Annotated in this window: 46 protein-coding genes (1 of these 46 cut by a window edge); all 46 read right to left on the bottom strand. The window is 28.7% G+C overall.

Going from position 1 to position 54,189, the window contains the following annotated elements:
• Positions 1-95: the beginning of a virulence-related protein gene (locus CLOACE_RS01460; protein ID WP_070109267.1), read on the bottom strand. 649 nt of this gene lie to the left of the window's left edge; the window shows 95 of its 744 coding nt (coding positions 1-95); its start codon is at positions 93-95; its stop codon lies off the left edge, out of view.
• A 145-nt stretch (positions 96-240) separates the two neighbouring features.
• Complete coding sequence (locus CLOACE_RS01465; RefSeq protein WP_070109268.1) at positions 241-1,491, bottom strand: site-specific DNA-methyltransferase; 1,251 nt, start codon at positions 1,489-1,491, stop codon at positions 241-243.
• 147 nt (positions 1,492-1,638) lie between these two features.
• On the bottom strand, positions 1,639-2,340 hold the full coding sequence (locus CLOACE_RS01470; RefSeq protein ID WP_070109269.1) for a hypothetical protein: 702 nt from the start codon (positions 2,338-2,340) through the stop codon (positions 1,639-1,641).
• A gap of 1 nt (position 2,341) precedes the next feature.
• Entirely contained in the window at positions 2,342-3,127 is a 786-nt protein-coding gene (locus CLOACE_RS01475) for a hypothetical protein (protein ID WP_070109270.1), read from the bottom strand.
• A gap of 363 nt (positions 3,128-3,490) precedes the next feature.
• The gene (locus CLOACE_RS01480; RefSeq protein WP_070109271.1) at positions 3,491-5,692 is read right to left on the bottom strand and encodes a hypothetical protein; all 2,202 of its coding nucleotides are present in this window, start codon (positions 5,690-5,692) and stop codon (positions 3,491-3,493) included.
• A gap of 15 nt (positions 5,693-5,707) precedes the next feature.
• On the bottom strand, positions 5,708-5,893 hold the full coding sequence (locus CLOACE_RS01485) for a hypothetical protein (RefSeq protein WP_070109272.1): 186 nt from the start codon (positions 5,891-5,893) through the stop codon (positions 5,708-5,710).
• Positions 5,894-5,981: 88 nt separating this feature from the next.
• Complete coding sequence (locus CLOACE_RS01490; protein ID WP_070109273.1) at positions 5,982-9,482, bottom strand: hypothetical protein; 3,501 nt, start codon at positions 9,480-9,482, stop codon at positions 5,982-5,984.
• An 84-nt stretch (positions 9,483-9,566) separates the two neighbouring features.
• On the bottom strand, positions 9,567-10,277 hold the full coding sequence (locus tag CLOACE_RS01495; RefSeq protein WP_070109274.1) for a hypothetical protein: 711 nt from the start codon (positions 10,275-10,277) through the stop codon (positions 9,567-9,569).
• Between the two features lie 20 nt (positions 10,278-10,297).
• A complete protein-coding gene (locus CLOACE_RS01500) occupies positions 10,298-10,522 on the bottom strand; it encodes a YdbC family protein (protein WP_070109275.1) in 225 nt (74 codons plus the stop codon).
• 48 nt (positions 10,523-10,570) lie between these two features.
• Positions 10,571-10,816, bottom strand: coding sequence for a hypothetical protein (locus CLOACE_RS01505; RefSeq protein WP_070109276.1), 246 nt, complete (start codon positions 10,814-10,816; stop codon positions 10,571-10,573).
• Between the two features lie 12 nt (positions 10,817-10,828).
• Entirely contained in the window at positions 10,829-14,092 is a 3,264-nt protein-coding gene (locus tag CLOACE_RS01510; RefSeq protein ID WP_070109277.1) for a type I restriction endonuclease subunit R, read from the bottom strand.
• Between the two features lie 25 nt (positions 14,093-14,117).
• Positions 14,118-14,321, bottom strand: coding sequence for a hypothetical protein (locus CLOACE_RS01515; protein WP_070109278.1), 204 nt, complete (start codon positions 14,319-14,321; stop codon positions 14,118-14,120).
• Positions 14,318-15,550: a restriction endonuclease subunit S gene (locus tag CLOACE_RS01520; RefSeq protein WP_070109279.1), complete on the bottom strand. Its 1,233-nt coding sequence runs from the start codon at positions 15,548-15,550 to the stop codon at positions 14,318-14,320. The genes CLOACE_RS01515 and CLOACE_RS01520 overlap by 4 nt, the downstream gene beginning before the upstream one ends.
• A complete protein-coding gene (locus CLOACE_RS01525) occupies positions 15,540-17,057 on the bottom strand; it encodes a class I SAM-dependent DNA methyltransferase (protein ID WP_070109280.1) in 1,518 nt (505 codons plus the stop codon). The genes CLOACE_RS01520 and CLOACE_RS01525 overlap by 11 nt, the downstream gene beginning before the upstream one ends.
• Positions 17,058-17,076: 19 nt before the next feature.
• Positions 17,077-17,670 carry a helix-turn-helix domain-containing protein gene (locus tag CLOACE_RS01530; RefSeq protein ID WP_070109281.1) on the bottom strand — a complete coding sequence of 198 codons (594 nt, stop codon included), beginning with the start codon at positions 17,668-17,670 and terminating at the stop codon, positions 17,077-17,079.
• Positions 17,671-17,845: 175 nt separating this feature from the next.
• A complete protein-coding gene (rlmD, locus tag CLOACE_RS01535; protein WP_070109282.1) occupies positions 17,846-19,288 on the bottom strand; it encodes a 23S rRNA (uracil(1939)-C(5))-methyltransferase RlmD in 1,443 nt (480 codons plus the stop codon).
• Between the two features lie 240 nt (positions 19,289-19,528).
• The gene (locus tag CLOACE_RS01540; protein ID WP_070109283.1) at positions 19,529-19,891 is read right to left on the bottom strand and encodes a DUF1540 domain-containing protein; all 363 of its coding nucleotides are present in this window, start codon (positions 19,889-19,891) and stop codon (positions 19,529-19,531) included.
• A gap of 66 nt (positions 19,892-19,957) precedes the next feature.
• A complete protein-coding gene (locus CLOACE_RS01545) occupies positions 19,958-20,287 on the bottom strand; it encodes a L,D-transpeptidase (RefSeq protein WP_070109284.1) in 330 nt (109 codons plus the stop codon).
• A 251-nt stretch (positions 20,288-20,538) separates the two neighbouring features.
• The gene (gene pyk / locus CLOACE_RS01550; RefSeq protein ID WP_070109285.1) at positions 20,539-22,296 is read right to left on the bottom strand and encodes a pyruvate kinase; all 1,758 of its coding nucleotides are present in this window, start codon (positions 22,294-22,296) and stop codon (positions 20,539-20,541) included.
• A 29-nt stretch (positions 22,297-22,325) separates the two neighbouring features.
• Positions 22,326-23,285, bottom strand: a complete 960-nt coding sequence (gene pfkA / locus CLOACE_RS01555; RefSeq protein WP_070109286.1) for a 6-phosphofructokinase — start codon at positions 23,283-23,285, stop codon at positions 22,326-22,328.
• 189 nt (positions 23,286-23,474) lie between these two features.
• Positions 23,475-26,954: a DNA polymerase III subunit alpha gene (locus CLOACE_RS01560; RefSeq protein ID WP_070109287.1), complete on the bottom strand. Its 3,480-nt coding sequence runs from the start codon at positions 26,952-26,954 to the stop codon at positions 23,475-23,477.
• Between the two features lie 10 nt (positions 26,955-26,964).
• Positions 26,965-27,918, bottom strand: a complete 954-nt coding sequence (gene whiA / locus CLOACE_RS01565; RefSeq protein WP_070109288.1) for a DNA-binding protein WhiA — start codon at positions 27,916-27,918, stop codon at positions 26,965-26,967.
• Between the two features lie 15 nt (positions 27,919-27,933).
• Positions 27,934-29,262, bottom strand: a complete 1,329-nt coding sequence (locus CLOACE_RS01570; protein WP_070109289.1) for a gluconeogenesis factor YvcK family protein — start codon at positions 29,260-29,262, stop codon at positions 27,934-27,936.
• The gene (gene rapZ, locus CLOACE_RS01575; protein WP_070109290.1) at positions 29,259-30,143 is read right to left on the bottom strand and encodes an RNase adapter RapZ; all 885 of its coding nucleotides are present in this window, start codon (positions 30,141-30,143) and stop codon (positions 29,259-29,261) included. The genes CLOACE_RS01570 and rapZ overlap by 4 nt, the downstream gene beginning before the upstream one ends.
• Before the next feature lie 161 nt (positions 30,144-30,304).
• A complete protein-coding gene (murB, locus tag CLOACE_RS01580; RefSeq protein WP_070109291.1) occupies positions 30,305-31,228 on the bottom strand; it encodes a UDP-N-acetylmuramate dehydrogenase in 924 nt (307 codons plus the stop codon).
• A 116-nt stretch (positions 31,229-31,344) separates the two neighbouring features.
• Positions 31,345-33,201 (bottom strand): excinuclease ABC subunit UvrC, encoded by a 1,857-nt coding sequence (gene uvrC, locus CLOACE_RS01585; RefSeq protein WP_070109292.1) that lies wholly within the window; start codon positions 33,199-33,201, stop codon positions 31,345-31,347.
• A gap of 34 nt (positions 33,202-33,235) precedes the next feature.
• Positions 33,236-33,844, bottom strand: a complete 609-nt coding sequence (locus CLOACE_RS01590) for a metal-dependent hydrolase (protein WP_070109293.1) — start codon at positions 33,842-33,844, stop codon at positions 33,236-33,238.
• Between the two features lie 171 nt (positions 33,845-34,015).
• Complete coding sequence (locus CLOACE_RS01595) at positions 34,016-35,440, bottom strand: peptidoglycan D,D-transpeptidase FtsI family protein (protein ID WP_070109294.1); 1,425 nt, start codon at positions 35,438-35,440, stop codon at positions 34,016-34,018.
• Between the two features lies 1 nt (position 35,441).
• Positions 35,442-36,644: an FtsW/RodA/SpoVE family cell cycle protein gene (locus CLOACE_RS01600; RefSeq protein WP_070109295.1), complete on the bottom strand. Its 1,203-nt coding sequence runs from the start codon at positions 36,642-36,644 to the stop codon at positions 35,442-35,444.
• Positions 36,645-36,671: 27 nt separating this feature from the next.
• Entirely contained in the window at positions 36,672-37,103 is a 432-nt protein-coding gene (locus CLOACE_RS01605; RefSeq protein WP_070109296.1) for an FHA domain-containing protein, read from the bottom strand.
• Between the two features lie 97 nt (positions 37,104-37,200).
• Positions 37,201-40,023 carry an excinuclease ABC subunit UvrA gene (uvrA, locus tag CLOACE_RS01610; RefSeq protein ID WP_070109297.1) on the bottom strand — a complete coding sequence of 941 codons (2,823 nt, stop codon included), beginning with the start codon at positions 40,021-40,023 and terminating at the stop codon, positions 37,201-37,203.
• Between the two features lie 29 nt (positions 40,024-40,052).
• Positions 40,053-42,038 (bottom strand): excinuclease ABC subunit UvrB, encoded by a 1,986-nt coding sequence (uvrB, locus tag CLOACE_RS01615; RefSeq protein WP_070109298.1) that lies wholly within the window; start codon positions 42,036-42,038, stop codon positions 40,053-40,055.
• 51 nt (positions 42,039-42,089) lie between these two features.
• Positions 42,090-43,385, bottom strand: a complete 1,296-nt coding sequence (locus CLOACE_RS01620; protein ID WP_070109299.1) for a PDZ domain-containing protein — start codon at positions 43,383-43,385, stop codon at positions 42,090-42,092.
• A 46-nt stretch (positions 43,386-43,431) separates the two neighbouring features.
• The gene (locus CLOACE_RS01625; RefSeq protein WP_070109300.1) at positions 43,432-44,637 is read right to left on the bottom strand and encodes a S41 family peptidase; all 1,206 of its coding nucleotides are present in this window, start codon (positions 44,635-44,637) and stop codon (positions 43,432-43,434) included.
• A 161-nt stretch (positions 44,638-44,798) separates the two neighbouring features.
• Entirely contained in the window at positions 44,799-45,881 is a 1,083-nt protein-coding gene (locus CLOACE_RS01630) for a murein hydrolase activator EnvC family protein (protein ID WP_070109301.1), read from the bottom strand.
• Positions 45,882-45,898: 17 nt separating this feature from the next.
• Complete coding sequence (gene ftsX, locus CLOACE_RS01635) at positions 45,899-46,789, bottom strand: permease-like cell division protein FtsX (protein ID WP_070109302.1); 891 nt, start codon at positions 46,787-46,789, stop codon at positions 45,899-45,901.
• Positions 46,779-47,465 (bottom strand): cell division ATP-binding protein FtsE, encoded by a 687-nt coding sequence (ftsE, locus tag CLOACE_RS01640; protein ID WP_070109303.1) that lies wholly within the window; start codon positions 47,463-47,465, stop codon positions 46,779-46,781. The genes ftsX and ftsE overlap by 11 nt, the downstream gene beginning before the upstream one ends.
• 174 nt (positions 47,466-47,639) lie before the next feature.
• Positions 47,640-47,981: a hypothetical protein gene (locus CLOACE_RS11895; RefSeq protein WP_242866369.1), complete on the bottom strand. Its 342-nt coding sequence runs from the start codon at positions 47,979-47,981 to the stop codon at positions 47,640-47,642.
• A 2-nt stretch (positions 47,982-47,983) separates the two neighbouring features.
• Positions 47,984-48,925, bottom strand: coding sequence for a transketolase family protein (locus CLOACE_RS01650; RefSeq protein ID WP_070109304.1), 942 nt, complete (start codon positions 48,923-48,925; stop codon positions 47,984-47,986).
• Positions 48,918-49,748 (bottom strand): transketolase, encoded by an 831-nt coding sequence (locus CLOACE_RS01655; RefSeq protein ID WP_070109305.1) that lies wholly within the window; start codon positions 49,746-49,748, stop codon positions 48,918-48,920. The genes CLOACE_RS01650 and CLOACE_RS01655 overlap by 8 nt, the downstream gene beginning before the upstream one ends.
• A 110-nt stretch (positions 49,749-49,858) precedes the next feature.
• The gene (locus CLOACE_RS01660; RefSeq protein WP_070109306.1) at positions 49,859-50,206 is read right to left on the bottom strand and encodes a type II toxin-antitoxin system PemK/MazF family toxin; all 348 of its coding nucleotides are present in this window, start codon (positions 50,204-50,206) and stop codon (positions 49,859-49,861) included.
• Complete coding sequence (locus CLOACE_RS01665; protein WP_070109307.1) at positions 50,166-50,486, bottom strand: CopG family transcriptional regulator; 321 nt, start codon at positions 50,484-50,486, stop codon at positions 50,166-50,168. Before CLOACE_RS01665 ends, CLOACE_RS01660 begins: the two co-directional genes overlap by 41 nt.
• 132 nt (positions 50,487-50,618) lie before the next feature.
• A complete protein-coding gene (locus CLOACE_RS01670) occupies positions 50,619-51,230 on the bottom strand; it encodes a germination lipoprotein GerS-related protein (protein WP_070109308.1) in 612 nt (203 codons plus the stop codon).
• Between the two features lie 63 nt (positions 51,231-51,293).
• The gene (locus CLOACE_RS01675) at positions 51,294-52,799 is read right to left on the bottom strand and encodes a bifunctional ADP-dependent NAD(P)H-hydrate dehydratase/NAD(P)H-hydrate epimerase (protein WP_070109309.1); all 1,506 of its coding nucleotides are present in this window, start codon (positions 52,797-52,799) and stop codon (positions 51,294-51,296) included.
• Positions 52,780-53,172, bottom strand: coding sequence for a holo-ACP synthase (locus CLOACE_RS01680; RefSeq protein WP_070109310.1), 393 nt, complete (start codon positions 53,170-53,172; stop codon positions 52,780-52,782). The genes CLOACE_RS01675 and CLOACE_RS01680 overlap by 20 nt, the downstream gene beginning before the upstream one ends.
• A 78-nt stretch (positions 53,173-53,250) precedes the next feature.
• On the bottom strand, positions 53,251-53,604 hold the full coding sequence (locus tag CLOACE_RS01685) for a DUF6514 family protein (protein ID WP_070109311.1): 354 nt from the start codon (positions 53,602-53,604) through the stop codon (positions 53,251-53,253).
• Between the last annotated feature and the right edge of the window lie 585 nt (positions 53,605-54,189).

The raw sequence follows: 54,189 nt of genomic DNA on the forward strand, positions 1-54,189 counted from the left end.
GTTTGTATTTGATATGCAAAACTTGGTGCTCCCATATACTGTGCTTTTACTCCAAAATGCTGACCTAACTGTTTAACCATTTCTTTTCTATCCATTTGTAATCCCTCCAATAATGATTTTGGTAGTGTACACATTACCTCTACATACACATGAAATCAAGTTAAATGAAGGAATTTTAGTAAGATATAATGAGCAGAATCAGTAATATATCATGAGCGATAAATCTGTTTGCCCACATTATTATTCGGAATACTGCTCACTCTTTAAATCCGAGTACCTAAATTGTTGCCCCTCTCTTTCAATAATTACATCATCTCCATTGATACCATCTTTATAATTAATCCAGCGTTCAATAATGACCTGACAGTATTTGGGGTCAAGTTCAGAGCCATAACATACTCTATCAGTTTTATCGGCAGCAAGCAGTGTAGTTCCACTGCCGAGAAATGTATCAACAACAATATCACCATATTTACTGGAGTTTTTGATTATGTACTCAATTAGTGGTATCGGCTTCATTGTCGGATGGACATCATTTACTCTTGGCTTATCAAAGTTCCAAATTGTAGATTGCTTACGGTCACCATTCCAATAATGACTACCTGTTGGCTTCCATCCGAATAATGCTGGTTCATGCTGCCACTGATAAGGCTGTCTTCCCATTACAAATGTATTTTTTACCCATACGCAACACTGGGAATGCTTAAAGCCTGAGTCAACAAATGCTCTTCTGAAAATTAATCCCTTTGCATCTGCATGGAATATATAAATACTTGCTCCGTCATCAGAAACTTCATAAACTCTTTTGAATGCTTCAAGCAGGAAATTATAAAATTCTTCATCATTCAAGTTGTCATTTTGAATTGTAAGAGCATCTTCTGTTTTCCCTACATATGAAATCCCATAGGGTGGATCTGTGACAGTTAGCTTTGCTTTCTTCCCATCCATCAACCTTTCTAAGTCTTCACTCTTCGTTGCATCGCCACATATTAGCCTATGCTTACCAAGTAGAAGAATATCTCCTGATTGAATCACTGGTTCTTCTGGTGCTTCAGGAATTTCTTCTTCCTCTTCCTGATCATCCTTTGGCATATATTCGTCCCATAACTTCTCTGCTTCAGCAAAATCTACACCAGTGAGTTCAATATTATAATTCTCCTCTTTCAATTCATCTAATAAATGAGCCAGTGCAGATAAATCCCATTCTCCTGTAATTTTGTTTAGAGCAATATTCAGTGCTTTCTCTTTGGTCTTGTCAATCTTAATAACTATACAATCGATTTCTTCATAACCTAATTCTGTTAGTACTTTGCTCCTTTGATGACCGCCAATAATGGTCATATCACTATTTACAATAATTGGTTCAACATATCCAAACTCGGTAATACTGCTTTTAATTTTCTCAAATTCTTTATCCCCAGGCTTTAAGTCGACCCTTGGATTATACTCAGCATGTTTTAAATTTGATATTTTAATTTTCCTAAACTCCATAATTATTCATTTCTCCTTTCAAAATTGGCATAAAAAAACTGCCTACTCCATTTGGAATAGACAGTTATATATTAACATTAATATATTTTTCCTTTTTCCACTCAATGCCAGCTTCGCTGGCGTTGGGTACTCATTAATCTAACAAAGTTACAAGAACATATCAAGACTTGATAATAGTCTTTTAACAATTTCATATCCTTCTAATAATTTCAGTTCACTTCTTCTGTTATAAAAAATTGCTCCGAATTCATGTGTAATAGCAATTGTTTCTTCTCCAAAGTCGATAATTAACATAGATATTTTAGATTCTTCTTGAGAAACATAATCTCCAAACTCATCACTTTGATCTACCTCAGTTCCAAATATTGCAACTGTATTTATATTTACATCTTCTAAATTTGTTATCCACGCTCCAACAATTGACTTGATTTTGCTTTTATCTTGAGATAATTTTTCTCTTAATTCTTTCATATCTAATTCTGTTTGTCCAATATCAACTTGTCCACTTTTTTGCAGCAAATTAATAATTTTATAAGAGTCTTTTTTAGAAGCTCTTATAAGGATATATGAATTGTCTGGAGCCACATAAAAGAATTTTTCTTCTTCAACTAATAAGTTTTCAACTCTCGCTTCTTTATAGTATCCCGTTATTTTTTCAATAACATAATAAGCTATTTTAAACTTATCATAATCACCAAATTCGCCTTTCCCAATATACTCAATATATCCTTCCTTCTGAAAATCCTCTTGTCCCCAAATATTTAGCTGTTGGCTGATTGGTTCTTTCTTCCCAAGTTCTTTTGATAAATTGTTTTGTTCAATTTTTGCAAAACGTACCCCCACTGGCATTCTAACGCACCCCTTTTTCTTCAAAAAAACCTTTGAACAAGCTACTATACTTCTTAATATCCATTTCAAAATCATGTTTGCTTTTCGAATTAATTTCAAGAGTGTCATCCGCAAGTTTTATTGTTGAATTCTCTTTTTGTAACTCTAGATTTTTAATATACCTAGGAGCATATGGGGCTAAGTAAACATTCTTAAAAACATTATCATCAACTTTTATTTTAGCATTATATATAGCATGCTTTAATTTCCCTTTTGAGGAATCTTTAATATGTTCATCTATAAAATCCCATACTCTTTGAGTGCTTCTAATTAATGTTGGTATCTCTCTATAAGTTATTGTTGGTAATGAATTAGTCAATTTACATGTCAATTTATTTTTATCAACAATTTGCAGGTACATAACTAATGGAACTTTAATCATTATATTATTATCTTTTGCAAATCTTACAACTTGCCCTGCTTCTATTCTTATTCTGTTATTCTCTCTTCCAATAGTAACACCGCTTTTCAATAATGCTTCTTCTAATCTTTTTTCAATAAACGTTTCATCTTGAATGCCATCATTAATTTCATAGGTATTTTTTATTATAACTGTTACTGACACCGTTTTATTTATAATTATTATTTTTGAAATAAACAATCTAATTCTTTCTACGTTTGTATATATAATGGTTAAAAGTGCAGGTAAAAAGGCAAGAACTATAGTTAATTCATCTGACCAATTTAATTTCAAAAAAATCCAAGCTAATACCATGCCGATAAAAACAAACAATAATTGCATTCCCATCTCTGCACCTCCTAACATTATAATTGTTCATTTCATAACAATATAACACACTAATTCCAATATCCTTAATACATTATTATTAATATGCACATCACTATAGTTTATTGTACTATTGTATAATAAATTTTCATCTTTGAATAGACATATATAGAATTTTTCATAGATTTTGGGGGACTTACCACCATCCTATTCAGTTTGTTTCGCCTTAACGGCTACACAAACTGAATAGCCTACGCCCGTCCCCCAAGCCCCCTGACGTATGAAACTAATTGATTTATTCTATTACTGTAAATATATTCTTGGGCTACCTACTATTCTCTATATAATTATATAAGGAATGTGGGGTATCCCAAAACTTACACTTTATTTAATATACCAATAATAACATTGACTACTACCTTTACCTTCTCTCATAGTCTTTACTTTTCGTTTCTTCTTAATATCTTTTACAACTGGATTCGAATTAAGCTTTCCCCAATATTTATCGCTTATCTCAAACTTCACCTTAATATCAGCTATGCCAATTTTACTCCCATTCCATTCATCTTTAAGCCATTTTATAAACATCTGAATCTTATTATCATTGCCATCGGAAGTTTGCCTGCCAAGTATTTTTTGTTGCTGGAATTCTTCTGGCACATTATTATAATTGATTACATGACACTTTTTAAATCTCTGGCGAATAAGCGAGATCACTTTCTTATCAGGCTTAAAAATATAAATATCAACTGCATTGTCGGCAGAAAAATCCCTCACACAAGTCCTAAATACTTCTTGTTCAAATTCTACTGCCATCTTTCTCCACATATATATATTAGCTTCATCATATTCTTTGAAAAATCCGAACTGATTTTCAAATATAGCTGCAGTTCTAGCTGCTTTATCTTCCTGCTGTTCAAATAATTTCTCAAATACTGTGTTTCTACTCAAACACTGAGCAAGGTATTCATCCGAAGGGGCTTTATTCCAGCCAATTTGAACCATATTTTTCGCATCTTTAAATTCATTACTCCCCTTTGTATCTCCAAAGTGGGGAATTACAGGTCTCTCTTCATCGCTATCAATAAATATTATAGTTCCTAAGTTCTTCAAATGTTGTGATACTATCTTTGCATTATCTTTATATGTAACTACATAGGTTTTATCCTTAAACTTATTGTTAATCCATTGAGCCACCGCCACATTCTTCCAAGGATTCTTTCTGTAATCAAGGGCAGTTTTGCTCATATTCATTTCTTTTGCCCAATATATATGAAAAGTAACATTCTCATAATTCTTATAATCTTCAATATTAAGAAACTGAAATCTCTCATCTTCATAATCAGGGTCAAGTTCCGAAGTAGCATCAAATATATAAGTCTTAAAACCTGTATAGCTAAATTCTTTAATTCCTAGAGTCTTAAAGTATGGAACATCCGCATTGCACCATAATGATCCTTGATTGAACATTTTTTCTACAGCATTAATCAAATCTATATTTTTATATCCAATGATGCTCTGCCACCGTTCTTTGAAATCATCTGTGAATACTGATTCTTTTGTACCACAGCAGATACAATTCCTGTGTTCACTTACTTTATTTCTCAACTGTAGTACTTCGTTTTCTATCCCATGCAATTCATTCAGCAAATTCTCTTTTGTAATTATAACGTCTGCTCCATTTACTTTTGTTTCTTCAACAGTCTTTTTTAGGGTAGAGAATAAATTGGTATCAATCCTGTAGTTATCTATGATGATAGGTTTCTCATCGATGATTAAAATATCTCTAATTTGTTCCTTTTTATTACTGTCAATCCAAGTGCTATATTCATCAATTCTTTCTCCATATTGCTTTAATCTAGCATTAGTCATAAGAAGAATTGGGCTATATACCTGTTGTTGTTTTTGGTAGCTCATTTTACACTTATCATAATATGGGCATTCCATGGGACTACACATTCCATACTCATAAGCTTCTATGGCTTCGTTTTTGCATATACCATCCCGAAAAGAATTTTTATTCCATGCTTCAAGGATATAGGTATATTTTGTACCATATTTTCCATCTTGATGATAATTACCTTTTTCTCGATATATGTCTTTCTCTAGCTGCCTTAATGCTTCAATCTTATCAGTTACAATGATAACACCCTGTTTCGAAAAACTAGTAAAGGCTCCACTATGAATATGCTTACAAAGGGTACTTAAAAATGAGTATATATAACTCGATTTTCCAAATCCAGCTTTTGCAGGAATTACTGTGATTTTATCAGGATTCTTCACTTGTCCCATAATACTCATTGTTGCATCATAGCTAAATGTTACTTGTCCCTCAGTAATTTTATTATTTCTTGCATCAAATAGTTGAATAAATTTATCTTGTGTTTCCTTTGCAAAGCTTTTAATATCATCATCTATATCAACTATTTGTTCAGGGTTTAAAGCAGAAACTACAATGTCACGTGACCAATATCTATAATTGTCACCATCAATATATGTTTTTCCATCAATGGTTGTCTTTTTGGTATATTCACGTTTATATTCAAAATCCTCAATAATAATCTTCTTGTTTTGCTCCCCATCCATTTTGATCCTCCTGTATTAAACCAACGCTTTAAATTGTTGATATTTTTCCATCGTGTCACGCAGTTTGGGAGAATCTTTAAAAATATAAATTTTCCTATTTGAGTCTTTTAGATCTGGTTTCTCATCTACTTTATGAAATCTATTAAACATAAGCCAACCAGCCATTCTTTCCTGCGTAATTACAATTGTATCATTTTTCATAATGTTCATGACCTCCTTGATATTAAATAGTTTAGACAACCCCTAACTCGGCATTGTCCGCCCTAAGCCAGCTTCGCTGGCGATATGATTACCCTTTAATATCAACCTTTGCAATTATTACAGTTTGTGTATTCTTAGCTGTAATAATTTCTTTTATCATAACATCATGATCAATGTACTTCCTTAGATCAATTCCTGAAGACAGTGTTTCCCTTTCCTTTATGCTCATATTTCCATCAATCCCGAGCCAGTTACGTTCATTTACAAATAGCTTATAGCTCTTTCCAAGCATTTCATCTGCAACTTCTTCTGCCTTCCCTTTTTCAACACCCATAATTGTAATTTTTAAATCTTCAATATCAGGAAGTTCTTCCTTCTCTTTTCTTATATATTCTTCAGGAATACTCATATCCTTTTCTTCATCAAAATTTAATGGATACTCTCCATCGAAAACCTGTGTCTTGTAATATTCCCCCAGCCATTCAAAGACATCCTCTTCTTTGGAATCAGCCTTTACTACATAGATTTTTTCATTGTCTTCATGCATTTTAATATTGTGAAGAATGCCTTCGGGAGCAACAATCCAACAGAAAGAATAGTTATCATTTTGATTATTATACTTTGTATTTATATAAGTCATACGAACAGAAGCCGTTGCCAATAATGACGGACAACCGCATATTTTTTCTGCATCCATTCGTGTCTTTTCATATAGATCTTTGAACTTCTGGTCTACAATAGCTCTCTCTCGTTTATATTTATCATCACTGGAATATGGATTGATTCTTGATTTCAATATAGCCAATGTCCTGTTTTCCTGTATAAAGTGGGAATATACATCATCTAAATCTTCAATAACTTTCTGCACTACTTCCCCATCTAATTCGGGGTTCATTAAATAGTTGTAGATATTTTCAAACCGCTGAGCCTTGATTTTTCGATTGGTATCTTCCCTCATCACTCTATTAACATATTCTTTGAACTGCTGAATCCTATCAGCAAAAAAATCCAATGCAGATTTCGTGGAATAATCTTTATTAAACTCATTACCATCTTTATAGAACATAAACTGTGGCTTTTTACGGAACTTCAACTTGATTACTTCTGGTACCACTACTTGATCGAAAAGTCCAGATTTACTGGCATCTATCATTTTCCCTTGTAAATCTTTCATTATCGCATTGGGCAAAGCATATTTTGATAAATCCCCTGCTTCATTGGCTACATTTTCAATTGCAGTGTTGATATCTGTTATTGCACCAGTCTTATCCTCGGAGTCAAGAATAAATTGGATTACATTTTCTTTATTCCATTCTTTACTAGGTGCAGTGGCTTTATCTTCATCATTCACCTGTACCAATGATGAAACAACATAATCTTCAATAGTCACAATATCTTTATCAGGGAATCTGGTATCAAAATGCTCTTGCAGGCTTTGATTGATAATTTCTAGCATGTTTTTCCCGAAGTTTTCACTTTCTTCTCTTTTAACTACATAGTTATAATTCTGTAAGTATTCAATTTTAGTGTCCTTTAGGTTGTAATCGGTAGAAAGTACAAATAATTCGTCCCCATCTCTGTCGCAGCCCCCTAGCCTATCAGGTTCAGTACCTAGTGGCATCTGAATGATATTATCTAGGTGATTTATAAACTCTAAGTCCTCGCCTTGATAGTCTACAAACTCCACCTTTGCAATTTCAGAGTAGCTCATAATTGGATTTCTTGCCAGTAAACTTCTGCCTGCGATTTTTCCCCCACAATAAAATTGTTTCTTGTCAAGGAAGCCTGAATACTCCCACTGCTCTTTATTTTCAGCACCAGCATATCTTAAAAATGCAAGTACATCCTGTGTGACATAAAGGTATTTACCCTTAACATAGAATCTGCCCATGCACATATCATCAAGCTTTTTATTAATGACATCTTTAATGGTCTGAATCACTTTACGGTCAAAGACCATTTTCTTATTAATATGAATTGCTTTAATAGCATCAGCACATTCTTTTGCAAGATTGGTATCGGCATTTTCTTTTTGTATAAGATTTAAGAAGGTTTCAATATATTTAATATCCTGCCAGTCTATCTCATCCTTACGGTAAATGCTCAATACCTTATGTATAACATCCCCTTGAACATTAGATAAAGCAAGCAAATCCAATCTATTTATATTAAGAGCCAACCACAACTGGTATGTTGCCCTTCTGAATTCTTCTTCCACAGGCTTTGCAAAGTTAGCAATGCCAATAACATCGTATCCATACTTAATAAGCAAGTTTTTGTATTCCTTAATACTCTGAAATAACCATTCTTTCTTCTCGGAGCCTTCTTCTTTTAGTCCTGTAACATTCAGCTTCGCTTTAAAAGTCGATTCAGTAGTAAGGATATCAATATCATCTACTTTGTAAGCTTGTCCCCACATATCATAGATGTATTCAATGTTATGCTTTTTATAATATGCCTTAAAGTCTACAACAGGGAAAAATCCCTTAATAGCAGGTAAACGAAGTTGATATCCTGTAATAGGGTATTCTGTTTTTAAGAACTTCTCAAACTTCTCCCCTAGCTCTTTTGATACTATACCCATACCATCAAATACATTTTCCATACATTTATGATTCTTATCTGTTACTACCTGAAGTCCCGTTGACCATTCAGTAATAGGAATCTCCTTTGTTTCATCTTCACCTATTTCATCAGTCTGCTCTTCTATATATAATGCATAATACTTTGCCTTCGTATCAACATATATTCTTGCTTTTGGATTCTCTAGTTCTTCTTCCTTTACCTTTCGACCTGCTTCTTTCCATTGACTAACGGTTTTATATGATGATTTCTTCCGATTCTTCTTGTCCTGCTTTTCAATGGTACAGTCATCGGCATTTACTAATTCAGATCCAGCTTTGACTTTTTTATAATACTCCTTATCAGCTTCAATCCAAGCCATTAGTTCCCCGTACTGTTTTTCTTCATCTAGAGTCCGAGCATAAGGTTTAATGATATTTACATCTTCAAATACAGGTACTTCACAGTCAGGAATAATGCAAATACCAAGTTTCTTCATATCTACTGGAATTGAATAAACATCCGTTGTAGTCAAAGCATTTCGTGTAAGATTTTTTGATATAGTACATTTCTGTGGCTCAATACCGATAGAAACATACTCTTTCAATGGTTCAAGATATTTCTTCAAGACAAACATCTGTCTACATTCTTTATTCTGTGAACCTGAAAGCACATTATCAATAAAAACAAAATGTCCCTTTGGCTCTGCTACATAAAAGCCTTCATTAAGCAATTTATTCAGTTTAGCAGTCTCTTCCTTATCCCTGCTCCTACCTGTTTCTAATGTAATGATAGGAATGAAATTCTTCCTTACCTTTATCTCATTACCATTCTCATCTGTTTTATATTCAACGGTGCCGTCATATTTGCGACCCATTATTTTCTCATTTAATATGTAAAACATCAGCGTTTCACTGGTATTCACTGCATCGTTTTTATCAAAATCCAGCATCAGCTTTCCATCAACTTCATTCAGTTGCTCAAGCTTGTACTGCCAGATATGATATTGACGTTTTCTAGTAGCCATGCCATCCCCCTTTCTACCAACCTTAAGGTAAAAACTGTATTGACCCTCATAATAAAGGTGCCGTAAGCTATGCTTCGGCTTTTGTTACTTGTCATTCAAACTGGTATAATCAGCTCTGAAATAAACTTTAAATTCACCAATACTAAAATTGTATTCTTTTAATAATTTCATAATAAGGTTTCTTATTGCATTACCACTTTGATTTATTTCCACATATATTTTATCGGCAACTTTTCTTGGCTTTCTCATATCATCAGGATTTGTTGAAAAGTACTTATTCTTTTTTCCGTTCATTGTTTTCTTATTTTCAAAACCCATAAACTTCTTTTCATCAATTGTTAATAAGTATTCACAGGTTTTAATAAGCATATCTTGCCATGTTTTTACTTCTACAATATGTTGTTCATTTAGCTTAAACCCGTAGGGTCTTTTATGAGTAAAGTTTTCATATAAAGTATGTTCACTATTATGGTCTACAATATATTCTGAATAATTGGGAATGATTTTCACTTCTGCCTCTTCATCTGTTTCTTCCTCTACGATAAGATCGTCAACATCAATCATCGATATTATTTCTTCTATTTTTTTCTCACAAACTCCGATATCTTCAGCCATACTTGAATAATATGGTATCTTATCATACTGCTTTTGCGAGAAAGATGTATTTATTTTTGTGCCGACTGCTTCAACAGTATCATTAATTACAACCCTTAAAAGCTCTAAGCTTTCCATTATATCGATTGCCTTATCAGGAAACTCTTCTTTTATTCGCTTAACCAGCTCTTGATAATCCATCAATTCCCCACCCCTGCATTCTAATCGAGATTTATATCATTTAAAATATTTCTTAATTCTTTTAATTCTTCTTTAGATAATGTAACACCCTTACCCATTTTTTCGTATTCAGGAGCCCAATCTCTTATATCATATTTAGCTTCTCTGCCATTCCAGCTAATCAAATTCAATTCTTTTGTCCAACCTTTGGAAGATTCCGAAAGGGTTCCTAACTTTTCTTTAATTTCATATTTTATATCTGCCATACTTTATCTCTCCAATCTACTTATTATCACTCATAATAACAAGTCATTCTATATTGATTTTTTGTCAAAAATATCACGCAAATTATCTTCGATCGATTCCTCTCCATACTCCACTTTATATATTAGTTCTGCTATCATCCTTTTTAATTGACCAATATTAGTAGCCAGATAACCATCCATCTGTGCTCTAGACAACTCATAGATCCTTCCTTGTTCCAGCTGATTAAGTTTATTTTTGATCTCCAATATTTCACGATTATATTTCTGAGTAATATCTATTTTCTTTTCAGGCATTTCTTAATCCTCCTATCTCAAAATGTAATCTTGCTTTTCTTCCGCCACTTTATCATACTGGATGTCTTCTACATTAACATTGCCACACATCTTTTCTGCCTGTCTCATAACAACTTTAAGTGCATTGTTTGCCTGTTCTGGTGGATAATCATATTTTTTAAGGAGTCTTTTTATGATTCTTCTCATGCCTGCTTGAGCACTTTTTCTTACACTCCAGTCAATGGTAATGTTATTCTTAATAGCAAAAGTTAATTCTTGAGCAATCTTTTTTAAGGTCTCATCCTCCATAAACTCTTTCACAACCTCATCGGCTGTTAATGCGTCATAGAAAGCAATCTCATCTTCATTTAACCCTAAATCCTTCTCCTCTTCCCTTGCTTTTTTCATTTCGTGAGCCATCCTGATTAGTTCTTCTATAACCTCTGCATTGGTAATGGCTTGGTTTCTATATTTATTTAAGGCTTTTTTCAACTTCTCAGAAAATCTTTCGGATTTTACTAGATTTCTTTTTTCCATTGATTTAATATTGCCCTCTAATAACTTCTTAAGCATTTCCACTGCTAAGTTTTTATGTTTCATTTCTCTTACTTCATCTAAAAATTCCTCTGACAAAATAGAAACATCTGGTCTTTTCAGTCCCATTGCATCAAAAACATCAATGACATCTTCTGAAATAATAGAACGCTCCAACATCTGATTTACTCTTGCTTCTATTTCTTTCTTAGACTTTTTAACCGCATCTTTTTCTTTTAACTTTGCTAAACTTGCCTTTACTGCTTTGAAATAACTAACTTCCAATGCCTTTGCTTTCCCATCCTCAGTAGCTGCACATAAGGAGTGAGCCTTTGCCAATTCTACAGATATTTTTTTGAATTCCTTTTGGTCTTCTTCTGGCTTTCCAAGAATAAAGTCCATACCGCCTGTAATTGCTCTGATTCTTTCTTTTTGAGATGTTCCCATATACTTGGAGTAATCGAATCCATACATCATTCCTTGTAGTATTTCAAGTTTTTCAAGCATAATGGAAATGGCAACAGAAGTATCAATTCCTGTATTTTTCTTATCTCCATCTGTATATTCTTTTAGTGCATTCTTTAAGCTTTCTAAAATTCCTAGATAATCAACTACTACACCGCCTGATTTATCTTTGAATACCCTATTTACTCTCGCAATCGCCTGCATAAGATTATGACCTTTCATAGGCTTATCAATATACATGGTATGCATAGAAGGCACATCAAAACCAGTAAGCCACATATCACGAACAATAACGATTTTTAATTCATCAGCATTATCTTTCATTCTTTTCGCCAATGTATCTCTTCGTTGCTTTCCACCAACATGCTTTTGTAATCTTTCATTATCTGAGGCACTTCCAGTCATGACTACTTTGATTTTCCCTTTATTTACATCATCATCATGCCAGTCAGGTCTTAGTTTAATAATCTCATCATAAAGGTCTACACAAATTCTTCGACTCATGCAAACAATCATGGCTTTACCATCTATGGTCTTAGACTTCTCTTCATAGTGATTTACAATATCTTCAGCAAGCTTTTTCACTCTATTTGGAGAACCGACAATGGCTTCTAACCTTGACCATTTGGTCTTGTTTTTTTCTCTTTCAAAATCCTCTTGACCCTCTGTAACTTCTTCAAATTCCTCATCAATTTTAATCAATTCTTCTTCATCGGTTTCCAGTTTAATGATCCTATTTTCATAGTAAATCTTCACAGTAGCTTCATCTTCCACTGCTCGTGTCATATCATAGGTATCTATACAATGCCCAAATACAGCAGTTGTAGAACGATCTTCTAAGTCAATGGGTGTCCCTGTAAAACCGATAAATGAAGCATTCGGAAGAGCATCTCTTAAATATTTTGCATAGCCATATTTTACTTCACCTGTTTTCATATCCGTTTTAGCATCAAGTCCATATTGACTTCTATGGGCTTCATCGGCGATGATAATAACATTTTTCCGTTGGGTAAGAGCAGGCATTTCCCCTTCTTCTGGTTTGAACTTTTGAATGGTAGTAAAAATAATGCCACCTGATTCTCGATCATTCAGCAAGTCAAACAGTCCATTGATTTCTTTTGAATTTTCCTTAGCTTGTTGTTTCTTTTGTTCATCGGTTAACTTTCTAACATCAGCCTGTTTGGGTGTCTGCCTTAATATATCCTGAGATTTTGCAAAAGTACTAAATAATTGGTCATCCAAATCATTTCTATCCGTAATCACCACAATAGTCGGATTGTTTAACTCCCTCACTAGTCCTGCTGTATAGAAAACCATAGAAAAGCTTTTTCCAGAACCTTGGGTATGCCAGATAACACCAATCTTTCTATCTCCATCTTCTCTAGTGGCTTCCTTTGTTTTTTCTATAGCTTTTTTTACAGCAAAATACTGGTGATATGCAGCTAGTATTTTAATAATTGTTTTCTTATCTCCAATTTTATTGCCATCAGCATCTTTCTCTTCTTCCTTTGATTCTTGGAACAGAAGAAAATTTTTAATAATATCAAGAAGTCGTTCCTTTGCAAGCATGCCATAAAACAAGACTTCATATTGTGGCTTGGATAATGGTTCAACAGTTTCTCCATCAATACTTCTCCAATTCATAAATCGTTCTTCATTAGAAGTAATGGTTCCTGCTTTGGCATTAATACCATCAGATAAGATACAGAAGGCATTATAGTTAAATAAAGATGGAATATCTCTTTTGTATGTTTGGATTTGATTATAGGCATTTTCAATCCCTACATTTTCATCGCTGGCTGACTTCAACTCAATGACTACTACTGGAATCCCATTTATAAATAAAATCAAGTCGGGTCTTCTTTCTTCGTTTTCAATAATGGTAAATTGATTCACTACTAAGAATTCATTGTTACTTTTCTTTCCGTCCATATCATCAAAATCAATAATATAAGCCCGTTTCGTTCTAATGACGTTCTTTTCCTTATATGATACTTCTATCCCTTCCACCAATAATTCATGAAAGTATCGGTTGTTTTCTTCTAGCATAGGACTGTTAAAAGTAATAATCTGCCGATAGGCATCCTCTAAAGCTTCAGCTGGTAAGTCTCTGTTAATTCTGAATAAAGCATCCTTTACTCTTTGTTCCAAAAATACTTCCCGATAATCTTTTCTTTCAGGATATTCCCCATCACATGAGATGTCAGGTGCAAATACATACTCATAACCTAATTCTTGTAAGATCTCTATGGCAGCCTCTTCTAAAAAATCTTCTGTAAAATTCTCGGATAAACTCAAGCTTCTTCCCCCTTTCGAACTCCAATTATTTAAAAAGTTTTTTAATCAGTTTAAAAATATCAAAAGATGTTTTGTTATACACCTTATTATACGCATACTTCTTAGGATTTCTAAGCCAACCCCAACCTCTAGGCATTTTTAGTCCTGCTCTATGGACAACTTGTCTTTTTATGCTTGTTCTAACAGATATTCGTTTCTTTAAACTTGGTTTTCTCATTCCAAATTTCATGATACTTCACCTTCTTCATCAAGAGGTACTCTGATTTCTCCTGACATGAGTTTTGGAAGGAGTGTGTCTCTTAAATTTATTAAATTTGAATTTTCATCAAGCCTAGAATTAACCAACTCATACAATTTACCAACCAACTCTTCATATTGATTTAATATACTTTTATACGGAATAAGAATTCTTACATTTTTGATATCAGTTTGGGTTATTAAAGGTTGTGTAGACCCTCTATTTAAAGAAGCATAATCAATTAACCCTAATAGTTGATGAACATATTCGTAATACTCCGATTTAATAACCAATGTATTATCTGATGCCCATACTTTGTCTTTAAATCGTTGAACAACTCCATGTGTTCCAACTCTTCCAATTATAATAATTGGTTCAAAATAATTGTATTCTTTAACATAGCCCATAGTTGAACTTGCACCAATAAGAGGTATTACAAACTCTTCATATGGCTCCTTAGATTTCTTTTTAGGTCTTTTACCACTTGAAATACTAATAATATCTCCTAACACACCAACTTCCCACCCCCTAGGAATCATCCCAAGTTCACTTTCAACCATTTCTCCACCACTGGATTTATAGGGTTCTCCATCCTCATTTGGAAATTCAAAATCTACAAACCATTGTTTAAAAATTGCTTGTGCCATGTTTTCAAGGGTTTTATTGATTTGGTTGTTGACTTCGATTTTATCGTCCAGAGTTGAGAGGATATGGGCGATGGCTTTTTGTTCATTTAAAGGTGGTATAGGTATTTTAAACTCTTTTACAACTTTTCCTGATACTTCTTTAAAAGTAGATCCACCTGCAATACTTTCAATTTCATTCTTCTTAGCTTTTAACATATAAAACAAAAACTCATTACTAGAATACTTTTTATCACATATAATATTTTTGAATCCTTGGTTTGTACATAATTCCTTTCGTGCAATTGCTAAATATCCAATTGGTGCTCTTGAGCTAAACAAAACTGTACCTTTTGGTAGGAGTTTTGCACTTGAATTCTTCAAGCCTAATTCCGTTATACTTCTTTCTCCTACTTCTATGTATCTTTCAGTAAAGCTCGATAAATCTTTTGGTGTTATCCAAGAAATGTTTCCATCCCAATAAGAATCTTCCTTAGTCTTAGGAGTTCCTCCACTTACAACCTCACCAATTTCTTGAATCATTTTTACATCCCATTCAACAGGTATTTTCCCAATCTCCGTATATTTAAAACTCATACCCAATACCCCCTAGATTCTTTCTGATCTCATCTTCTAACTTTCGGGATTTAGCAAAGAGTTCCACTAACTCTGCTGTCATACTCTCCATTTTTTCATCGAATGGGATACCATCATCTTCTATATCTTCAATTCCTACATATCTTCCTGGAGTTAATACATATTCATGCTCTCTTACGTCTTCAAGCTTCGCTGATTTACAGAAACCTTTTATATCTTCATAACTACCATCAACATTTCTCCACTGATGATAGGTATCTGCAATCTTTTTAATATCCTCTTCATTTAATTCCCTATGTCTTCTATCTATCATTTCTCCTAAATGTCTGGCATCGATAAAAAGTATTTCATGCTCTCTGCTTCTAAACTTTGGATTATCTTTTTTGTTTCTATTTAATATCCATAATGAAACTGGTATTCCTGTAGAATAAAACAACTTATCAGGCAATGCTACAATAGCATCAACCTTATCATCTTCTAATAGATTTTTTCTGATTTCTCCTTCATTAGAGGTATTGGAACTCAATGCTCCATTAGCAAGTACAACCCCTGCTACACCATTTGGTGCAAGATGATAAACCATATGTTGAAGCCATGCATAGTTTGCATTTCCTGTTGGTGGTGTTCCATATTTCCATCTCACATCATCTGTTAATTTATCTCCACCCCAATCACTAATATTGAAAGGTGGATTTGCTAAGATATAGTCTGCTTTCAATGTTTTATGCAAATCATTATGGAAGGTGTCATCATGGTGATCTCCTAGATTACTATCTAAACCTCTGATGGCAAGATTCATTTTGCAAAGCTTCCATGTGGTTGAATTTAATTCTTGACCATATATTGAAAGGTTTTCTATTTTTCCTTGATGTTCTTCAACAAACTTCTCACTTTGAACGAACATTCCACCTGAACCACAACAAGGGTCATAGATTCTACCTTGATAGGGTTCTATCATTTCAACTAAAGTCTTAACAACACTGGTAGGCGTGTAGAACTCTCCACCACCTTTTCCTTCAGCACTAGCAAATTTGCCTAAGAAGTATTCGTATACTCTGCCAAGTAAATCTTTTTCTCCATTTTGATGAAGTCTTATTGTAGAAATTAAATCTATAAGTTCTCCAAGCCTTCTTTTATCAAGCTCTGGTCTTGCATATCTTTTATCCAACACACCTTTTAAGGTTGGATTTTCTTTTTCAATTAAAATCATTGCATCATCAATATATTGTCCTACTTTAGGGTCTTTGGCATTGTCTTTAATATAATCCCATCTTGATTCTTTGGGAACCCAAAAGATATTCTCATAAGTGTATTCATCTCTGTCTTCTTCAAATCCATCTCCTTCTTCTAAAAGTTGATTATATTTTGTTTCAAATTTATCAGAGATGTATTTCAGAAAGAGCAACCCCAATACTACGTGTTTGTAATCACTGGCGTCCATACTTCCTCTTAGTTTATCAGCTGCTTTCCATAGTGTTTCTTCAAATCCAATATTACCTGTTGACATTTGTTTGTCCTCCCTTTACTTAAAAATTATGATCATCAAATACCTCAAATATTTCTTCTTCAAATTCTTCTTGCTCAGGTTCACTCACTACCCAGTCTGGTAATACTTCATAATAATGGGCTAATGCTTCAATGGTCTTATGAAGAACCACCTCATGTTGAACCTTTTCTAATAATTCTATAATCAGCTTATATGTGTCCATATAAGGATTATTATCAACTATATCTAGTGCTTCTTTAAATTTTGATACGAGCTTTGCCTTTTCGATATTTCGCTCAATGGTATTGATTTCCTCTTTATCATATATCGGTACTTCTACTAAATCATTAATCTCTCCAATCATAAACTGCTGCTCATGGTTTTTTATAACAGGTTTCAAATCTTTTTTTAACTTTTCTTTTTGAATTTCCAACTTTTCTATTTCAGTCAACTCTTTAATAAAATACTCTTTATCTATTCCAAAAAGCTCTTCTAGTACAGGGAGATATTTTTTAGGAATATTTTGTTTTCCTTTAATCCAAAGGTTTATATTTTGCTTTTTTATTCCTAATTTTTCTGCCAGTTCTATATGCTGCATATTATACAAACCTAAAATGTATTCTAATCCTAACAATCATCCACCTCCCTTAAAAATTGTCTAAGTCAATATAATTATTATAGTACTATTTATTGTCTAAGTCAATTACTTTGATGAAATTAATGGAATTATATTTACATTCTGTTATTTACGCACTAAAAAAGCACCTAGCTTCGAAACTAGATGCCCTTTATAATACATAAATATCGATTTATACTTCCGTCACCACTTCAGCCTTCACTTTCCCCTTAACTTCTTTCTCGTAATATTCCTTATTATATAGTAGTACGCACGTCTCCACATGGCTCGTTTGAGGAAACATATCTACTGGCTGTATTTCCTTAACTATATATTCAAAATTGCTTAAAATATTTAAATCTCTAGCTAAAGTAGCAGGATCGCAGGAAACATATACTATTTTTTTAGGATTCATACTACTTATAGTTTCTAATAAATTACTTTCACATCCCTTTCTTGGAGGATCTACTACAACTACATTTGCCTTTATTCCTTTTTTAATAAGTTGTGGTATTATTTCCTCAGATTTGCCTACTATAAATTCTACATTATTCACATTATTTTCTTTAGAATTAATATTAGCATTTTCTATAGCTTGAGGTATTATCTCTACACCATATACCTTTTTTGCCTTTTGTGATAAAAATAAAGAAATTGTACCTGTTCCACAATATGCATCAAACACTATTTCATTTCCTGTTAAGTTAGCATACTCTAGCACTTTATTATAAAGTACTTCTGTCTGAATAGGATTTACCTGAAAAAATGATAATGGTGATATATTAAATTTAAAATTTCCTATATAATCTACTATAAAATCTTCTCCCCATAAAGTTTCACATTTTTCTCCTAATATTACATTTGTATTTTTGTTATTCACATTTTGAATAATGCTTTTAATATCATCCACATTATCTCTTAATAAATTTATTAATTCTTTTTTATATGGCAAATTATTTTCCCTTGTTACTATAACCACCATTATTTCTTTAGTTTTAAATCCTTTTCTAATCATAATATGTCTTATTAAACCTGAATCTTCTACTTCATTATAAACATTTATATTAAATTCAATAATCCACTTTTTTACTATATTAATTATTTTATCTGCATCTTCATCTTGTATATAACATTTTTTTAAATCTACTATATCATGAGTACCTTCTTTGTAAAATCCTATAGAAACTTTATTATTATTTTTTCCTATAGGAAGCTGTATTTTATTTCTATAATTATATGGGTTCTTCATTCCAATAACATCTTTAACTATATTTTTTTCATTTCCACTTACATCAATATTTCCTATACGTGTTAATACTTCCTCTACTCTTTTTTTCTTTAAATTTAACTGTGCATTGTAGTTTATATGTTGTATATTACATCCTCCACAATTATTATATGTCTGGCATTTAGGTTTAACTCTATACGGGGAATAATTTTCTATTTTTAATAATTCTCCAAAAGCATATCGTTTATTAACCTTTGTTATTTTAACCTTTACTTTCTCTCCTACAATAGCATTTTTTACAAATACAGTAAAATCATCTATTTTACCTACTCCTTCTCCTTTGTATCCCATACTAGTTATATATAAATTATAGCATTTACCTTTTTCTACTGGTACTTTTTTTTTCATAAAACAAAACACCACCTGTTTTTATATAAATTATAAAAATATATTTTACTTATTTAATCTATTACACTTTTTATATTTTACCATAAAAAATGATTTTTTATGAAGTTATCTATTTTAACATATACTTTCAAAATTAATGATTGAGGCTAATAAAATTTCATTAAGTTGTTGAATAAAAAATAAACTGCTTAGTAAATATAATCTAAGCAGCTTATTAATTAAATTTAAAATAAATGTTTTCTATTTTTCCTTAAATGTTTCACATTGAGTATAACAACTTTTATCAGCACCAGGTCCATGGATTTGCACATTAGAAGCATTACAATCTGTATTAGAGTTATAAATACAATTTACTGCCTCACATCTAATATTAGGACTCATTTCTATACTATCTTTTGAAAATACCTGTCTTATTTCTCCTGGCACATTCATATTAGCAACATTAGTAATTGCATTCTTAAAACCTTTTTCTTTAAAAGTGTTACACTCTGTTCCAGTACTACTGTGAGCAGTACTGCCTTTTACACTTATATTGTTAGCTGAACATAATCCATTGGAATTATATACACAATTAGCTGCACTACAAATTAATTCAGCACTCATTATAATCCCTCCAAAATAGTTTTTCTATCTATAGTATTTTTCTTTTAAAGTATTTTATACTAAAATTTAATTTATTATTTGTACTGGACTTCCTATAGTTACTAAATCATATACTTCTTCAACATCTTTATTATACATTCTTACACATCCATTTGATACATCTTTGCCTATAGAAGAAGGATTATTGGTTCCATGTATTCCATAAGATTTATAAAACCTCATCCATCTAGTGCCAAAAGGTCCACCTGGATTCTTAATTTTTTGCAATATTTTAAAATTACCTACTGGAGTAGGTGTACTAGGTTTTCCTATGGCTATTTTATAGTATTTTATTAATGTCATATCTTTATAAATATATAACATTCTCTCAGATATAATAATTATTATTTTATACATAATACTTCCTTTCAAAATTTTATTGCTATTAATATATATTATGCATAAAAGTAATATTTGTATTTAATTTATAGTTAAATACATATTTTTAAATGTTTCCAAAAAAATAGCACCTAAAAGGTGCTATAAGTTAAAAATCAGTTGCCTCTAATATACTATATCATTTTATTTATTTTAACCATACAATTTTCTATTATACATTAAAATTCTATAAAATTACAATGAAAATTTTTAATTTTTTAAAAAATATTTTACTTAATATTAATTTTTCCATTGTATACAATACCTCTTGGCGTATCCATAGTTATAAATGATCCAGTTTTTAGTATTTTTGTAGCTTCTCCTGCTTTGCATATAACAGGAATTTCTTTAGATATACATTCAATAGCTAAATGAGAAGTTAATCCTCCTTCTTCTGATATAACACCAGATATTGTATCTATTAAAGGAATATATCCTTTATCCAAATTTTTTACAACTATAATATCATTTTTTTCCACTAATTCATAAGCTTCTTCTGGGGAATTTACAACTTTTATTGTTCCATAACTAGTTTTTGTTCCTATTCCTTTTCCTTGAACCAATACATCTCCTACTAAATGAACTTTAAGTAAATTAGTTGAGCCTGTATAATTTACTGGTACACCCGCTGCTATAACTACTAAATCTCCTTTTTTTACGTATCCAGATTCTAAAGCTATATTTACAGATGTATCTATTAATTCATCTGTGGAATCTTTCTGAGTAGTAAGTAACGGAAAAACTCCCCAATTTAATGCTAACTTTCTAGCTACATTTTCTTTAGGAGTAACTGCTATTATTGGACATTTAGGTCTGTATTTTGAAACCATTCTAGCAGTATTTCCACTTTGAGTAGCAGTTATAATAGCTGAAGCATTTAATTCAGAAGCAGTAGTACAAGTTGCAACACTTATGGCATTAGGTACATTTTGAATATGTAATTCTCTTTTTTTATTAAAAATAGCCTCATAATCTAAATTTTGCTCTACAGTTTCAGCTATTTTAGACATAGTTTTAGCTGCTTCTACTGGATACTTGCCATTTGCTGTTTCACCACTTAACATTATTGCATCTGTTCCATCAAATATAGCATTTGCTATATCAGAAGCTTCTGCTCTAGTAGGCCTTGGATTTCTTATCATAGAATCTAACATTTGTGTAGCTGTTATAACAGGTTTCCCTACTTTATTGCATTTTTCTATTATTTCTTTTTGAATTATAGGTACCTTTTCTATAGGTATTTCTACCCCCATGTCTCCCCTAGCTATCATAATACCATCTGAAAATTTTATTATTTGATCTATATTATTTACACCTTCATGATTTTCTACTTTAGAAAATATTTGTATACCTGTTCCTCCATTTTTTTCTAAAGTTTTTCTTATAGAAAGTACATCCGATGCTTTTCTTATAAAGGAAGCAGCTATAATATCTACTCCTATTTCACATCCAAATTTTAAATCTTCAATATCTTTATGTGTTAATGAAGGTAAAGATATTGATACACCTGGTACATTTACTCCTTTATGATTTGAAATAATTCCATTATTTTTTATTAAACAAATTATCTTATTTTCTTTAATACATTTTACTTCAAATTCTAACAAACCATCATCAACTAATATTTTATCTCCAACTTTTACATCTTTATTTAAATTATCATAAGTTATAGAACACTTATTTTCATCTCCTACAACTTCTTCTCCACAATAAAAAGTAAACTCATTTCCTTCTCTTAATTCTATTTTACTATTTTTAAAATTTCCAGTTCTAATTTCAGGACCTTTAGTATCTAACACCACCGCTATAGATTTATTATACTTTTTTGAAATTCTTCTTACTAAATTTATTGCATATCCATGGTCATCATAAGTGCCATGAGAAAAATTATGTCTAGAAGCACTCATGCCAGCTTCTATTAATTTAGAAATAGTTTCTTCATTTTTACTAGCAGGTCCTATTGTAAAAATCATTTTTGTTTTTTGCATTTTCAATCCTCCATTTTATATATTAAAATTTAATAGGATAATGCCATAGCTATTTGATATAATTTTTCATTAAAATTTCTAGGCATATTCAATGCTTCTTCTATATCTTCATCTATTATTTTTCCAAATTTTATTCCAATGGCTCTAGAAGTCTTGCCTTCAAATAATAATTCCACTGCTCTATATCCCATTTGAGAAGCTAATACTCTATCCATACAAGTTGGGCTTCCCCCTCTTTGAATATGACCTAATATAGTTGCCCTTGTATCTATGCTAGTTATTTCTTGCACTTTTTTTGCTAACTCATCAGCTCCTCCTACTCCTTCAGCTAAAAGAATAAGATTATGCCTTTTTCCTCTTATTTTACCTTCTAATATAGTCTTACATAATTCGTTTAAGTCATAATTCTTCTCTGGAACAATTATGCTTTCTGCACCGCCAGCAAGTCCAGCATATAATGCTATATCTCCACAATTTCTTCCCATAACTTCTATTATGCTAACTCTACCATGAGAAGTAGAGGTATCTCTTATCTTATTTATAGCATCTAAAACAGTATTTATTGCTGTATCAAATCCTATTGTATAATCTGTATATGTCAAATCATTATCTATAGTTCCTGGAATACCTATTGTACATATATCTTGTTTAGCTAGCTCAGAAGCACCTCTAAAAGAGCCATCTCCTCCAATTACTACTAATCCATCTATTCCAAAAGCTTTTAATATATTAACAGCTTTTTTTCTTCCTTCTTTTGTCTTAAATTCCTTACTTCTTGCTGTTCTAAGTATAGTTCCTCCTCTTTGTATAGTATCTGCTACACTTCTTCTATCCATTTCAAATAATTCTCCATTTATTAAGCCACTGTATCCTCTTTGAATTCCCATTACTCTTATACCATTATCAAGACCAGTTCTTACCACTGCTCTTATAGCAGCATTCATTCCCGGTGCATCACCGCCACTAGTAAGTACGCCTATACACTTCATAATTATTACCTCCCATGCCATTGGTCTAATTGATACCCAGTTGCTTACAAATTACCATAACTTAATTATACCATATATGTTATTTATTTTTTTGATATATATAAAATACCTACGTTTTGAATAAAAATAATTAAAAGTACCCTTAATATATTTTGATTCAAAACATAGGTAAATATTCAAAATTAAATATTATAAGAGTTTAACATTGTCACACCCAAATTTATTACTTAAAAATTTAATACAATCTTCACTAGCATTAACCCATAATTCCTCACTTACTCTAAACTTTTTTCTTTCTATTTTAGTACATATATAAATTGGAGTATTTCCTTTATATATTACAATATCTTTTTTTAAATCTTTTATTACTTTTTTCAACAAATTTTCTTTTTCTATTAATATATATATTTTTTTATTCACTTCATGATTTAAAATTTCTATATTTTCACATATTATAATAGGTTGCTTATCTTCTTGTATATTTATTCTTCCTTTTAAAATTACAATAGAATCTTCATTTATTAAATACTTATTTTTTTCATATATATTAGGAAAAACTATCACTTCTATAATTCCATACAAATCCTCTAAACTTAAAAAAGCCATCATTTTATTATTTCTTGTTAGTTTTTTATTTATATTATTAATTATTCCCCCTAATATTACTCTTTGTCCATCTTTTATTTTATTTTCATAATTAAATGAATTATCATCTATAGATTCTGTAGAAGTTATATCAGATATTTTTATACTAGTCTTGGTACTTAATATATCCTTATATTCTTCCAAAGGATGCCCTGATAAATACAATCCTGTCATTTCTTTTTCCATTGATAAAATGTATTTTTTATCAAATTCATTTATATCTGGATAAGCTATTTCAATATTTTTATCTTTCATATTGCTAAATAAACTTATTTGTCCCTGTATATTTTTCTTTTTGTCATTGTTTATATCATCTATTAGATTTTCATGTACTGCTAACATTTGAGACCTGTAAATGTCAAAACAATCAAAAGCTCCTGCTTTAATTAAACTTTCTATAGTTCTTTTATTAACAGAGGAAATATCTACTTTATTACAAAAATCCACTAAATCTTTAAATTTACCTTTGCTTTCTCTAGATTTAATTATACTTTTAATAGCACTTTTCCCAACATTTTTTATAGCAGAAATGCCAAATCTTATTTTATTATTCTTTACTGTAAACTTATCATAACTTTCATTTATATTTGGAAGTAATAACTCTATGCCTTTTTCTTTTGCAAATCTTGTGTAAAAAGCTATTTTTTCATTATCATCTTTAACACTATTTAATACAGCAGCAATAAATTCTGTGGGATAATAATACATTAAATAAGCAGTTTGAAATGCTATTACTGCATAAGCTGCTGCATGAGATTTATTAAAAGCATAAGATGCAAAATCCATCATAGAATCAAATAATTTATTTGCTATCTTCTCACTTATACCATTTCTTATACACCCTGGAACTTGTATTTTCCCATTTTCATCTACTATTCCATAAATAAAGTTTCTTCTTTCCTCCTCCATAATATTATGCTTTTTCTTTGACATAGCACGCCTTACCAGATCACTTCTACCCATAGAGTATCCTGCTAAATCTCTTACAATTTGCATAACTTGCTCTTGATATACTATACATCCATAAGTAACACCTAGTATATGTTCTAATTCCGGTGTATCATAATTAACTTTTTTAGGATTATATTTATTTTCTATATATCTAGGTATCTCCGACATAGGACCTGGCCTATATAAACTTATTCCAGCTATTATATCTTCTAAACAATTAGGTTTTAGTTCTTTCATAAAAGACGTCATACCAGCAGATTCTAATTGGAATACACCTACTGTTTTTCCTTCTCCTATCATTTTATATACATTCTTATCATCAAAATTTATATTATCTAAGTTTATATTTACTTTCTTATTTTCTTTTATCATATTAATAGCATCTCTCATAACTGTAAGAGTTCTCAGTCCTAAAAAATCCATTTTTAAGAGTCCTAATTCTTCTAAAGTACCCATAGTAAATTGTGCAACTATATTATCTTCATTTTTTTGTAAAGGAACATATTCCACTAAGGGCTTGGAAGCTATTACAACTCCCGCAGCATGAGTAGATGTATGTCTAGGCAATCCTTCTAAAGCTTTAGCAACATCAATTAATTCTTTTACTTTTCTATCACTTTCATAATTTTCTTTTAATTCTAGATTTAATTCTAATGCCTTCTCTATTTTTATATTTAACACAGAAGGAATCATTTTAGCTATTTTATCCACTTCTGCATAAGAATAATTCATTGCTCTTCCTACATCTCTTATGCAAGCCCTAGCTGCCATAGTTCCAAAAGTTACTATTTGAGTTACATTATCTTCTCCATATTTTTTTACTACATAATCTATAACTTCTCCTCTTCTTTCATAACAAAAATCACTATCAATATCAGGCATAGATACTCTTTCAGGATTTAAAAACCTTTCAAATATTAAATTGTATTTTATAGGATCTATTTTTGTTATACCTAAAGTATATGCAACTATAGACCCTGCAGCAGAGCCTCTTCCCGGTCCAGTCATTATATTATTTTCTTTAGCAAACCTTATAAAATCCCAAACAATTAAAAAATAATCTACATATCCCATTTGCTTAATTATATCTAATTCATATTCCAACCTATTTTTAATATCCTCTGATATATTATTATATTTTTCTTCTAAACCTTTGTAGCATAATTCTTTTAAATATTCATAGGCTTCTTTTCCCTCTGGTAGTGGAAATTTAGGAAGTTTAGATACATGAAATTCATAATCAAAATTACATTCACTAGCTATTTTAACTGTATTTTCAATAGCTTCTGATACATATGAAAATGTTTTATACATTTCTTGTGGTGATTTAAGATAAAATTCACCTGAAGGATATTTCATTCTATTTTCATCATATATAGTTTTTCCTGTTTGTATACAAAGTAATATATCATGGGCTTTGTAATCTTCCTTTTTTATGTAATGAACATCATTTGTAGCTACTAATGGAATATCTAGTTCTTTAGAAATTTTTATGAGTTCTTCATTAACTTTTATCTGTTCTTCTAATCCATGGTACTGTAATTCCAAATAAAAACCATCTTTAAATACATTTTTATAAAATAGAGCTGTTTCAATTGCTTTTTTTCTATTACCATCTAATAAATAAGATTGAATTTCTCCTCCTAAACAAGCACTAAGTGCAATAATACCCTCACTATGTTCTTTTAAATAATCATGGTCTACTCTTGGTTTATAGTAAAATCCATCTATTGAAGCTTTTGAAACTATTTTCATTAAATTTTTATACCCTTTTTCATTTTTAACAAGTAGCACAAGATGGTATATTCCATTTTCTTTATTATTTTCTTTTATATACATAGATTTAGACGCTACATATATTTCACATCCTATAATAGGTTTAATGCCTTCTTTAATAGCTTCTTTATAAAATTCTACACAACCATACATTACTCCATGGTCTGTTATAGCAATACTTTTCATACCAAGTTCCTTGGCTCTTTTTATTAATTCACTTATTTTAGCTGATCCATCTAATAGAGAATATCCTGTATGTGTATGCAAGCTTACCCACTGTATATCGTCCTTAGTCATAAAACCTACTCTACCTCCCTTCTTTTCTAAGTTCTTCTGCTATTTTTTCTATTTTTCTTAATCTATGATTAATTCCAGATTTGCCTACAGGTGGATTTAGCATTTGCCCTAATTCTTTTAAGGATTCATCTGAATATTTTAATCTTAATTCCGCTGCATCTCTTAAATTTTTGGGAAGTCTTTGCAATCCTATTTCTCTTTGTATAAGTTTTATACTTTCTATTTGTCTAACTGCAGCATTAACTGTTTTGCTTAAATTAGCAGTTTCACAATTTACAATTCTATTTACATTATTTCTCATTTCCTTCATTATTCTAATATTTTCAAATTGTAAAAGTGAAGAATGAGCTCCAATTATATTTAATAAATCTACTATTTGTTCTCCTTCTTTTATATATACTATATAACTATTTTTTCTTTGAATAACCTTAGATAATAATTTATATTGATTAATTAAATTACTTAATTCTTTAGCATATCCTTCATTATGAGTTACAAATTCTAAGTGATATGTCTTTTCCGGATTGCTTATACTTCCTCCACCCAAAAAAGCTCCCCTAATATAAGCTCTTTTGCTTTTTTCATCTTCTACAATTTTATCAGATATACTGTAATCTATTGTAAATATTCCATTTTGTTCCTTAAGTATTCCTAATGTAATCAATAAATCTTTAATATCATCTTTTTCTTCAATTATTAAAATATACAAATTATTTTTTTTCAATGAATTGCTTTTTTTTACTAATATCTTAGCATGAACGTGAAAATATTCTTTAAGTAATTTAAATACTAATCTTGTTATTGCAGGATTTTCTGTGCTAATTTTAAAACTACATCCACCTTTACCTTTAAAAGATATAGTACCACTAACTTTCATTATTGCAGATAATTCAGCAACAGCTTCTTTTTTAGTTACATTTACATTTCTACAAATTTCATTTTTAACTTTAAGTGAAAATGACATATCTCTCGACCCCTATTATTTGTTTTTTTCTTTTAGTCTTTCGGATAAATAGAAGTACTCTATTATCTTTTTTCTATCAGATAATAATTTTTTATCCATTATGGTTTCTATTAAAATAGATGCTAATTTTTCTGAGTTGTGTCGTATAAATCCATTTTTATAACTTATAAATTTACCTTCTATTACATTTACATTTAATTCTTTAAGTGTATCTTTATTTATTTCTACTAAATTAGATGCTTCTTCTTTATATTTTCCTGCTAATGTTTTTTCTATGTTTCCTATATTTACCACTACATAATCTATTATTTTACCTGATGCATGTTTAAAAATTGCTTTAACATGATCTGCAGCATTAAATCCGTCAGTTTCTCCTCTTTGTGTCATTATATTTGAAACATATATTCTTAGAGCTGAGGTTTTCTTTAAAGCATTAGCTATATCTTTTACTAAAATATTTGGAATTACACTAGTATATAAACTCCCAGGTCCCAATATTATGGCATCTGCTTCTTCTATAGCTTCTACAGCTTCTGACAGTGCTTTAGCATTATATGGATCTATAAAAACTCTTTCTATTTTACTTCCATTTTTAATTACTTCTTCAGGTATATTAGACTCACCTTCTACTATAGTACCATTTTCTAATCTTGCTTTTAAAACTATATTATCTAAAGTTACAGGTATTACTTTTCCCGTTACTGCAAGTACAGAACTCATTTTTTGAACTGCTTCCTCAAAATTTTTAGAAACTCCATCCATAGCTGCTAAAAATAAATTTCCAAAACTTTGATTTTTTAATTTTCCCTCTTTAAATCTATATTGTAAAAGTTCTTCCATAATAGGCTCTGTATCTGCTAAAGCTAGTATACAGTTTCTTATATCTCCTGGAGGTAACATTCCTAAATCTTCTCTTAAATCACCAGAACCACCTCCGTCATCTGCTACAGTTACTATTGCGGTTATATTTGAAGTATAGTATTTTAATCCTCTAAGCATAGTAGATAATCCAGTACCACCACCTATAGCTACAATTTTAGGTCCTTTTATTAAAAGTCTTTTTTCATAAATTAAGTTTTCTAATTTTTTTGAGTCTATAGAAACATTTAAGTATCCCTTATTTATTAAAGCTATTATAGATCTCATTCCTTGTATAACAGAAATATATAATATAAAAACTCCAGATACTATTAAAAATACATAGAAAGATATATAATATATGCTATAAAATCTTCTATTTACAAATTCTATCATTCCAAAAGCAATAAACAAAACTCCCATAAAGCCCAATAATATCCATCTTTTTACTTTAATACCTGGTCTTAGCCAATCAACTATTTTCATAGTTTTTTACCACCTTTATTTATATCTTCTTCTATATCTCTATGCTCAACATTAACTTTGTGTCCATTGAGTTTTAATGCTTCATATAAAACATTGGATATTGTAACAGAGCGATGTCTTCCACCAGTACATCCTACAGATATAATAAGCTGTCTTTTTCCCTCTTTTATATAATTGGGTATAAGAAATTCTAACATATCTACTAATTTTTCAACAAATACTTTAGAAACCTGAAAATCCATCACATACTTTTTTACAGTTTCATCATTTCCCGAATAATGTTTTAACTCCTTTATATAATATGGGTTAGGCAAAAATCTTACATCAAAAACTAAGTCTGAATCTACAGGTATACCATACTTAAATCCAAAAGATAATATTGTTATTATCAATTGAGTTTCTATTTGACCTTCTTCAGAATATATTTTAGTAATTTTTTCTCTCAATTGCCTTGTAGAAAATTCCGATGTATCTATTATATTATCTGCTCTATCTTTAACTTCTCTAAGTTTTTTTCTTTCTAAATCAATACCTTTTAATATTCTTCCATCTGGAGATAATGGGTGTTTTCTCCTAGATTCTTTAAATCTTTTTATAAGCACTTCATCAGAAGCATCTAAAAATAAGATTTCATATTTATAACCTTGATTTTTCAAGTAATTTAAACTTTTAAATAGATGGTCAAAAAATTTTCCTCCTCTTATGTCAATAACTAATGCTATTTTATCAATTCTACCATCGGTTTTAAAACAAGCCTCTGCAAACTTAGGTATTAAAGTTGGAGGAAGATTATCGACACAAAAATAACCTAAATCTTCTAAATTTCTTATAGCTTGAGTCTTACCAGCACCTGACAGACCTGTAACTATAACGAATCTCATATCTATCTCTCCTTATATATAGATTTACTTTTTTTATTATAACATAAGAAAAATATAGTTAGTAGCTAAACAAATATCCAATAATTGTTTTATAAATATAAATAAACAAAGAGACTTCTAATTACACAAACGAAGTCTCTTTGAAACTTATTAATTTAATTCTAGAATTGCACATCTTCTCCTATTATTCTTACTTCAGTAGCAAGTTCCACATTATACTCTTCTTTTACTGTTTTTTTAACAAAATTAATTAATTCTAATATGTCTTTTGCATGGGCATTTCCTCTATTTATTATAAAACCTGCATGTTTCTTAGATACTTCTGCATCTCCTACTCTCATACCTTTCAATCCACTATCTTCTATAAGTTTACCAGTAAAATGTCCTTTAGGTCTTTTAAAAGTACTTCCAGCAGAAGCAAACTCCAATGGTTGTTTTTCTCTTCTTTTCTTACTTAATTCTTCTATTTTATTTTTAATATCATTGTAATTTCCTTTTTCTAATTTAAAAACAACTTCTAATACAATATAATTATATTTTAATATAGCACTTGTTCTATAACCAAATTCAAGCTCACCATTGGAAAGATTTAACACATTTCCTTTATCATCAATAACACTTACTCTTTCTACTACCTGTGATATATCACCATCATAAGCTCCTGCATTCATAGTAGCTGCTCCTCCTACGCTACCTGGAATACCACAAGCAAATTCTAATCCTTTTAATTCATTTTCAAGAGCTATTTTTGAAACTTTAGTAATAGATGCACCACATTGAGATATTATTTTATTTTCTTTAATTTCTACTTTATCTAATTTACATAGTTTTATAACTACACCTCTTATACCTCCATCTCTTACCAGAAGGTTAGATCCATTGCCAATTAAATAATAAGGAATACTATATTCTTTGCATAATTCTATAACAAATAGTACTTCTTTATAGGTTTCTGGCATAACTAGTATATCTACTGGTCCTCCTACTTTAAAAGATGTATGATTTTTCATAGGTTCATTTATTAGTATATTTTCTGATTTAAAAACCTTTTTTAACTTTATGGTAAAACCTTTATATTGATTCATAATACATTCTCCTTGAATACTAAGTTTATATCATATTTAGTATAATGTAAATGTAAATCTTAATCAAGATTTTATTAATAACTTTAAAAATTTATACTAAAAATATTACTTATAATTTATTTTTTAAAAAAATTTATTACGCTTTTAGCAGATTTACTATTCATACTTTCAGTACTTATCAACTCATCGTATGTGGCTTTTTTAATATTTTCAATACTTCCAAACTTTTTAAGCAAAGCTTTTTTTCTAGTTCCTCCTATATATGGAATATCATCCAATATAGAATGAAAAGTTCGTTTATTTCTTAAACTTCTGTGATATGTAATAGCAAATCTATGAGCTTCATCTTGAATTTTAGCTATTAAATTCATAATGTTTTTATACTTTGAAATATCAATTTCTTTACTTTTATATATTAGCCCTCTAGTTTTATGTTTGTCATCTTTTACCATACCACATACAGGTATATTTATATTAAGCTTTTTTAGTACTTCCAATGCTGAATTAACTTGACCTTTTCCTCCATCTACTAAAATAACATCGGGAAACACACAAAATTTACCATAGCCTAATTTTAACCTTTCGTCTTGTATTTCTTTAATTTCATTAAGTCCCCGTGAAAACCTTCTATTTAAAATCTCCTTAATACTATCATAATCATTAGGTGAATTAAATGTGTCTATTTTAAATCTTCTATAATCACTATTTTTAGGTTTTCCACCCTCAAAAACCACCATACTTCCCACAGAATCAACACCTTGTATATTAGATATATCATACCCTTCTATTCTATGAGGAATAAAATCTAATTCTAATAAATCTGCCAACTGTTTCATATTATTTTCATAAATTTTTTTATCATTTATTAATTTAAATTTAAATTGTTCTAAAGTAACTTTAGCATTTTTTTGTACTAGCTTCAAAATATTTTTTTTATCACCTTTTAAAGGCACTTTTACAGAAACTTTATTCTCACTTTTTAATGTAAGCCATTCTTCTATAAGTTCTCTATCTTCTAATTCTGGTAAATATATCAATTTAGGTATAAAAGCAGTTCCACCATAAAATTCTTTTATAAAATTTAACAATACTTCTTTTTTGGCTAAATCCATAGTATTTTCTAATATAAAATGTTCTCTTCCAACTATTTTTCCATTTCTTAAAAAGAATACTTGAACACAAGTATCTTTATCATCATTATAACTATCTATAAAATCTTCATTTTGAAAATTCGATATAAATATTTTTTGTTTTTCTATTACTTTTGTAACTGCTTCTATATTATCTCTTAAATTAGCTGCTTTTTCAAATTCTAATTTTTCTGCTGCTTCCTTCATTTCTTTTTTTAAATCCTTAATTATTTTTTTATCTTTACCAGATAAAAGATCTATTATATTATCTATAATTTTTCTATAATCTTCTTTACTTATGTATCCACAACAAGGAGCTTTACAAAGTTCTATATAATAATTTAAACAAGGTCTTTTATTTTTAAAATTACTTATATTTGTATTGCAAGTCCTTGCTGGAAATATTTTTTTAATTAGTTCAATAGTATCATATACTGCGTAAGAGTCAGTATAGGGACCAAAATATTTAGCTCCATCTTTTTTTATATTTCTAGTTACAAATACTCTAGGGAAATCTTCATTAAGAGTTATCTTTATAAAAGGATAATGCTTATCATCTTTAAGTAGAATATTATATTTAGGTCTATACTTTTTTATTAAATTACATTCTAGTATTAAAGCCTCTATTTCTGAATCTGTAACTATATATTCAAATTCTTCTATATTTTTTACCATTGATTTTACCTTTTGTGTGTGATTTCTAGAATTTTGAAAATATTGTCTAATCCTATTTTTTAATACTTTTGCTTTTCCTACATATATAACTTCCCCTAAAGAATTTTTCATTATGTATACTCCTGGTTTGTCTGGAAGAATCTTTAATTGATATTTAACATCAAACATTAAAACCTCCTTAATATAAAATACTCAAACTATGCTAACTTAACATTACAACTGGCAATCTATATAAAGTATATATTAACCCTAATATCATTAGTAACTCCTCAATTACTTTTCCAATCTTAGAATCTGTTTTGTATGTTATAGGAAATTTTATCTTTTTATTTTTAAAAGGATAAAATAAAGGAACTCCTCTATTGGTAGCCATGTCACACAATAAATGCATTCCGTAACCAATCATAAAATAGTATATTAAATAATATTCATGACACAAGTTTCCTATGTAACCAGCCATAAAAGAAAAAGTTATCATTCCTGATAGACTATGGGTAAAACCATTCCTATGGGAAGACATTGCTATAATTATAAAAACTAAACCAATGGCTTTAAAAATAGGATCTGTAGAATACAAATAATTGTACCATAAAAATATAATACCTATACACCCATATAGTGTTATTTTTGTTGCTTTATTTTTAAAGGGCAATATATATTTATTAATTATACTTTTAGGATGATCTATATCAGGCAATAATGATGCTATGACAACAGTTATTATTGCTAAATAATTAACTTTTTCAGGAATTTTATTACTTAAAGTTATAAAAGTAACTATTCCTACTCCTACATGAGTTTTACCTTTCATAAAACTTCTCCTTAAAATTATATTTTTACAATGATAATTAAATATCTACAATATTGTATATATTATAACATTAAAATAATTAATTTTTATATTATTAATTTTAAATTTAGAGAAGCATTAAATAAAAAAATAAGAAGCTCGTAAGCTTCTTATTTTCTATTATGTTAATAGTTATTCATTTAAAGCTGTTCTGATAACTTCTGAAGCTATTCTAGCTGCAGCTATACCCCCTTGACCACCTTCTTCTACAATTACTGCAACAGCAACTTTAGGATTATCATAAGGAGCAAATCCTATAAACCAAGAATGTGGTGGAGCATAACCTCCTTCCCTGTGGTCTGCTGTACCAGTTTTTCCACAAACTTCTACGCCTTCCACAGAAGCTCCTCTACCTGTACCACTTCTCACTACTTCTCTCATAAATTCCTTTATTATCCTTGACTCATCATTGGTCATTATTTTTCCTATTTGCTCTGGCTCTAAATCCTGAACTCTTTCACCTTTATAACTTAAAATTTCTTTAACCAATTTAGGTTTCATCATTACACCATCATTGGCTATAGTACTAGTTATTAAAGCCATTTCCATAGGTGTTGATAAAACAGTAGCCTGACCTATAGCACTTTGTGCTATATTACCTTTTTCATAAGACTTTAAAGTAGGAAATTTACTGTTTTCTATAACAATATCATCTGAAGGTATGTTTTTGTTAAAGAAAAATTTTTCTGCTGTATCTTTCAATCGACTATTTCCTAATTCTAAACCTAAACTTCCAAATACCACATTACTAGAATGTACAAATGATTGCCTAAAGTTTATACTTCCAAAGGATTCACCATTAAAATTACTTAGTGATTGAGTAGAATTAAACACTAATGTGCCATTATCTTGAAAAGTTCTATTCATTATTCCATCAATATTTTGTAATGCACTTACTGCTGTTAAAACTTTAAAAGTAGATCCTGGAGGATATAGTCCTGCAGTAGCTCTATTTATTAAAGGCCTATCATTATCTTTATTTATAGAAGACCAAATATCATCTAATTTATTAGGATTATAAGAAGGCTTAGATACTAAAGCCAATATTTCACCTGTTTTAGGCTCTATTACCACTACTGCTCCTTTATTATCTCCTAAAAGTTCAAAAGCTTTTTGTTGAACTTTATAATTTAGAGTGCTTTTTATGCTGTTACCTATTTTAGGTTCTTCCTTACCTTTAGATTTAATAAAATCTAATAAACTGTCTTTTATATTAGTAGTCATTAATTCATTATCATACTTTTTCTCAAGACCAGTTATACCATATTTTATATTTACATATCCTAATACATGTGCAAACATTTCTCCATCAACATATTCTCTTTTTTGAAATTCCTTATTTAATCTTTCACTTTTTGTAAGAGGCTTCATTTTTCTATCATAGATAGTTCCCCTAAGCACTTCATTTCTCTTTACCCATAATCTTCTATTATATTGACTTGAAACTATTTTAGGACCTACAAAAAACTCAAAATATGTTATATATAATATTAACCCTAAAAAACATACCAAAAACACTATAAGTACTCTCTTTATATTATTTGAAATGTCATTCATTTTATCTACCCTCTTCTGATATCTTTTGAATTATACCTAAAGAAAAAAACGTAGTTAGCATAGAACTTCCTCCATAACTCACTAAAGGCAATGTTATTCCTGTAAGAGGGATCATATTTATAACTCCCCCTATTATTACCAATACTTGTGAAGCCATCATAGCACTATATCCTACAGTTACTAATCTAGAAAACCTATCTTGCACATAAACTGCTGCTCTCATACATCTATAGAATAATAAAAAATACAATAAAATTATAGCAAACCCTGCTAAAATGCCTAATTCTTCACATATAGAAGAAAATATGAAATCTGTAGTATTTATAGGTACATACTCCGGATGTCCTAATCCTAAACCAGAACCTGTTAATCCACCAGATGCAATTGAAAACAAGGATTGTACAATTTGATAACTTTTATCATTTGCATAAGGCCATGGATTCTTCCATATAAGAAATCTCACTTTAACGTGATCAAATAATGTATAGCTTATATATCCTCCTAAAATAAATAATCCAAAACACGCTGCTACATACTTAAATTTAGAAGTAGCTATATAAAGCATAGTTATTGATATTCCAAAAAATATTAAAGCAGATCCTAAGTCTTTTTGTAATACCATAAATCCTAAACATATCATAACAATAATAGCTGGTTCTATTAAATCTATAAAGTTTTCATAATCTTTTAAAGCTGAGGCTAAATAAGCTACCAAAAACAATTTTCCAAATTCCGAGGGTTGAAAAGCAGCTCCGCCTATTGAAATCCAGTTTTTTGCTCCATTAATTTCTTTACCTAATATAGTACCTAAAGACATCAATATTAGTGTACAAATCAAATAAAAATATTTATAATTATTAAACTTCTTTAAATTAGGTAAAAACACTACCAATAATATAAAACCCGTTACCCCTATAGCAAACCATATTATTTGCTTTATTGCTGTAGTTGAGTTTATTCTATATATCATAACTATTCCTATAACTGATAAAATACTAGAAAATATGAAAATATATTTGTCTCCATGAGAAAAAAACTTTCTTATTATATAATAAGAATATCCTATTAGTATGCAGGTAGCTAAAGCCATAATCATAGCCCCTTTATCAAAAGGATTTTTTAATATAGCTAAATTTAAAAAACACACAATACATAATAAATAAGTATATTTTAATAATTTTTTCTCATCTTTACTAGCATCCATTTTTCTCACCATCCCTTAAAAAGGTAATTACCCTATAACTCTAAATTTAGTACTGCCTATTTGAATTTCATCTCCAGATTTTAATGTAACTTTTCCAGATATTTTGCTTCCATTTATTAAAGTGCCATTAGTACTTCCTAAATCTTCTATAATATGATTAGCATTTTTTACATAAACTTTTGCATGATATGCTGATACATATAGGTCATCTAAAATTAACATATTTTCAGATTTTCTACCTATAGTTATTTCTCCTCTTATAGGAATAACTCCACCTTTTTTTAAACTCTGATTATTTCCTGGTGCTAGTATTTCAAGACCATAAGTTTTTCTTCTTACTTTTTTCTTTCCTCCATTTTTAATATCTTTATACATTATTCTTAATGCAAAAAATATTATAATATAAATAATTGCTATTATTATTATCTTAAAAATTAAACTAAGTTTAGCTAAACTCATATACTCACCTTCTTAATCAACTTTTAAAATGCCCAAAGTTACATATTATATATAAAAGACTAGCACCCATCAACATGCTAGCCTCATACTAAATAGATTATAACATTTTTTTTAAATATTGTCCTGTATAAGAATATGGATTTTCTATAATTTCTTCAGGAGTTCCTATACAAATAATTTCTCCCCCTTTTTCTCCTCCTTCTGGGCCTAAATCAATTAAGTAATCTGCACATTTTATAACATCCAAATTATGCTCTATAACTATTACTGTGTTTCCGCTATCTACTAATCTATTTAATATGCTTATTAGTCTACTTACATCATGCACATGTAATCCTGTAGTAGGCTCATCTAATATATACATTGTTTTACCTGTACTTCTTTTAGATAATTCATAAGCTAATTTTATTCTTTGTGCTTCCCCTCCTGATAACTGAGTAGAAGACTGACCTAGTCTTATATATCCTAATCCAACATCATATAATGTTTGAAGTTTATTTTTTATTTTAGGTATATTTTTAAAGAAATGTAAAGCTTCATCTACTGTCATATTTAAAATATCATCTATATTTTTCCCTTTATATTTTATTTCTAAAGTTTCTCTATTATATCTTTTACCTTTACAAACCTCACAGGGTACATATACATCTGATAAAAATTGCATTTCTATTTTTATTATACCATCACCTTTACAAGCCTCACATCTACCACCTTTTACATTAAAGCTAAATCTTCCCGGCTTATAGCCTCTCATTTTAGATTCATAAGTATTAGAGAACACTTCTCTTATAGCATCAAAAACTCCAGTATAAGTGGCCGGATTAGACCTAGGCGTTCTTCCTATAGGACTTTGATCTATATTAATTATCTTATCTATATTTTTTATACCCTCTATGGAATCGTGCTTTCCAGGATTAAATTTTGAATTATTTAGTTTTTTATTTATTCCTTTAAATAATATTTCATTTACTAAAGTACTTTTTCCTGAACCAGAAACTCCAGTAACACAAGTAAATACTCCCATAGGAAATTTTATAGTTATATTTTTTAAATTATTTTCTCTTGCACCCTTTATTCTTATAAACAATTCTCCTAATTTTCTTCTAACTTTAGGAACTTCTATCTTTTTTTTATTACTTAAATATTGTCCTGTTATAGATTCTTCACAATTCATTATATCATTAATATTACCTTTAGCTACAATTTTTCCTCCATTTTCTCCTGCACCTGGTCCAACATCTACAATGTAATCTGCTTCTCTTATTGTATCTTCATCATGTTCTACTACGATTAAAGTATTTCCTATATCCCTTAATTTTTTTAATGTGTTAATTAATCTATCATTATCTCTTTGATGTAATCCTATGCTTGGCTCATCTAATATATACAATACTCCTACTAATCCCGCTCCTATTTGAGTAGCTAATCTTATCCTTTGAGCTTCTCCTCCTGATAAAGTACTTGCATTTCTTGATAAAGTTAAATAATCCAATCCTACATTCATTAAAAATTTTAATCTGCTTAAAACTTCTTTAATTATTTGATTACTTATAATTTTTTCCTTATTAGATAATTTAATAGATTCTAAAAACAAAATCTCATCTTTAATAGACATATTACAAAATTCATATATATTTTTATTTCCTACAGTAATAGCTAAGACTTCCTGTCTTAATCTAGCTCCTTTACATTTAGGACAATGATTATCACTCATATATATTTCTATTTCTTTTTTTATATAATCTGAATTAGTTTCAAAATATCTTCTATGAAGAGTATTTATTATTCCTTCATAAGCATGATAAAATTCTCTAATATTATTTTCTTTCTTATACTTTACTTTTATTTTTTCCCCATTTAATCCATATAACAATATTTTTATAATTTCAGGTTTTAAATCATTTATTGGAGTATCCAATTTAAATTTGTATTTTTCTGATAAAGCTTTAACTATACTATAAGTCCAAGATTCTTTATTTAGTATAGAATTTTTCCAAGGTAAAATACCTCCTTGTAAAATACTCTTACTTTTATCTGGTATAACTAATTTTTCATCAATTTCCAATAAAGTTCCTAACCCATCACAATAATCACATTTTCCATAAGGCGAGTTAAATGAAAACATTCTAGGAGTAATTTCTTCTATACTTATGCCACAATCTGGGCACGCAAATTTTTCACTAAATAATATATCTTCACCATTTATTACATTTATAATAACTAAGCCTTCCGAAGCTTTAAGAGCTATTTCTAAAGAGTCAGATAATCTACTTTGTATATCATCTTTTATAATTATCCTATCTATTACTATTTCAATAGTATGCTTTTTATTTTTTTCTAACTTTATTTCTTCTTCCTCTAAATCAATTATATTTCCATCAATTCTAGCTCTAACAAAACCTTCTTTTCTTATATTTTCTAATAATTTTATATGTTCTCCTTTTCTTCCTCTAACAACTGGTGCTAATATTTGTATTTTAGTTTTTTCTGGTAAATTTAATATACTATCTACCATTTGATCTACTGTTTGTTGTTCTATTACTTTGCCACATTTAGGACAATGAGGTACTCCTATTTTAGCATACAATAATCTCAAATAGTCATATATTTCTGTTACAGTACCTACAGTAGATCTAGGATTTCTACTTGTAGTCTTTTGATCTATAGATATAGCTGGTGATAATCCCTCTATATAATCTACATCCGGTTTATCCATTTGACCTAAAAATTGTCTAGCATATGCAGAAAGTGATTCCACATATCTTCTTTGACCTTCTGCATATAATGTATCAAAAGCTAAAGAGGATTTTCCAGAGCCAGATAACCCAGTAAAAACTATAAATTTATCCCTTGGTAATTTTAATTCTACATTTTTTAGATTATGAACCTTAGCTCCTTTTATTATTATTTTATCCTTCATTTGTTTCACTCCTCAATTTAAATAGGATATTATTTTTTTAAATCTTTTTTTAATTTAAATATTATATCCCTAAACTGTGCGGCTTTTTCAAATTCCAAATTTTTAGATGCTTTCTTCATTTCATTTTCGTATTTTTTAATTAGTTCTTCTGTACTTTTTTCCTCTGCTTTCATAGCTTCTTCTAAGGTACTATAAATTTCTACTTCTTCATTAATAGCTTCTGTAATCTCAATAACTTCTCTTATTTCTTTTTTTATAGTTTCAGGTATTATACTATGTTTTTTATTATAATTTGCTTGTATTTCTCTTCTTCTATTAGTTTCATATATAGCTTTTTTCATAGAATCAGTAATTTTATCAGCATACATAATAACATTACTTTCAGCATTTCTAGCTGCTCTTCCTATAGTTTGAATAAGAGACCTTTCTGACCTTAAAAATCCTTCTTTATCTGCATCTAATATAGCTACTAGTGCTACTTCTGGAATATCTAATCCTTCCCTTAAAAGGTTTATACCTACAAGCACATCAAATTTTCCTTGTCTTAAATCTCTTATTATTTTCATTCTTTCTATTGTATCTATATCTGAATGAAGATAAGTTGTTTTTATTCCCATACTTTTAAAATAATCTGTTAAGTCTTCTGCCATTTTTTTAGTTAAAGTTGTTACTAAAGTTCTAAAACCTCTACTTATTGTTTTTCTTATATTGCTATATAAATCATCTATTTGATTTTCTATAGGATTTACTTTTATTGGAGGATCTAAAAGCCCTGTAGGTCTTATAATTTGCTCTGCTATATTAGTAGAGTGCTTTTTTTCATAATCTCCAGGAGTGGCACTTACAAAAACAACTTGTTTTAATTTCTTTTCAAATTCTTCAAATTTTAAAGGTCTATTATCAAAAGCACAAGGCAATCTAAATCCGTATTCAACTAAACTTTTCTTTCTAGACCTATCACCTGCATACATAGCTTTTACTTGAGGCAATGTTACGTGACTTTCATCTATAAATAATAAAAAGTCTTCTGGAAAATAATCTAAAAGTGTTTTTGGAGGGGTGCCTTTAGCTCTTTTGTCTAATATTCTAGAATAGTTTTCTATTCCTGTACAATATCCTACTTCTCTCATCATTTCTATATCGAAATTAGTTCTTTGCTTAAGTCTTTCTGCTTCTAGTATTTTACCTTGTTCCTTAAGCTCCTTTAACCTTTCCACTAATTCTACCTCTATTACACCTATAGCTTCTTCTATTCTTTCCTTAGAAGTTGCAAAGTGAGATGCTGGAAATATAGAAACATGCTTTCTTTTTCCTATTACATTACCTGTTATAACATCGAATTCTTTTATTTTATCTATTTCGTTTCCAAAAAACTCTACTCTTATACCTATATTAGATGATGAAGAAGGAAATATATCCAAAATATCTCCCCTTACTCTAAAAGTATTTCTAATAAAGTTTATATTATTTCTTTCATATTGTATATCCACAAGTTTTTTAATTACTTCATCTCTATCTTTTTCCATACCTTCTCTTAAAGATATAGTTAAATTTTTATACTCTTCTGGATTACCTAATCCATATATACAAGATACAGAAGATACTATTATAACATCCTTTCTCTCAAATAATGCTGCTGTAGCAGAATGTCTTAATTTATCTATCTCATCATTTATAGATGCATCTTTTTCTATATATGTATCTGTTTGAGGTACATACGCTTCTGGTTGATAATAATCATAGTATGAAACAAAATATTCTACAGAGTTATTTGGAAAAAATTCTCTAAACTCCGAACATAATTGTGCTGCTAAAGTTTTATTATGAGCTAATATTAATGTGGGTTTATTTATTTTTTCTATAATATTAGCCATTGTAAAAGTTTTTCCCGAGCCCGTAACACCTAGCAAAGTTTGAAACTTTTCATTTTTCACTAAACCTCTTGTTATACTTTTAATTGCCTTAGGTTGATCTCCTGTAGGACTAAATTTAGAAACAATTTTAAATTTATCCATATTATCATCTCCAGTATGCAATTTTTAAAAACAAAAGCAGCATAGAGCTGCTTAGTTATTTTTGTGATCTTTTTGTTTAATTCTTTTTATAAACTCCATTATTTTTTTATCAGCTATATGAACAGTCAAGTCATCTTTAGCCAGAGCCTTAGGCACAAATATTATACCCATATTTTTTGTAGAATTCATACTATTATAATTTAACTCTACTATATTTCCATTATCCCTTTTTACTTTAAACCATATAAAGTTAACACCTGCTCTTATAATATTAAATATATCTTCTTCATTTTCTATTTTATTATTATTAATTTCTATAAGCAAATCTCCACTTTTTACTCCCATTTCCATAGCAGGAGAATCTGGTGCCACATCTAAAACCATTATACCATCACTATCACTTACATATTTAGGTTTATCTGTAACTTCTCTATTTATTTCAAATCTCATCATATATTCATGCATTAAAGGTGCAACTAACAACACTAATATTTTTAAATATATGTTCAAGTTTGCAAGTTGTGCTAATAAAAATATTATAATACTATAAGCTATTAAAAATACACCTGTTGATAAATTTTTTTCTTCCTTAGTTTTAGTAAAAGTAATCCCCTTATATCCTACAACTCCATAAAAAGGTATAAGAGTTAAAATAGCATTTTGTAACATATTATTAGGTATGGAAGTTTTCAATATAGGCCACCACTGAGGCATAGGTACTTCAGAAGTAAATTGCAATATACTTTTATCACTTAATATAATAAACAAAGTTATAGGAAGTACCCAATACCTTTCCATAGCAAATCCACCTATTATTTTATCTCCTCTTTTTGAAAATACAGGTATTGCTCCTCTTTTCCCATCTAGTATAACTAATATTCCCTCTATAAAGTGTAATACTGCTACTAAAGTCATTAAAGCTGGTATATCTATATTCAATGCATTAAAATTAGGTATTTTTAATACTTGTGCTAATTGAATTAAAAATAAACTTATCAAGCCTACAATAGATGCAGAATAAGAAAAACACATAAATCTAGGTCTCCATAGCATAAAAATAATAGAAGCTAAAAATACTAAATCAATTCCCGAATTTTCGCTAAATGTTATTCCTAAATAAGAAAGTAATATACTTCCTAAAGTTCCTGCAAATATGCCTATAACTATTTCAGACATAGTTAATTCTAGTGAAAGATTTTTTTTATACCCCATTATCATTCCCTGAATTGCAGCTATTCTCTTATTTTTTTTGTATAAAATAATAAATATAATAGAAAGTATTAATAAAAAATAAGGATGAGTCAAAGCAAAAGCTATAGACTTTAATGTATACTTAAATATATTCATCAATATAAATCCTCCCCAAAATAAATCAGTTCCTTATATAAAGGTATTACTTTATTTTATCTTTTGCAAGTTGTAAAGCTTTATTAAATTGAGGATCTTCTTTTCTATCGTAAGTTTTAATTAATAGTTCTTTAGGATAATCTATTTGTACATCAGGTTCAATTCCCTTTTTATGAATGTTTTTGCCACTTGGAGTATAATATTTAGATACGGTTACTTTAAGTGCTGTTCCATCTCCTGTATCTAGTATAGTTTGAACTACTCCTTTTCCAAAAGTCTTTTTACCTACTAAAGTTGCTGCATTATAATCTTTCAAAGCTCCAGCAAATATTTCAGATGCACTGGCAGTACCTTCATTAGTTAATACAATTAATGGTATTCCTATAGCATTTCCACCTTTTGATTTATATTTCTTTTCATTTTTATACTTATCAATAGTAGATACTACTAATTTACCTTTTGGTACAAAATTAGATACCATATCTACACATTCATCTAATAAACCTCCCGGATTTCCTCTTAAATCTACAATTAAAGATTTTATTCCTTTAGATTGCAATTCATTTAATTTATTTTTAAAATTTTTAGAAGTATTTTCATCAAACATATATATCTGTATATATCCTATGTTTCCTTCAATTATTTCTGATTTAACAGTAACTAAATCAATTTTTTGTCTTTTAATATTAACAGTATAATTTCCTTTATCTTTTCTGTAGAGGGTAATCTTAACTTTTGTTCCTTCTTCTCCTTTCATTAAAGTAACTGCTTTTTCTAATTCCTTTCCCGATACATCTTTATCATTCACCTTTTGAATTTCATCTTCTGGTAAAATCCCTGCTTTCTTAGAAGGTGAGTTTTCAAATACATCTACTACAATTATTTTATTATCTTTAGCTTGAACTTGTAATCCTACTCCGCTGTAATTGCCCTCTGTTTGAGAAGAAAATTCTTCAAATTCTTTTTTATTCATAAACACAGTATAAGGATCATTTAATGCAGAAGTCATTCCTTTAACTGCACCTTCTAATAAAGAATTTTCATTGATTTTTCCATCATAATATTTATATAAAGTATTTCTTACTTGAAATAGTTTTTGAAACTTCATAATATTATTATACTCTTGTCTATTTATAACAACCTTTCCATTAGGCATATATAAAGAAAATGTAGTAGTTATAAAAAAAGTAGCAAGATTAGTTAATAATACTATTATTATGGTCCACTTAATAAACTTTTTTCTATCACTCATTAAATTCACCTCTTAATTTTAAATTAGCCTACTATATATTATTAATTAAAGTCTGCAATAATTATAACATTAAAAATTAAATTTGTGATTTAAATAAAATAATTAACACAACAATTACGTAAACTGTTGTGTTAATTACTATAAGCGTATATAATTATTTCCTATCTCACATAATAGGATAAAGAATCTACAGTTTCTCCTGTTGATTTTCTTATTTCAAAATGCAAATGTGGTCCTGTAGACATACCTGTATTTCCTGAATAACTTATCACATCACCTTTTTTTACATTTTGTCCTTCCCTTACACAAAGTGAAGAATTATGAGCATACAGACTAATAAAGTCTCCATGGTTTATCATAACCACATTTCCATATCCACTCATATTACCAGAATAAGTTACTACACCATCAGCTACGGCATATATAAGAGTTCCGCTTGGAACACCTATATCAATTCCTGAATGAAATTTTTTAGTATGTAAAACTGGATGCTCTCTCCATCCATAATTACATGTAATAGGAAAAGCATTTCCTGTTACACAACATAAACTTCCTTTAACTACTGCAGAACTTTTTGAATACTTAGAATCATTTTTTATCATATTTACTATATTATTAGAATTATTTTCTTGCTCTTTTAGCATTACCTCATAAGTGTTTTTATCTTTTTCCAAAGCTAACATAATTTTTTCTTTTTCATTAGATTTATTTTTTAAATCCTTAAACTTATTATTATACTTTTCTTTTAATTTAATACTTTTTTGTTTATTAATTTCTAACTTTTCCTTTTTATTTTCTATACTTTTTTTATTTTTACATATATCATCCATTAAATTTTTATCATAATGTATTATTTTTTTTACTAATTCTATTTTATCTATGGCATCAGAAAAGTTCTTTGAATTTAATATTATATCTAAATAAGCTGTATCTCCACAAGTATACATAGCTCTTACTCTTTTTTTAAACATATCATCTTCTAATTTTAATTTGTTTTCATGATACTTTATTTCTTTAGAAGTACATTCTATATTTTTATTTAACTTATTTATTTCTTCATTTAATTTGTTTATACTACTAGATGTTTCTGTTATTTCTTTATCCAATTGCATAATTTCACTTTTAAGGTTTTGTTGAGTATTTTTTATATTTTCTAGCTTTTCCCTTGCATTATTAGCACTAACTTTTAAATTAAAACTTAACATTAAAATTATAGTTAATACTATACTCAATTGTCTTTTCAATTTTAGTCACTCCTATATTAAACTTGTAAAAATCTCCTTATAGATAATATACTACCTAAAGTTCCAATTATTATTCCTAAAATTATAAATATCCACAAAATTCCGCTTAATATATATATAGGATTCATCAATTGCATTATTATTAATCCTGAAGACATTCTTGCATAAACAAAGTTATAACTATAATAAAGAATTATGGTAGATATTAGACCACCTAAAAGTCCTATTATTATTCCTTCTAATATAAAAGGCCATCTAATAAACCAATCTGTAGCCCCTATATACTTCATTATTTTTATTTCTCTTCTTCTAGAGTATACAGTAAGTTTTATAGTATTTCCTATTAAAAATAATGATACTCCTGCTAATACTGAAAACATTACTACGCCTATCCATTTTATAGTTTTTGTAATAGACATTATCTTATTTACAATTTCTCTTCCATATCTTATAGTATCTATACCTTTCATATCTTTTACATTACTTACTACATTATTAACCTTATCTGGTGTTTTTACTTTTACAATATATGAACTAGGCATAGGATTTTTTTTATCATATCCCTGAACTAAAGTTTTATTTTGTTCTCCTAGTTGTTTTTTAAATTTTTCTAAGGCCTTTTCTTTACTTTCATATATTACTTCTACCACTCCATCAGTATCTTTTATTTTATTCTCTAGTTGTTTTTTCTCATTTATAGTTATATCATCTTTTAAAAACACCTTAACTTCAACTTTAGATTCAACTTCAGTTATGCCTTGTTTTACATTTAACACAGTAAGCATAAAAACTCCTAGTATAAAAAGAGTAGCTGCTACTGTGGCTATTGAAGCAGTACTTAATGTTCTATTCCTTTTTAAATTTTTAAATGCATCAATTATAAAGTGCTTAAAAGTACTAATCCTCATATCCGTATACCCCTCTCTGTTCATCTCTTACTATAGTTCCTTTTTCTATAGCAAGCACTCTTTTCCTCATGTTATCTACTATATCTCTTGCATGAGTAGCCATTAAAATAGTAGTTCCAGCATGATTTATATCATTTAATATTTCCATTATTCCCATAGAAGTTTCCGGATCTAAATTTCCTGTAGGCTCATCGGCTATAAGTAATGATGGATTATTTACTATTGCTCTAGCAAGTGAAACTCTTTGCTGTTCTCCACCTGATAATTCATTAGGAAATGCCTTATATTTATCAGATAAACCAACTAATGAAAGCACCATAGGTACTTTTTTTCTTATTTCTCTTTGAGGACTTCCTACTACTCTCATAGCAAAAGCTACATTTTCATATACATTTAATGTAGGTATAAGTCTAAAATCTTGAAACACAACTCCTATTTTTCTTCTATAATATGGAATATCTTTTCTTTTTATTTTAGTTAAATCCATTTCATTTACTAATATTATTCCATTAGTAGGTTCTATTTCTTTTAATAATAGCTTAATAAACGTAGACTTTCCAGCTCCACTAGGTCCTACTAAAAAAACAAATTCTCCATTGTTTATTGTTACATTTATATCTGATAGTGCAAATATATTGTCATTATATACTTTATTTACATTTCTAAATTCTATCATTAGAACATCTCCTTGTTATAGTATCTTTATCCATATTTTTTGCATGCTTATGATTATTATAGCATAAGAAATTGTCAAATGATAAGTTATTTTTATTAATTTATTATTAAAATATCAATAAAAAAACATACATAAATACCATAAAATCCAAGTGTATTTATGTATGTTTACTTTTTACTTAAATATTATTAAACTTTCTAAGCAATAGGATAATATTGTAATGATTAAGGAAATTATTAAAATAACCCAAAATAAATTTAGTTTTCTAAAATATTTTCTCCATTCTTCATTATAGTTTAAAGGTCTTAATAGTTCTGTTTTTGTAAAAGCTAATGCACAAATTATCATACCTAAAATAGATAAATATTGTACTATACGACATCCCCATAATAATATATCTCTAAAATTAAAATTAGCTAACAAAATTCCTATTACTATCCCAATTCCAAAAAATATAGCAAATATGTATATAGATACCTTAAAACAAAATACTATATCTTTTAAATATTCTTTCATATTTATTTTATAGATATACCTTTTTTAACTGCTTTTACTATATCTTTAGCTGTTAATCCATAAGCATCTAATAATTCAGATGGTTTTCCACTTTGACCAAATACATCTTTTATTCCAACTCTAATTACTGGAATAGGATACATTTCGCTAGTAACTTCACATACAGCAGACCCTAATCCACCTATTATACTATGTTCTTCTGCTGTTATTATTACTCCTGTTTCTTTAGCTGCATTTACTATTGCTTCTTTATCTATAGGTTTTATTGTTGCCATATTTATAACTTTAACTTTTATTCCTTCTTCTGCAAGTATATTATATGCTTCTATAGCAGCATCTACCATTATACCTGTAGCTATTATAGTAGCTTCTTTTCCATCTCTTATATTTACTGCTTTTCCTATTTGAAATTTATAATCATCATTATCATTTATAACAGGTACTCCAGATCTTCCAAGTCTTATGTAACATGGTCCTTCATAATCTACTATAGCCTTAATTACTTCTTCTGTTTCTACAGCATCACTTGGGCATATAACAGTCATATTAGGTATACTTCTCATTAATGATATATCTTCAATAGATTGATGAGATGCTCCATCTTCACCTACTGTTACTCCTGCATGAGTAGCACATATTTTTACATTAAGGTTTGGATAACAAATAGAATTTCTTATTTGCTCAAATGTTCTACCAGTAGCAAACATTGCAAAAGTACTAACAAAAGGTATTTTACCACAAGTAGATAATCCAGCAGCAACTCCCATCATATTAGCTTCTGCTATACCCATGTCAAAAAATCTTTCAGGGCAAACCTTTTTAAATTCAATGGTTTTTGTAGATTTAGCTAAGTCAGCATCAAGTACTACTATATTTTTATTATCCTTACCTATTTTAGCTATTGTCTTTCCATAAGCTTCCCTTGTAGCTATTTTATTACTCATTATATTCACCTCTTATTTCCTTTAATGCTTCTTCACACTGTTCTTTACTAGGTGCACTACCATGCCAACTCACTTGGTTTTCCATAAATGATACACCTTTTCCTTTTACTGTTTTAGCAACTATAGCTGTTGGTTTATCCATAGATTTCTTAGCTTGATCCACTGCATTTATTATTTCCTCATAATTATGTCCATCAATCTTTATTACATTCCATCCAAAAGCTTTAAACTTTTCATCTATAGGATCTGAGCTCATAACCTCTCTACATGGTCCATCAATTTGAAGTCCATTATTGTCAATAAAAGCTATTAAATTATTTAATTTATAATGTGCTGCTGCCATAGAAGCTTCCCAAACTTGACCTTCTTCTAATTCTCCATCTCCAAGTAGTGCATATACTTTATAATCTTTATTATCTATTTTACCAGCTAAAGCCATACCTACAGCTGTTGATATACCTTGACCTAAAGAACCTGTTGACATATCTACTCCTGGAACGTCATTCATGTTAGGATGTCCTTGAAGCATAGAACCATATTTTCTTAAATTTGTCAATTCACTAGCATCAAAAAATCCTTTTCTAGCTAATATACTATATAATAAAGGTGCTGCATGTCCTTTTGAAAGCACAAATCTATCTCTATTTAAATCTTTAGGTTTATCTGGATTTATATTCATTTTTTTAAAATATAATGTTGTCAAAATATCTACACCAGATAGTGATCCTCCTGGATGTCCTGAATTTGCCTCTGCAATCATCTTTACTATGTCTTCTCTAATTTGCTTAGCTACTTTTTTTAGTTCATCAGTAGTTCTTTTCATAGCATACCCTCCTAAGTTATTTACAACAAATTTTCTCTTTTATTTTACCACAAAACAATACTTTTATATACATACAAAAGTAAGGACGATATCGTCCTTACTTAATTTGCTTATACATTTACACTTATTCTTAATGCTTCATCTACTTTAACCATGTCTTCTTCTGTCATGTGTCCTATTTTTTCTTTTAATCTTCTTTTATCTAAAGTTCTTATTTGTTCCAACAAAACTACTGAATCTTTATTTAATCCATATTCTTCCGATGATATTTCTACATGTGTTGGAAGTTTTGCTTTATTTATTTGTGAGGTAATAGCCGCCACAATAACTGTAGGACTATATTTATTCCCAATATCATTTTGAATAATTATAACGGGTCTAATTCCTCCTTGTTCTGAACCCACTACTGGGCTTAAATCAGCATAAAATATATCTCCTCTTTTCACTATGGTTATCATTATTAAAATCACTCTCCGAAAGCTTTGCTTCATATTCTAAAAATTCTTTTATATCCCTTGCAAAGCCCATATCTGAAATCTCTAAATTTATTTTAGCCATTTCACTATAACCACTTTTCATTTGTTCTAATCTTTTAAGCCTTTTTTTCTCCTCTATATATAATACTATTGCTTCTTTAATAAATTCACTTCTTTTTTTACAATCTTCTTTAAGTGCTTCATTAAACTCATTGTATAGTGCTTCAGAGAGGTCTATAATTAATTTTCTTGAATTTGACATATATAATTAACCTCCTACTTTATCTAAACTCATTAGTTTGTACTTTAATTATATTTCTATACGTAGTTATATGTCAAAGAAATTATTTGTTTACTTTTCATTTATTTTAACAATTTACTTAAATTTATAACTCTATCCTCTATATGTATATAAATTTTCATCCAACTCTATATTAGGAGTAAAATTTTCATAAGTTATTTTTATTTTTTCATTATTATTTAAATCGTATATAATTAAATACTTAGGAGCTTTATCCTTACATTTTATATACATATATGCTTTATTTATATTTTTATTTTTCCCAGGTATCATTAATTTTATAACCTGATATTTATTATTATTTATAGTTTTAAAATAAGACTTAGTATTTCCACTAGAAAATACTGAATTAATATATTCTCCTATAAAACTATATTTAAATACTTCATCGAAATCTCTATCTGTAGTATATTGAACTTGATTTTTTAAATCTTTAATTAATATATTTTCTCCTTTATATATTATCACTCTTTCTTCTTTTATATCAAATCTAGCTCCTAAATTTTTAGTATAGTATTGCTTACATTTATATTTATTTATCTGTTTATGGTTTTTTATTTCAACATAAACATTGCATTTATAACTTTTTAATTCTCTTAAGTAATTTAAAACTTCCTCTTGTTCATTAGAATGTTTAAAGCAAGAAATAAAAATAGATGAAAAAAATATTATAACTATGAAAAAAATTTTAAATATTTTTTTCATAATACAACCCCTTTAAAATTATTTACAATATTAATTTATTAAAATATACTCTATAATATTCATCTAAAAATTATTTTCAATATTTTTTATTACAAAAGGAATATAATTTATTATGTGATTGGCATTAACACAAAACATTTTTTTAGACAAAATATCTCCACAATATCCATGTATGTATGCTCCTAAATATGCACTTTTTAAAGCACTATATCCCTGTGCTATAAAGGATGCTATAATTCCAGTTAAACAATCTCCCATGCCACCAGAAGCCATAGCACTATTACCTGTAGTATTAACAAATACAGATTTTCCATCAGTAATTATAGTATTATATCCTTTTAATAATACTATAATATCATGTTCTTTAGCAAAATCTTTTGCTACTTTAATTTTGTTATTTTTTATATATTCAATATCTAAATTACATATTCTAGCCATTTCTCCTAAGTGAGGAGTAATTACTATATGATTTTTTTTATTTTCTAATATAGAAATTCCTTTTGAAAGCACATTTATTCCATCTGCATCTATAACTAAAGGGCAATTAGAGTTTGTTATTACGCATTTTAATATATTAAATGTGTTTTCATTATTTCCCATTCCAGGTCCTATAGCAATTGAATTACTTTTTTTAATAATTTCAATAAATCTATCTTTATCTTCATAAGAAGCTGTCATAGCTTCTTCAAGTTTTTCACTTAATATATTTTGTATACTTTTTTTACAGCATAATGTTACTAAGCCTGCCCCGCTGCGAACTGCAGATTGAGTACTTATATATGCAGCACCTGTAAATCCATCACTTCCTGCAACAATGGAAACTTTTCCAAAATCCCCTTTATGAGAATATTTATTTCTAACTTTTATATTGTTTTTTATAAAATATTTATCCATTAAAAATTCATTTTCATAAAATGCATCTATTATAAATTCAGGTATTCCTATATTTTCAACTATTATTTCTCCAAAAAAATCCTTTGAATTAAAATTTAAAAATCCTTTTTTATACAATTGAAAGGATATAGTTTTATCTGCCTTTACAGAATTACCTAATATTTCTCCTGTATCACTATTAATTCCTGAAGGTACATCCACAGAAACCACAAATTTACTGTATTCATTAATTGTAGATATTATAACATCATATATGCCCTCTACATTTCTTGATAGCCCTGTTCCAAATATAGCATCAATAATTACTTCTGTTTTTAAAATTTCTTCCTTTAATGTTTTTATATCTTCATTACTATTTATGTTTTTAATATCCATATCCATGTTTTGCAATATTTTATAGTTTACTTTACTATCACCTTTTAATTTACTTATATCTCCTATTACAAATACTTTTATGCTTTTTCCCAATACACTTAAATGTCTAGCAATTGCAAATCCATCTCCACCATTGTTACCTTTACCACATATTATAGTAAAACTATTATATTTACTTAACTCTAAATTTTTTATAACTTTTAATGCTGCATTTTCCATTAACACACAGCCTGGTATACCTAAATTATTTATACAAAAGCTATCTATATTTTTCATAGAACTAGATGATATTATTTTCAATTTTATCAACCTCCCATATGACATAAGCTATAGCATAATCTCTTTCATGAGATATAGATAAATGTATTTTATAATAACCATACTTTTCTGCCAATTTTTTAGCTTGTCCTTCTAATATTATATAAGGCATACCAGAGCTATTATTTTTAATAATTATATCTTTAAATGAAAAACCAACAAATCCTGTTCCTAAAGCTTTAGCTACTGCTTCTTTAGCTGCAAATCTTGCTGCAATGAATTCATATTTATTTTTTGTATATGGTTTAGTATTTTCTATATTATTTAATATCTTTAAAACAAAATTATGATTTTTTTCCATAGCTTTTCTTATTCTATTTATATCTACTATATCTACACCTATACCTGCTATCATACAACACCTCCTAATATTATAATAATCTAATTTATGCATTTCATAAATATATAAGCAAAAAAAGAGGATTTAACCTCTTTAATTTGCAGCAATATTCTTTAATACATTATCAAAATCAATAATATATTCATCTATATATTCACCTAAAACATCAACTAAGTGAATTGGCGATACACTATTATCTCGTAATAATTTTAATAGCTTATGTACCTTATACCTTTCAGGACTTATATTTTTTATATAATTTCTTTCTATACGCACTATATCCCCATTTATTATATCTTGTCTTTCTACTTCAATACCGTAAGATTGAACTTTTATTTCTTCATCTTTTAAAAAAAGTGAAACTTTAGATTTTATTATTCTGTAAAAATAAAAATATTTTATATTTTCTAATTCCTCACTTTTAACTAAGTTTTCAACAATAACCATTATATACAGCTCTTTGTCTATAGAGCCTTTCCCCTCCCCATTTATTTATTTGTAATAATATAATACCACCTATATTTAAAAAATAATGTCAGTTCATGATAATATGTTTATTATTTTTATCCTTTTAATATGACATCTTTGTTCTTTAAATATTGAATAGATTTAAATTCAATAAATTATTTAAATAATTACTGTCAAAATAAGAATTATTTTAGTATGTATATTTTAAAAATATTTTTAAATACACAATTTTTATATTTTTAATTTTTTTCATAATTAAAATTAATATATTAACACTTTATTACATTTATACTGTCTTATAAATTAAATATATAGCCTTAAATTTTTTATTTACATAAATTACTTTTTAAATTCAATATAGTTGACAAAATCTGCAGAGTTATTTATACTTATGGTGGTTTAATAAATATCATTAATATAATTTATATTTAAATAATAATTAATAAGGAGGGTATTATTATGCCAAAGAAAAAACTAGGTCTTATACCTAAATTAATTATTGCTATCATTCTAGGTATTATTATTGGTAAATTTGCTCCAGAATTTGTTGTAAGAATATTGGCA

The sequence above is a fragment of the Clostridium acetireducens DSM 10703 genome (assembly GCF_001758365.1).
Lineage (GTDB): Bacteria > Bacillota > Clostridia > Clostridiales > Clostridiaceae > Clostridium_C > Clostridium_C acetireducens.

Bases quoted from the DNA above. Each gene is read 5' to 3' on its own strand.
- CLOACE_RS01465 (WP_070109268.1), bottom strand. From the start codon at position 1,491: ATGGAGTTTAGGAAAATTAAAATATCAAATTTAAAACATGCTGAGTAT.
- uvrB (WP_070109298.1), bottom strand. From the start codon at position 42,038: ATGGATAAATTTAAAATTGTTTCTAAATTTAGTCCTACAGGAGATCAA.
- CLOACE_RS01490 (WP_070109273.1), bottom strand. From the start codon at position 9,482: ATGGCTACTAGAAAACGTCAATATCATATCTGGCAGTACAAGCTTGAG.
- CLOACE_RS01485 (WP_070109272.1), bottom strand. From the start codon at position 5,893: ATGAAAAATGATACAATTGTAATTACGCAGGAAAGAATGGCTGGTTGG.
- CLOACE_RS01605 (WP_070109296.1), bottom strand. From the start codon at position 37,103: ATGAGTTTAGCTAAACTTAGTTTAATTTTTAAGATAATAATAATAGCA.
- uvrC (WP_070109292.1), bottom strand. From the start codon at position 33,201: ATGTTTGATGTTAAATATCAATTAAAGATTCTTCCAGACAAACCAGGA.
- CLOACE_RS01475 (WP_070109270.1), bottom strand. From the start codon at position 3,127: ATGGGAATGCAATTATTGTTTGTTTTTATCGGCATGGTATTAGCTTGG.
- CLOACE_RS01540 (WP_070109283.1), bottom strand. From the start codon at position 19,891: ATGAGTGCTGAATTAATTTGTAGTGCAGCTAATTGTGTATATAATTCC.
- rlmD (WP_070109282.1), bottom strand. From the start codon at position 19,288: ATGAAAAAAAAAGTACCAGTAGAAAAAGGTAAATGCTATAATTTATAT.
- CLOACE_RS01660 (WP_070109306.1), bottom strand. From the start codon at position 50,206: ATGATAACCATAGTGAAAAGAGGAGATATATTTTATGCTGATTTAAGC.
- CLOACE_RS01525 (WP_070109280.1), bottom strand. From the start codon at position 17,057: ATGTCAACAGGTAATATTGGATTTGAAGAAACACTATGGAAAGCAGCT.
- CLOACE_RS01670 (WP_070109308.1), bottom strand. From the start codon at position 51,230: ATGAAAAAAATATTTAAAATTTTTTTCATAGTTATAATATTTTTTTCA.
- ftsX (WP_070109302.1), bottom strand. From the start codon at position 46,789: ATGAGGATTAGTACTTTTAAGCACTTTATAATTGATGCATTTAAAAAT.
- CLOACE_RS01495 (WP_070109274.1), bottom strand. From the start codon at position 10,277: ATGGATTATCAAGAGCTGGTTAAGCGAATAAAAGAAGAGTTTCCTGAT.
- CLOACE_RS01545 (WP_070109284.1), bottom strand. From the start codon at position 20,287: ATGTATAAAATAATAATTATTATATCTGAGAGAATGTTATATATTTAT.
- ftsE (WP_070109303.1), bottom strand. From the start codon at position 47,465: ATGATAGAATTTAGAAATGTAAATAAAGTATATAATGACAATATATTT.
- CLOACE_RS01480 (WP_070109271.1), bottom strand. From the start codon at position 5,692: ATGGATGGGGAGCAAAACAAGAAGATTATTATTGAGGATTTTGAATAT.
- CLOACE_RS01685 (WP_070109311.1), bottom strand. From the start codon at position 53,604: ATGGTTATTGTTGAAAACTTAGTTAAAAGTGAGGAATTAGAAAATATA.
- CLOACE_RS01680 (WP_070109310.1), bottom strand. From the start codon at position 53,172: ATGATAGCAGGTATAGGTGTAGATATAGTAGATATAAATAGAATAAGA.
- CLOACE_RS11895 (WP_242866369.1), bottom strand. From the start codon at position 47,981: ATGAAAGAATATTTAAAAGATATAGTATTTTGTTTTAAGGTATCTATA.
- CLOACE_RS01600 (WP_070109295.1), bottom strand. From the start codon at position 36,644: ATGGATGCTAGTAAAGATGAGAAAAAATTATTAAAATATACTTATTTA.
- CLOACE_RS01500 (WP_070109275.1), bottom strand. From the start codon at position 10,522: ATGGCAGATATAAAATATGAAATTAAAGAAAAGTTAGGAACCCTTTCG.
- CLOACE_RS01515 (WP_070109278.1), bottom strand. From the start codon at position 14,321: ATGAAATTTGGAATGAGAAAACCAAGTTTAAAGAAACGAATATCTGTT.
- CLOACE_RS01470 (WP_070109269.1), bottom strand. From the start codon at position 2,340: ATGCCAGTGGGGGTACGTTTTGCAAAAATTGAACAAAACAATTTATCA.
- pfkA (WP_070109286.1), bottom strand. From the start codon at position 23,285: ATGAAGTGTATAGGCGTACTTACTAGTGGCGGTGATGCACCGGGAATG.
- CLOACE_RS01655 (WP_070109305.1), bottom strand. From the start codon at position 49,748: ATGAAAAGAACTACTGATGAACTAAAAAAAGTAGCTAAGCAAATTAGA.
- pyk (WP_070109285.1), bottom strand. From the start codon at position 22,296: ATGCAAAAAACAAAAATGATTTTTACAATAGGACCTGCTAGTAAAAAT.
- rapZ (WP_070109290.1), bottom strand. From the start codon at position 30,143: ATGAGATTCGTTATAGTTACAGGTCTGTCAGGTGCTGGTAAGACTCAA.
- CLOACE_RS01505 (WP_070109276.1), bottom strand. From the start codon at position 10,816: ATGCCTGAAAAGAAAATAGATATTACTCAGAAATATAATCGTGAAATA.
- CLOACE_RS01560 (WP_070109287.1), bottom strand. From the start codon at position 26,954: ATGACTAAGGACGATATACAGTGGGTAAGCTTGCATACACATACAGGA.
- CLOACE_RS01650 (WP_070109304.1), bottom strand. From the start codon at position 48,925: ATGAGTAATAAAATAGCTACAAGGGAAGCTTATGGAAAGACAATAGCT.
- CLOACE_RS01625 (WP_070109300.1), bottom strand. From the start codon at position 44,637: ATGAGTGATAGAAAAAAGTTTATTAAGTGGACCATAATAATAGTATTA.
- whiA (WP_070109288.1), bottom strand. From the start codon at position 27,918: ATGTCATTTTCACTTAAAGTTAAAAATGAAATTTGTAGAAATGTAAAT.
- CLOACE_RS01590 (WP_070109293.1), bottom strand. From the start codon at position 33,844: ATGAAAGGTAAAACTCATGTAGGAGTAGGAATAGTTACTTTTATAACT.
- CLOACE_RS01595 (WP_070109294.1), bottom strand. From the start codon at position 35,440: ATGAATGACATTTCAAATAATATAAAGAGAGTACTTATAGTGTTTTTG.
- CLOACE_RS01570 (WP_070109289.1), bottom strand. From the start codon at position 29,262: ATGAAAATAGTTGATTGGCTAAGACCAGGTATTAAAGTAAAAAGATGG.
- CLOACE_RS01520 (WP_070109279.1), bottom strand. From the start codon at position 15,550: ATGAGTTTTAAATATACGGAGATTGGGAAAATACCTGTTGAATGGGAT.
- CLOACE_RS01620 (WP_070109299.1), bottom strand. From the start codon at position 43,385: ATGAATATATTTAAGTATACATTAAAGTCTATAGCTTTTGCTTTGACT.
- uvrA (WP_070109297.1), bottom strand. From the start codon at position 40,023: ATGAAGGATAAAATAATAATAAAAGGAGCTAAGGTTCATAATCTAAAA.
- CLOACE_RS01665 (WP_070109307.1), bottom strand. From the start codon at position 50,486: ATGTCAAATTCAAGAAAATTAATTATAGACCTCTCTGAAGCACTATAC.
- murB (WP_070109291.1), bottom strand. From the start codon at position 31,228: ATGAATCAATATAAAGGTTTTACCATAAAGTTAAAAAAGGTTTTTAAA.